We start from the raw sequence: 57,671 nt of genomic DNA, 5'->3' as shown, positions 1-57,671 counted from the left end.
AGTTAATTGCACAAACCAGTGATGTTCCGCAGGCATTTGAAATAGATCATGCATTGGGTCCTTATCTCTTTTCTAAGAATGGAGAAGCTTACCTTGATATGGTGAGTGGATTTAGTGTAAGTAATCTGGGCCACTGTCATACTGATATTGTGCAAGCCATCCACCTCCAGTCAAAAAAGTATCTGCACAGCAATGTTTACGGTGAACATATTCAAACCCCTCAGGTGGAATATGCCAAGCTGTTGATTCAGTTACTTCCAAATGAATTGAATTGTATATACTTTTTGAATTCCGGTTCTGAAGCAGTTGATGCCGCTATTAAATTATGTAGAAAACACAACTCCAGAAGCGACCTCGTCGCAAGCACAAACGCTTACCATGGAAGTACGCTAGGTGCTGAATCTTTAAGAAGTGATGAAGGCCATAGCAGACCTTTCAGACCACTTATTCCCAATATAAAATTTATACGGCCAAACCACCTGGAAGATTTAGTACTCATCGACGAAAACACCTCGATGGTGATTACAGAAGTAGTCCAGGCTGAGGCAGGCGTATTGGTCCCTGATCTGAATTATTTAACCGCTTTAAGAAAAAGATGTTCAGAAGTAAATGCAATACTGGCTTTTGATGAAATTCAGACTGGCATGTGCCGTACAGGAAAACTATTTTCTTTCCAAAATTTTGGGATCATTCCGGACATTCTTATTTGTGGAAAAGCCTTAGGTGGAGGACTTCCTCTTTCTGCTGTGATTTCTTCACAAGAATTGTTGCAGGAGTTTTCACAAAAACCGGCATTAGGTCATCTAACCACCTTTGGCGGTCACCCTCTTTCTTGTGCAGCAGGATTAGAAGCACTCAGAATTACATTAAAAGAAAACTTAGAGCAGGAAGTTTTAAGAAAATCAGTTTTGATTCGGGAAAATTTAATTCATTCCAAAATAAAATCTTTGAGACATGCAGGTCTACTGATGGCTTTAGAATTAGGAGATCAAAAGAAAGTAATGCAATTCATCAGGCTGGCATATGAAAGAAAAATTCTGGTAGAAAGTTTTCTTTTTTGTCCTACTGCAGTGCGCATTGCCCCCCCATTAAATACTCCTGATGAAATTCTTCACAAGGCCTGCAAAGAGTTGCATGAAATACTGGAATGTATATAGTTTACAAGTCCTAAATTGAAACCCGAAATAAAATTTTATCGTAAATTATTTGCCTTAAAATCGAGTAGCTGGCTTCATGAAAATATTCAGCCATAATTGACCCAACAAAAAAAATGATTTGTAATATTTGGGCGATTGAAATTGCCCGGCAAATCTTAAAGGAGGCGTCCACAATTTTCACTATCCAAAAAAGTATACATGCATAAGCAATATTAGACACGCCGGTTGCTCATACCAACAAATCTTTTTTACAAAAAACAAAAAAGTAACAAACATTTAAAATTTTCTTGCGACAATAAAAAGGGCGCAAAAAATATTTTGCGCCCTTTTTATTTCAACACTTTTCAGTTTATAAAACTATTTTGAAATAATCATGAGGTTGTGAATTTTCTTTCCATTATTTGACAACAACATGACCCTGTACATTCCCGATGTATGGAATTTAAATGCTTGCTCGGAAACTTTTATCAGATGAGTAAGTTCCTTGATCTCAAAACTCCAAACTTCCTGTCCAAGCATGTTAATTACTTTGACGGTTCCCTGATCTACAGGCTGATCAAATTGAATTTCAAATTCACCTTCATTCGGATTCGGCACCAGAATAAAATCATATTCTCCTTTTGGTTTAGATAATGCAACCTGGGTATCTTCCTGCTCATCGTAAATGTATTCGACCACTTCTTCTCCGCTGTCTCCATTTGTAAACCCTTCACCACACGCCTTACATGGTCCCAAATGTAGATTTGGACCTTTGTCCCTGAGATAGGTTGTGTACAATACACATCTTCTTGTGCACTGCCCATTGGAGGCAATTGATGCAACATATACTCTTTGTGGTATGGTACCACACTTCCATGAACTTAAGATGTTGGCAAAGGTAGGTGGATACTTACAATCAGGTAAACCATCACCATTGTTGTCCACCGAATCGTCACCATTCGGACATACATCGCATGCATCACCAACTTTATCACAATCACTGTCCATCTGATTAGGATTTGGATTATTAATACAATTGTCACAAGGATCATAGATGCCATCGTTGTCTGAATCATTTGTGATGGTAACTATGGAGGTGCATGTAGAAGAATTACCATTTACATCCGTCACTGTCACCGTAACTGTTGTGTTCTTCGGACTGTCGCAATTAAATGTATTTGGCACGACGACTCGAGTCAATATACCGCAATTGTCTGTATTGCTTAACAATACATCTAGAGCAGTTATGGTCTTCATCTTTGACTGAGGAAGTGCAAAACTCAAATTCTTACATACAATTTTTGGTTTAACATTATCAATGATAAACAATTTCGATGTACAGGTGTCAACTAATCCACTAGAGTCTATAACCGTAAGTGTGACTATTCTGAATGGAATATCATCACAGGTATAAGTATATCGGTTCAAGAACCTGGTCTGAATTCCACAATTATCTGTCGAATTGTTATCAATCGTGTCCACCGTGATGGTTTTCATTCCGGTGGAATCCAAAACAATTGTATTGTTTTTACATCTAGCTTCAGGTGGTTCAATTTCATAAATATCCACCTTCACAAAACAAACTGAAGTGTTTCCACATGCATCAGTAGCGGTCCATTTAATGGTATCCTTTCCTACTTTGAACTGATATCCATTCAAGGTATGTGAATTATTCAGATCGTTGGTAATGGTTACGGCAGAATCCTGACATAAGTCATAAGCAGTCGCATCAAACTCTGTGTTGACAACTGTGTAGTAACATTTTGTTGAATCAGCCTTTCGAACCTGGACATTTGTTGATGGACAAGTAATGACAGGACCAGTTGAATCTTTGACTGTAATTACTTGCTTTCCGGTTCCGCTGGATGAATTTCCGCAATTGTCTGTGACGATCCAGGTTCTGAAAACTTTCGAAACACAATCACCTGCGTCCAAAGAATCCTTATAAGTAAACGAAGGATCTGCATCACAAGGATGATTTATGTTTGAAGGATAACCGGTCTTATCCGGTCCGTCATCAAAGGCACAAGCTTCATATTGCTTGCTAATTCTGACCTGGAAGTTATCGATAAACAATTCCTTCGTTTCATTATTGGATCCACCACTGTACCTCACCCTGATGTAAAGGTTGCTAGGATTCGCTACCCCAGGAATTGCGGCAACGCATTCCACCCAATTTCCAATAGTAAGAGGAGTAGAACTGAAATTATTCCATGTTGTTCCGTTGGTACTGTAATCCATCAACAAGGTTGTTGCACTGCCGTTACTTTTTCGCTGAGCCTGAACGTAAACTTCAAAATTAGTACAGGAAGGAAGCGATCTGCCGGCAAGATTAAACTGCCAGTGGCCTGCAATCTGAGAATTCGTGACTTTAAGACCTTTTCCTGCTATTGAATTTAAAGTAAAGGCCTGAACCCCTGTAACGACACCTGTTGTACTCATGTAAAGATTCGAACTGGTATCTACCACAGAAGTAATTCCAGGATATAGGTATGGTGAAAGGCTTGGATAAGAAATCCCTTTGTTAAAATCATAATTGACAATGGTCTTGCTGGTTGCAGAGGCAGAAGAAGATTTGAAAATAGTAATATCAGGTGGCAAAGTGAATGTTGGTTGGACCGTATTCACCACCGTAATGATCTGCATGCATTCATCTGTTTTATTACACTTATCCACCGCGAGCCAGGTTCTGGTAATAACATAATCCCCCGGGCAATCACCATATGTGATTTGGTCATCATAACTTACATTCGGAGTACCGTTGCATCCATCGACTGCGGCAGGAACGCCTGTGTTGGAAGGTAGCGTTGATTCATCACAATCAATGGTCACATCAGGAGGACAAACGATCTGAGGATCCGGTATGGTTTCCACCGTAAATGTAGCAGTGCAGGATTTAGGAACATCACAATCACTGGTTACTGTAAATGTGACAGTTTTCGATCCACCGCACTCATTTGGTGCTCCGTTATTATTGTTACTCACCACCGGATTGCATCCACCGGTTATTAAAACTCCATTCAACCAGTTGTTAAACTTGGTATTGATTTCATTTTGTGTTTGACAGGAAACTTCCGTTACATTGTTTGGACAAGTCACTGTCAGTGGTGAAGTTAAAACGGTAAATGTTGCGGAACAGGTAGAAGCACCGGCACAACTACTCGTAGCTGTAAAGACCACTGTAGTAGTACCTCCACAGAAATTCGGTGCACCTGAATTATTATTGGTCACTACAGGATTACATCCACCGGTTGTATTTACCGTGCTCAACCAGGTTGCAAATTTATTGTTGATCTGAGCTTGTGTCTGACAGGCTGCTTCGGTAACATTTACAGGACAAGTCAATGTAAGGTTTGGCGCATTGTCAACTGTGAAAACTGCCGAACATGTAGAAGAACTTGCACAAGAACTGGTAACCGTAAAAATAACCGTTGTGGTACCTCCGCAGAAATTTGGAGCGCCAACATTATTATTGGTGACGACCGGATTACAACCACCTGTTACATTCACGGTTGCAAGCCAGTTGGCAAATTTGGTATCAATCTGCGCTTGAGTCTGGCAAGCAGCTTCTGTTTGATTGACAGGACAAGTCAACACAACTCCCGGTGCAGGATTTACGATAAATGAAGCAGTGCAGGTACTGGATGGTTCACAACTGCTGGTCACCGTAAATATTACAGCACTGGTTCCTCCGCAGAAATTTGGAGCTCCTGTATTATTGTTGGTAACAACAGTGTTGCATCCCCCCGATACATTGATTGTTGTTAACCAGGTTGCAAATTTGGTATCAATCTGTGCCTGAGTCTGACAACCCGCTTCTGTCTGGGTAAATGGACAGGTGACACTTACAGGAGGTGCAGGATTTACGGTAAAAGTAGCGCTGCAAGTTCTCGGTACTTCACAAGAACTGGTTACGGTAAAGGTCACCGTTTTGCTTCCTCCACAGAAATTAGGAGCTCCGGTATTATCGTTACTGATAGTCGCATTACAGCCACCACTGAAATTTACAGTAGCTAGCCATGTTGCAAATTTGGTATCAATCTGAGCCTGCGTCTGACAGGCAGCTTCTGTTTGATTGGTCGGACAAGTAAGGTTTACCGGAGAACTAAGCACTGTAAAGCTTGCACTGCAAGTTTTAGGCGCATCACAATCACTGGTCAGTGTAAAGGTTACCGTTGTGGTTCCTCCACAGGCGTTTGGTGCACCGGTATTGTTGTTGCTGAACATGGTGTTACAACCACCGGTAGCAGAAACGGATGCGAGCCACGTTGCAAATTTGGTATCTATTTGAGCCTGGGTCTGACAAGCTGCTTCGGTCTGATTTACCGGACAAGTAAGTGTAGTCGGCGACCCGGAAACGGTAAAGGTAGCTGAACAAGTTTTAGGCGATTCGCAATCACTGGTAGCAGTAAATGTTACCGTGGTAGTACCACCGCAAGCATTTGGAGCTCCGGTATTGTTGTTGCTGATAGTAGCATTGCAGCCACCATTGAAAACTACTGTATTTAACCAGGCTGTAAATTTAGTATTGATAACTGCCTGGGTCTGGCAAGCAGCTTCAGTTGCATTCGCAGGACAAGTCAATACCACTGCAGGCGCAGGATCCACTGTAAAGGTGGCTGTACAGGTCTTAGGCACTTCACAATCACTTGTTACGGTAAATGTAACTGTTTTGCTACCGCCGCAGAATGAAGGAGCGCCCGTATTGTTGTTGCTGATGGTAGGATTACAACCACCTGAGAAAGAAACTGTTCCAAGCCACGTATTAAACTTTGAATCAATTGATGCTTGGGTCTGACAAGCCGCCTCGGTCTGATTAACCGGACAATTTAACACAATCAGAGCTGTAGGATCCACCGTAAATGTGGCCATGCAGGTCTTAGGAGCCTCACAATCACTTGTTACTGTGAATGTGACGGTTTTGCTGCCACCACAGAAGGATGGCGCACCTGTGTTGTTATTGCTCAGAGAAGAATTGCAACCGCCATTGAAAGAAACCGTTCCCAACCATGTATTGAACTTTGCATCGATGGCAGCCTGGTTTTGACAAGCAGCTTCTGTTGCATTTGTAGGACAAGTCAAGTTAACCGGTGTGGCCGGAGAAACTGTGAAGGTAGCAGTACATGTTACATTTGGTTCACAATCACTTGTAACGGTAAAAATGACTGTTGTGGTGCCTCCGCAAAAAGATGGCGCACCGGTATTATTATTACTGGTTTGGGTATTACAACCTCCACTAACTGAAATTGAATTCAACCACATGCTGAATTTAGAGTCAATGATTGCTTGTGACTGACAAGGACCTTCAGTTTGACTGACAGGGCATGTGACACTTACCGGTGGAGCAGGGCTCACGGTAAATGTAGCCGAGCAAGTCTTTGGAGCTTCACAATCGCTGGTCACAGTAAATGTAACAGTGGTGGTTCCTCCACAAGCCAATGGTGCACCGGTATTGTTGTTGGTGAATACAGGATTACAACCGCCGGTTGCGGAAACTGTGGCCAACCAGATGGCGAATTTAGAATTAATGGCAGCTTGCGTCTGACAAGCTCCTTCTGTCTGATTGACCGGACAGGTTAATACGACTACAGGAGCAGGATTTACAGTAAAGGTTGCCATGCAAGTCTTTGGACCTTCACACGAACTGGTAACGGTAAATGTTACAGTCTTGCTTCCTCCACAAGGACTTGGATTTGGTCCGGAATTATCATTGGAAAGAGTTCCGTTACATCCTCCTGAAAAAGAGGCCGTACCTAACCATATGTTGAATTTGGCATCGATTTGGGCCTGCGTCTGACACGCGACCTCATTTTGATTTACCGGACAGTTTAACACTACCGCCGGGGCAGGACTTACTGTAAAGGTTGCCAGGCAAGTTTTAGGTGTTTCACAATCGCTGGTCACCGTAAACGTAATACTCTTACTTCCTCCACAGAATGATGGGTTTGGACCGCTGTTGTCGTTGGATAAGACAGCATTGCAACCTCCTGTAAAATTCGCAGTAGCCAACCATGCATTAAACTTGGTATCTATTTGTGCCTGCGTCTGACAAGCTGCTTCGGTCTGATTAACCGGACAATTTAAAGTCACCGGAGAACTCAATACCGTAAAGCTTGCAGTGCATGTTTTAACAGGTTCGCAATCGCTGGTGACTGTAAAATTAACCGTTTTGCTTCCACCACAATGATCAGGATTTGGTCCTGTGTTGTCATTGCTCAACATACCATTGCATCCACCACTGAAGGTTGCAGTTCCCAACCATGTATTGAATTTGGCATCTATTGCTGCCTGGGTCTGACAAGCTACTTCGGTTGCATTGATTGGACAAGTTAAAACTACTGCCGGTGCAGGGGTTACTGTGAAGGTAGCGGTGCAAACCTTATTCGGTTCACAATCACTGGTAACAGTAAAAGTTACAGAAGCAGTTCCACCACAATGATCAGGAGCTGTGGTGCTGTTGTTACTCATCATCGCATTACAACCTCCACTGAAATTGGCTGTTCCCAACCAGGTATTGAATTTATTATTGATATCAGTTTGAGATTGACAGGCTGCTTCTGTTGCATTCGCAGGACAGTTTAAGACTACCACAGGTGCAGGGGTAACTGTAAATGTTGCGGTGCAGGTTTTATTTGGTTCGCAATCACTCGTTACGGTAAATGTGACAGAAGCCACTCCACCACAATGATCCGGAGCTGTCGTACTGTTGTTGCTGAGCATTGAATTACACCCTCCGCTGAAACTGGCAGTTCCAAGCCAAATATTGAATTTATTGTTGATATCTGCTTGAGTTTGACAAGCAGCTTCTGTGGCATTTGCAGGACAGTTTAAGACTACTATTGGTGCAGGATCCACTGTAAAGGTTGCTGTACAAGTTTGATTCGGTTCACAATCGCTGGTCACCGTAAAAGTGATGGACGCAGATCCACCACAGGCATTTGGCGCCGTGGTGCTGTTGTTGCTCAGCATTCCGTTGCAACCACCGGTAAACATTGCTGTACCCAACCAGGTATTGAATTTTGCATCGATCGCTGACTGGCTTTGACAAGCAGCTTCTGTTGCATTTGTAGGACAAGTTAATACTACTGCAGGGGCCGGGTCCACTGTAAATGTGGCTGTACACATCATAGGATCTTCGCAATCGCTGTTTACTGTAAACGTAACAGTTTTACTGCCTCCACAATGATCCGGGGCAGGGCCTATGTTATCATTGGTCAACACACCATTACAACCACCTGTATACATGGCTGTTCCCAACCAGGTATTGAATTTGGCATCGATTGCTGCCTGGGTCTGACAAGCTACCTCAGTTGCATTGATTGGACAAGTTAAAACTACCGCCGGTGCAGGATCAATGGTAAAAGTAGCCGTACAGGTTTGGGCAGGTTCACAATCACTGGTAACAGTAAAAGTTACACTCTTGCTTCCTCCGCAATGATCCGGTGCAGGGCCGCTGTTGTTGTTGCTCAGCATTCCATTACAACCACCCGTAAACATGGCTGTTCCCAACCAGGTATTGAATTTTGCGTCGATTGCTGCCTGGGTCTGACAAGCTGCTTCGGTTGCATTAATCGGGCAAGTTAACACTACCGCAGGGGCTGGAGTAACCGTAAACGTTGCCGTACAAGTTTTATTTGGCTCGCAATCGCTGGTCACTGTATAAGTAACGCTCTTGCTTCCACCACAATGATCCGGTGCAGGGCCACTGTTGTCGTTACTCAAAACTCCATTACAACCACCTGTAAACATTCCTGTACCTAACCAGGTACTGAATTTAGCATCTATTTGTGCTTGCGTCTGACATGCTGCTTCTGTTGCATTGATTGGGCAAGTTAAAACTACTGCCGGTGCAGGGGTTACTGTAAACGTTGCCGTGCAGGTCACATTCGGTTCGCAGTCACTGGTCACCGTATAGGTTACACTCTTACTTCCTCCACAATGATCCGGTGCAGGGCCACTGTTGTCGTTGCTCAGCATGGCATTGCAGCCGCCGCTAAAGCTGGCCGTTCCCAACCATGCATTAAACTTGGTATCTATTTGTGCTTGTGTCTGACATGCTGCTTCCGTCACATTCGCAGGACAGGTCAACATCACTGCAGGTGCAGGAGTAACTGTAAACGTGGCTGTGCATGTTACATTCGGCTCGCAATCACTGGTCACCGTATAGGTCACGGATGCCACTCCCCCACAAGCATTTGGCGCGGTGGTGCTGTTGTTGCTCATCATACCATTACAGCCTCCTGTAAACATCGCCGTGCCTAACCAGGTATTGAATTTGGTATCGATTTGTGCTTGTGTCTGACACGCTGCTTCCGTTACATTCGCAGGACAAGTCAACATCACCGGTGGTGCCGGATCTACTGTAAACGTCGCCGTGCAGGTTTGATTCGGTTCGCAGTCGCTGGTCACCGTATAAGTCACGGATGCTACTCCTCCGCAATGATCCGGGGCCATGGTACTGTTGTTGCTCATCATTCCGTTACAGCCGCCTGTAAACATCGCTGTGCCTAACCACGTATTGAATTTTGCATCTATTTGTGCTTGCGTCTGACACGCTGCTTCCGTTACATTCGCAGGACAAGTCAACATCACCGGTGGTGCCGGATCTACTGTAAACGTCGCCGTGCAGGTTTGATTCGGTTCGCAATCGCTGGTCACTGTGAAAGTGATGGATGCAGATCCACCACAAGCATTTGGCGCGGTGGTGCTGTTGTTGCTCATCATACCATTACAGCCGCCTGTAAACATCGCTGTGCCTAACCAGGTATTGAATTTGGCATCTATTTGTGCTTGTGTTTGACAAGCTGCTTCCGTTGCACTCACAGGACAAGTCAACATCACCGGTGGTGCCGGATCTACTGTAAATGTCGCCGTACAGGTTTGATTCGGTTCGCAATCGCTCGTCACCGTAAAAGTGATGGATGCAGATCCACCACACGCATTTGGCGCCGTGGTGCTGTTGTTACTCATCATTCCGTTGCAACCTCCTGTGAACATCGCAGTGCCCAACCACGTATTGAATTTTGTATCTATTTGTGCTTGCGTCTGACAGGCAGCTTCTGTTGCATTTGTAGGGCAGGTCAACACCACTGCAGGCGCAGGGCTTACTGTAAACGTCGCTGTACACGTTTGATTCGGTTCGCAATCGCTCGTCACCGTGAAAGTCACACTCTTATTTCCTCCACAATGATCAGGGGCAGGGCCGCTGTTGTCGTTGCTCAGCATGCCATTACAGCCACCTGTAAACATCGCTGTGCCTAACCAGGTATTGAATTTTGTATCTATCTCCGCTTGGGTCTGACAAGCAGCTTCTGTTGCATTTGCAGGACAGGTCAACATCACCGGAGGTGCCGGATCTACTGTAAACGTTGCCGTACAAGTCACATTCGGTTCGCAATCGCTGGTAACCGTATAAGTCACACTTTTGCTTCCACCACAATGATCCGGTGCAGGACCGCTGTTGTTGTTGCTCAGCATAGCATTACAGCCACCACTAAAACTGGCCGTGCCCAACCATGCATTAAACTTAGTATCTATTTGTGCTTGTGTCTGACACGCAGCTTCCGTTACATTCGCAGGACAAGTCAACATCACCGGTGGTGCCGGATCTACCGTAAACGTTGCCGTGCAGGTCACATTCGGTTCGCAGTCACTGGTCACCGTATAGGTTACACTCTTGCTGCCTCCGCAATGATCCGGTGCAGGACCACTGTTGTTGTTGCTCATCATTCCATTACAGCCGCCGGTAAACATCGCAGTACCTAGCCAGGTATTGAATTTAGTATCAATTTGTGCTTGTGTCTGACAGGCTGCTTCCGTTACATTCGCAGGACAAGTCAACATCACCGGTGGTGCCGGATCTACGGTAAATGTTGCCGTACAGGTCACATTCGGTTCGCAATCACTGGTAACCGTATAGGTCACAGATGCCACTCCTCCGCAATGGTCTGGAGCCATGGTACTGTTGTTGCTCATCATACCATTACAGCCTCCTGTAAACATCGCAGTGCCTAACCAGGTATTGAATTTGGTATCTATTTGTGCTTGCGTCTGACATGCTGCTTCCGTTACATTCGCAGGACAGGTCAACATCACCGGTGGTGCCGGATCTACTGTAAACGTCGCTGTGCAGGTTACATTCGGTTCGCAATCACTGGTCACTGTATAGGTCACAGATGCCACTCCTCCGCAATGATCCGGAGCCGTGGTACTGTTGTTGCTCAACATTCCGTTGCAGCCTCCTGTAAACATCGCTGTGCCTAACCAGGTATTGAATTTGGTATCTATTTGTGCTTGTGTCTGACAAGCTGCCTCTGTTACATTCGCAGGACAAGTCAACATCACCGGTGGTGCCGGATCTACTGTAAACGTCGCCGTACAAGTTTGATTCGGTTCGCAGTCGCTGGTCACCGTATAAGTCACGGATGCTACTCCTCCGCAATGATCCGGGGCCATGGTACTGTTGTTGCTCATCATTCCGTTACAGCCGCCTGTAAACATCGCTGTGCCTAACCACGTATTGAATTTTGCATCTATTTGTGCTTGCGTCTGACACGCTGCTTCCGTTACATTCGCAGGACAAGTCAACATCACCGGTGGTGCCGGATCTACTGTAAACGTCGCCGTGCAGGTTTGATTCGGTTCGCAATCGCTCGTCACCGTAAATGTGATCGATGCAGATCCTCCACACGCATTTGGCGCCGTGGTACTGTTGTTGCTCATCATCCCATTACAGCCGCCGGTAAACATTGCTGTTCCCAACCATGTATTGAATTTGGCATCTATTGCGGACTGGCTTTGACAAGCAGCTTCTGTTGCATTTGTAGGACAGGTCAACACCACTGCAGGCGCAGGGCTTACTGTAAACGTCGCTGTACACGTTTGATTCGGTTCGCAATCGCTCGTCACCGTGAAAGTCACACTCTTATTTCCTCCACAATGATCAGGGGCAGGGCCGCTGTTGTCGTTGCTCAGCATGCCATTACAGCCACCTGTAAACATCGCCGTGCCTAACCAGGTATTGAATTTTGTATCTATCTCCGCTTGGGTCTGACAAGCAGCTTCTGTTGCATTTGCAGGACAGGTCAACATCACCGGAGGTGCCGGATCTACTGTAAACGTCGCCGTACAAGTCACATTCGGTTCGCAGTCGCTGGTAACTGTATAAGTCACAGATGCCACTCCTCCGCAATGATCCGGGGCCATGGTACTGTTGTTGCTCATCATACCGTTACAGCCTCCTGTAAACATCGCAGTGCCTAACCAGGTATTGAATTTTGTATCTATTTGTGCTTGTGTCTGACACGCAGCTTCCGTTACATTCGCAGGACAAGTCAACATCACCGGTGGCGCCGGATCTACTGTAAACGTTGCCGTGCAGGTCACATTCGGTTCGCAATCACTGGTTACCGTATACGTCACACTCTTGCTTCCTCCGCAATGATCAGGGGCAGGGCCACTGTTGTCGTTGCTCAGCATGGCATTACAGCCGCCACTAAACATCGCTGTGCCTAGCCAGGTATTGAATTTGGTATCTATTTGTGCTTGCGTCTGACACGCTGCTTCCGTTACATTCGCAGGACAAGTCAACATCACCGGTGGTGCCGGATCTACTGTAAACGTCGCCGTACAGGTCACATTCGGTTCGCAATCACTGGTAACCGTATAGGTCACAGATGCCACTCCTCCGCAATGATCCGGAGCCATGGTACTGTTGTTACTCATCATACCATTACAGCCGCCTGTAAACATCGCAGTGCCTAACCAGGTATTGAATTTGGTATCTATTTGTGCTTGCGTCTGACACGCTGCTTCTGTTACATTCGCAGGACAGGTCAACATCACCGGTGGTGCCGGATCTACGGTAAACGTCGCTGTGCAGGTTACATTCGGTTCGCAATCACTGGTCACTGTATAGGTCACAGATGCCACTCCTCCGCAATGATCCGGAGCCGTGGTACTGTTGTTGCTCAACATTCCGTTGCAGCCTCCTGTAAACATCGCTGTGCCTAACCACGTATTGAATTTGGTATCTATTTGTGCTTGTGTCTGACAAGCTGCCTCTGTTACATTCGCAGGACAAGTCAACATCACCGGTGGTGCCGGATCTACTGTAAACGTCGCCGTGCAGGTTTGATTCGGTTCGCAGTCGCTGGTCACCGTATAAGTCACGGATGCTACTCCTCCGCAATGATCCGGGGCCATGGTACTGTTGTTGCTCATCATTCCGTTACAGCCGCCTGTAAACATCGCTGTGCCTAACCACGTATTGAATTTTGCATCTATTTGTGCTTGCGTCTGACACGCTGCTTCCGTTACATTCGCAGGACAAGTCAACATCACCGGTGGTGCCGGATCTACTGTAAACGTCGCCGTGCAGGTTTGATTCGGTTCGCAATCGCTCGTCACCGTAAATGTGATCGATGCAGATCCTCCACACGCATTTGGCGCCGTGGTACTGTTGTTGCTCATCATCCCATTACAGCCGCCGGTAAACATTGCTGTTCCCAACCATGTATTGAATTTGGCATCTATTGCGGACTGGCTTTGACAAGCAGCTTCTGTTGCATTTGTAGGACAGGTCAACACCACTGCAGGCGCAGGGCTTACTGTAAACGTCGCTGTACACGTTTGATTCGGTTCGCAATCGCTCGTCACCGTGAAAGTCACACTCTTATTTCCTCCACAATGATCAGGGGCAGGGCCGCTGTTGTCGTTGCTCAGCATGCCATTACAGCCACCTGTAAACATCGCCGTGCCTAACCAGGTATTGAATTTTGTATCTATCTCAGCTTGTGTTTGGCAAGCTGCCTCTGTTGCATTTGCAGGACAGGTCAACATCACCGGTGGTGCCGGATCTACTGTAAACGTGGCCGTACAAGTCACATTCGGCTCGCAGTCGCTCGTAACTGTGAAGGTAACAGAAGCCACGCCACCACAATGATCCGGGGCCATGGTACTGTTGTTACTCATCATGGCATTGCAGCCACCATTGAAACTGGCTGTTCCCAACCAGGTATTGAATTTATTATTGATGTCAGTTTGTGATTGGCAAGCTGCCTCAGTTTGATTTGTTGGACATGTGAGCATAACAACCGGAGCTGCTGTAACTGTGAAGGTCGCAGTACAAGTTACATTCGGTTCGCAATCGCTTGTAACGGTAAAAGTTACTGAAGCCGATCCTCCACAAGCATTTGGTGCAGCACTGCTGTTGTTGCTGAGCATGCCATTACACCCGCCGGTAAACATCGCTGTTCCCAACCAGGTATTGAATTTTGCATCAATCGCTGCTTGTGTTTGACAAGCTGCTTCAGTTGCATTTACCGGACAAGTTAAATTAACTACTGGTGCAGGTGTTACCGTGAAGGTAGCCGTACAAGTTTTATTTGGTTCGCAGTCGCTGGTGACTGTAAAAGTTATTGAGGCCACACCACCGCAATGATCTGGTGCCATGGTGCTGTTGTTGCTCATCATAGCATTGCAACCACCACTGAAATTGGCTGTTCCCAACCAGGTCGTGAATTTAGCATCAATCGCTGACTGTGTTTGACAGGCTGCCTCTGTTTGATTGGTTGGGCAATTAAGAACTACTACAGGTGCATCAGTCACGGTAAAAGTGGCCGTACATGTTTTATTTGGTTCGCAATCGCTGGTCACTGTAAATGTTACCATTTTGACACCGCCGCAGGCCATTGGAGCACCTGTATTGTCATTCGTCAAAACCCCATTGCAACCACCTGTAAACATGGCTGTCCCCAACCAGGTATTAAATTTAGCATCAATAGCTGCTTGGGTCTGACAGGCCGCCTCCGTTTGATTGGTTGGGCAGGTAAGCACAACTATCGGCGCGGCAGTCACTGTAAAGGTGGCTGAGCAGGTTTTAGGACCTTCGCAATCGCTGTTGACGGTAAAAACCACCGTTTTACTTCCACCACAGGCCATCGGCGCGCCGGTATTGTCATTGGTCAAAACTCCATTACAACCACCCGTGAACATGGCGGTACCTAACCAGGTCGTGAATTTTGCATCAATTGCAGCCTGTGTTTGACATTCTGCTTCGGTTTGATTGGTTGGACAGGTCAACACTACAGCGGGTGCAGCTGTGACCGTAAATGTAGCCATGCAGGTTTTAGGACCCTCGCAATCGCTGGTTACTGTAAAGGTTACGGTTTTGCTGCCACCACAAGCCATAGGAGCGCCTGTATTATCATTGGTTAAGACTCCATTACAGCCGCCCGTGAACATGGCGGTACCTAACCAGGTTGTGAATTTTGCATCAATTGCAGCCTGTGTTTGACATTCTGCTTCGGTTTGATTGGTTGGGCAGGTCAATACCACAGCGGGTGCAGCTGTGACCGTAAATGTAGCCATGCAGGTTTTAGGACCCTCGCAATCACTCGTTACTGTAAAGGTTACAGTTTTGCTGCCACCACAAGCCATTGGAGCACCTGTATTATCATTGGTTAAGACTCCATTACAGCCACCTGTGAACATGGCAGTTCCTAACCAGGTGTTGAATTTGGTGTCAATTGCAGCCTGAGTTTGACACTCTGCTTCTGTCTGATTGGTTGGACAAGTCAACACAACAGCGGGTGCAGGGGTAACTGTAAAGCTTGCAGTACATGTATTATTGGGTTCGCAGGTGCTAGTTACCGTGAAAGTCACGTTGGCTACTCCGCCGCATTTATCAGGAGCACCGCTGTTATTGTTACTTAAAGTTGCATTGCAGCCACCACTGAAACTGGCTGTTCCCAACCATGTATTGAATTTAGTATTGATGTCTGCCTGTGACTGACAAGCAGCCTCCGTTTGATTAGCAGGACAAGTAAGCATTACAACCGGAGCAGGTGTTACTGTGAAGGTAGCGGTACAGGTATTGTTGGATTCACAAGAACTGGATACCGTAAAAGTAACAGTAGCAACCCCACCACATTTATCTGGTGCGCCGGAATTATCATTGCTCAGCATTGAATTACATCCACCGCTGTAACTGACGGTTCCTAACCAGGTATTGAATTTTGTATTAATTTCTGTTTGTGTCTGACAAGCTGCTTCGGTGGCATTTGTAGGGCAAGTCAGCATCACCGGAGGTGCAGGATCTACGGTAAAAGTCGCCGAGCAGGTATTGTTGGATTCACAAGAACTGGTCACCGTAAAAACTACCGTTTTAGTTCCACCGCATGCCATCGGTGCGCCACTGTTGTCATTGCTCAACATACCGTTGCAGCCACCTGTAAACATGGCAGTTCCTAACCAGGTATTGAATTTTGTATCGATTTGTGCTTGGGTCTGACAGGCTGCTTCGGTTGCATTGGTAGGGCAAGTAAGCATCACTGAAGGTGCAGCTGTTACCGTAAAGGTAGCTGTGCAAGTTTTAGGACCTTCACAATCACTGTTCACCGTAAAAATTACCGTCTTGGTTCCACCACAGGCCATTGGTGCTCCGGTATTGTCATTGGTTAAGACGCCGTTGCATCCACCGGTGAACATGGCAGTTCCCAACCAGGTGGTGAATTTAGCATCAATTGCTGCCTGTGTCTGACAAGCTGCTTCGGTTGCATTTACAGGACAAGTCAATACAACTGCAGGTGCTGCTGTGACCGTAAAGGTCGCCATGCAGGTCTTGTTTGGCTCGCAGGTACTGGTGACAGTAAAGGTAACCGTTTTGCTTCCCCCACAAGCCATTGGGGCGCCGTTGTTGTTATTGCTAATGGTTGCATTGCATCCACCTGTGAACATGGCCGTTCCCAACCATGTATTGAATTTAGCATCGATTGCTGCCTGTGTTTGGCAAGCTGCTTCAGTTGCATTTGTAGGACAGGTCAACACAACTACAGGAGCTGCTGTAACCGTAAAGGTCGCCATGCAAACCTGATCATCTTCACAATCACTGGTAGCCGTGAAGGTGACTGTTTTACTTCCCCCACAAGCATCCGGTGGACCTGAATTATCATCCGTTAATTCTGTATAACATCCGCCTGAAACCTGAACAGTTTCCAACCAGGCATCAAATGCAGCATTCACTGCACCCTGTGTCTGGCAAGCAATGAGGGTGGTATCATTAGGACAAGTGAGTTCAGGACCTGCAATTGGGACTACTGTAATAACCTGCGTACAAACGCTTGTATTCCCACAGGAATCCATAGCAGTCCATTCTCTTAAAATAGTATAATCACCAGGACAAGTTCCCGGGAGTATGCTGTCAAGATGAGTGACTAAAACCATTGTATCGTAACAGAATTCAAAGGCGGTAGCATAGCCGGTTGAATCCGGATCTGTGGACTGCTCACAATTTACAGTCACATCAATCGGACAAGTAATTATTGGCTTGAGGGTATCCAGAATGGTGATGATCTGGGTCGCAGTGTCCATATTCTCACAATCATCGATCACGGTCCAGCTTCTGAAGATTAAAGTTTCCGAAGAGCAGGTTGGTCCTTCCTGTATGGTGTCCACATAAAAGACTACCGGATGCTTGTCACAATTGTCCTTGACATTGGTTGGCCATCCTGTAATAGATGGGTCGGCATCATAGGCGCATGAATCAAAATTCATTTGCGCATTCACCTGGAAGTTATCCATCAGGAATAATTTATCTCCTACTCCTGTTCCTCCCGAATAAGTAACTCTTAAATATAATTTCGAAACTCCATTAACCGGAACAGTAGCGGTATCTTCCTTCCATTGACCCAAGGTTAATGGGAAGGAATTGTACCTGAACCAGGTTGTATCATTAAAACTGTAATCAAAATGGCAAGTATCTGCAGCACCTGCCCCTTTCATCAAGGCTTGTGAATAAACCTTGATGTTACTGCACAGCGGAAGATAAAATCCACTCAAATTAAACTGCCAATGACCCGGGCGATCACTGGTGTCAACCCGCATGGCTCTCCCGACAAATGAATCTACCGCAAAAGCCAATGGTCCCGTGATGGTTCCGGTATCTGTAAGGAATACATTCGAACTGGAATCCACTTCAGACAAAATTCCAAAATACAAACGCGGGTATAATTTAGGATACGAATTTCCTCTGTTGAAATTATAATTAACGATGATGTTTGTGTCTGCACTGACACCACCTTTATAAAGTGTTGTATCGTTGGGAATATCAAAAGTTGGTTTGGTAGTATCTAAAACAGTAATCAACTGGGTGCCCATTTCTGCATCATTGCCACAACTGTCCTGCAGTGACCACATCCTGTAAATAAGGTTAGAACCTTCACATGGTTCTACTACTACTGAATCACAGAAAGTTGCTAATAAACCCGTAGCACAGTTATCACTTTCATCCGTTACATTGCCGGTAACATTCGGTGAGGCATCATAGCCACAGCACAATTGCGCTCTTACCTGTAAGTTGTCTATATGCAGACTCTTTGGCGATCCTACACCCGGAGTTGTATAACTAATTCTTAAAAATAAACTATCCGGGCTGTTGACACCAGGAATGGTGGCAGTGTCCTGAACCCACATACCTGTAGTAAGTGTTTTTGTTCGGAAAATATTCCAGGTGGAACCGTTGAGACTGTATTCCATGCGCAATACATCCGCACTTCCTAAACCTGCCTTGTACCCTTGTATGTGTACTCCAATGTTGCTGCAATTTTGCAGCGTTTCTCCCTTGATATTGAACTGCCAATGTCCGGCAGTTTGTGAACTGTCCACGGTCAAACCGTTGCCAGCGTCTGGATTATTGGTGTAGGCAAATGTTCCCGAATTAGTTCCGGGCACTTGCTTAAATGGATTTGAAGAGGCGTCTACTTTTACACTGATGCCCGTAAATACTTGAGGACACAAAGCATCATAATCTGATCCTCCATTAAAATCATAATTTACAATTACCGCAGTATCCGGAATGTCCGGGCTTTTATAAATGGTGATGTCTGCTGGAACTGTAAATGTCGGTTGGATGGTATCGCTGACCGTTATCAACTGAGTTTTAGGGGTGGCTGCATTGTTGCAATCATCGAGTAACGTCCATTTTCTATAAATCTTTGTTTCTCCCTGACATGACCCAACCACAGTGGAATCTGCATACATGGCATCTAGACCAACACTGCAATTGTCCATTTCATCTGAGACTGTTCCGGTAATGCTGGTGTCGGCATCATACATACATGTTTCATCTACATAAATGGTGATGTCTGCTGGTTTGCTGAAGGTAGGTTTCGTGGTATCCTGCACTTCAATAATATGAATAATGTCTACGCTGGTATTGTTACAGGCATCTGTAACATTATATGTTCGGGTAATTACGATCGGACAGGTACCGGCAACTTCATCTGAACTGCTAACCGTTAGAGCAGCATCTACCGTACAGACGTCTGTGATCATTAAATTTCCCGGAAGGGCTTCCAATTCTGCTACCGTCGTTTTCGGCGCAGGCGCAGCACTTTCTGAGCAACCATTTACTACCAAAGTATCCAGAGATCCGGTTACCATAGGAGGTGTGGTGTCATCGATGCTGATCATGTGAATGATCCCTGCCGTCATATTACCGCAGGCATCCGTTATTTTATAGGTTCTTTTGATTAAAATTGGGCAGGTACCGGTAACTGTATCGGTACTTGAAACCAACAATAACGAGTCAACGGTACACGCATCGGTTATCGTCAGATTTCCAGGTAAGGATTCCAGATCTGCGACTTTGGTTTTAGCAGCAGGGGCGGCTCCGGCGTTGCATCCTTCAAGAAACAAAGTATCCAGCATACCACTGACTACAGGTACCGTATCGGTAAGTACTGTAAATGAAGCCGTACAAGTCTTGTTGACATCGCAGGAACTGGTAAGAGTAAAAGTAACTGTCTTCACACCACCGCAGGCATTTGGAGCGCCGTTGTTGTTGTTGGTGATGACCGGATTACAGCCACCTGTTGAACTGACAGAGTTCAGCCAGTTAGTGAATTTTGTATTGATGGCAGCTTGTGTTTGGCAAGCCGCTTCGGTCACATTGGAAGGACAATTTATTACTGCCGGTGTAGCGGCCGTTACAGTAAAGGTGGCTGTGCAAGTCTTATTGGCCTCGCAGGAACTGGTTACCGTGAAGGTCACTGTTTTCGAACCACCGCAGGCAGAAGGGGCTCCTGTGTTGTTGTTGGACAATACTCCGTTGCAACCTCCTGTGAAGTTGGCCGTAGCCAACCAGGTGGCAAATTTTGCATCAATTTGAGCCTGCGTCTGGCAAGCTGCCTCTGTTACGTTCGCAGCACAATTCAGGACTACCGGTGTGGCGGCAGTAACGGTAAAAGTAGCCGTACAGGTTTTATTGGCTTCGCAAGAACTGGTCACCGTGAAAGTAACGGTTTTGGACCCACCGCAAGCAGCAGGTGCGCCAGTATTGTTATTGGAAATGGTAGCATTGCAACCTCCAGTAAAGTTGGCGGTGGCCAGCCAGGTGGCAAATTTTGCGTCAATTTGTGCCTGAGTTTGGCAGGCAGCTTCGGTAACGTTTGCAGCACAATTGAGCACAACGATAGGCGCTGCTGTCACAGTAAAAGTTGCCGTACAGGTCTTGTTGGATTCGCACGAACTGGTAACGGTAAAGGTAACTGTTTTAGAGCCCCCGCAAGCAGCTGGAGCCCCAGTGTTGTTGTTGGATAATACCGCATTACAACCACCGGATTTGGTGGCTGTGGCTAACCATGTGGCAAATTTTGTATCAATTTGTGCCTGAGTCTGGCAGGCAGCTTCCGTAACATTGACCGCACAATTCAGGATTACTCCGGCAGGTGCAGGTACGGTAAAAGTGGCAAAGCAACTGTCCGCACCGGAGCAGTTACCAGCGGCAAAAAACTTAACTGTTTTGGTGCCGCCGCATTTATTGGGTGGGCCCGAACTGTCATTGTCTAGGTCTGGGTTACATGGACCGGTAATAGATGCTGAATTGAGCCAGTTGTTGTATAAGGTATCCACATTGCCCTGTGTGAGACAGGAAGCGATGGTCGTATCGTTTGGACAAGTAATCTCCAGATCAACCATGGTATCCTGAACTGTGAATGTAGAAGTGCAAGTTGTCACTAGTGGAGCGCAACTACTTGTATAAGTCCAAGTGACGGTTGCTGTGCCTCCACATCCGGGTGGGGGGCCGGAATTATTATTAGATAATACTCCATTACAACCTCCTCCTCCAGAAGCTTCAGCCAACCAAGTATTAAAATGCGCAATTAGTGAATCTAGGGTTTGGCAAGTTTCTTCTACTTTAGCTATAGGGCAGTCTAATTGAACCAAACGGTAATCTTCAATTTCTCCATTTGTTGCAGGTATATAAGCCCTTTCATCCTTTATTGCTGTATTCACATCGTCCAAAAGTGTGTTTGTGGTCAGCCTCAGTCTAAGGTATTTTGTAGTGTCATTCCCAGAAATTGTTACATTATTAAATGTCACTGTCCGAGTTCCATTAAAACCATTTGGAATGGTGTCAATTTTAACTTCATTGCTTTGAAAATCTTTATCTCCATTTAAATTAACCCAGGTATAAAGAAAAGCATTTCTGCCGGTGGTGTTGTAAATACTGTCCACAGAAAAACTAATGTTTTTTGGCCCCCCCTTTGAAAGGGCAGTGGGATTAATAACTGCTTTTTCATCATCAATTCCTGTTGAATTGTCTCCTCTTGCCTCCCAGTTAACTGTTGCAGTAGAATCAGAATCTATAGAACCTAATCTCAAATTCTCGCAATCTAATGTATGATAGGGAGTTGATCCAAAATCAGCATCCCCATAATCCACTACTACGATAGAGGTAATACCTATTTGAAATAAAACGTGCGAGTCCTGAGTTCCGTTTTGTTTATTTAAATCAAAACCTCCTCCTCCAACTACAGCTGGAGTATGACTAACACTATGTGTTGTAGTCCCCACATAAATATTTGACCCATTTACGAATAAATGATTTGCACCCCGGGGGACACCAACATTCCCTAAATAATCATCCTGTGATCCCCCAACATAAGTTCCATATATCAGAATGTCTAAAAGGTTCGTAAAACCGGCAAAAAACATATCTCGCCCGCCATTAAATGAATTGTCAATAAATGGTTCATTGTTCAGGTTCTTGGTAGGCAATCCTGCGCCATTGACCGTTCCCCAAATGAGCAAAAAGGTAGTGGTTACTCCCCCACCACCACAAGAAGTTTGAGTTACTTGTTTAATTCCATTTCCTAAATCTTCAGAACCCGTTCCATAAAAGGTTGCTTTATAAGAGGCCGCACCGCCTACATCGCTAACTCTTCCTACGATGATATCACTGAGACCACCGTTATAGGTGTTGTCATACACATTTGTTGATACAGGAAAACCATTTGCAACAGCTCCAGTCCAATATAAGTTATTTCCATAATTTTCAATATCAAAAATTCTGTCATTTCCTGTTCCTCCAATTTTATCCAAATAACTCATCGTTGTCCCATTGCTACTGAGGACACCAATGATACCGTCATTGTCTGCCCCTCCTGAAGCTGCTGCCGCACTGTTAACTTCTCCAAGAGCTAAACTAGCCCCCCAACCAGCGAAAGTAATCCGTCCATCTGGGAAAACTTCAAGATCGTTAAAAGTTTCTGCTGATGAACCCCCAACATAAGTTCCCCAACTTAAAGTGTTAATCCTATTAAACTTACACAAATACATATCGGTACTTCCATTATAAGTAATATCATAGGCAGCCACAGGGACATATGTCGCACCAAGATCACCGGCTGTTGTTAATCCACATACATAGGTTGTGTCAGTTAAAGCCTGAATTGAGGTTACTCCAAGAAGATCTGCATTATTTGAACCGAGGTAACTGCCATAATGAAGTACATCAAGGGTTTTAGAAAAAACAGCAATAAACCCATCATGCGTCCCTCCTCGAACTCCATCAAAAGCATTTGCTGTATTAGGTAAATCCATATTTGTATAACCACCAATAAAAACCCTGTCTGGAGAAAGACTTAAAGCCTGAGCTGCGTTTTCTTGGTTGGCATTAATTGTCGCTGGCCCATATAGGGTAAGATCCAGCAAATCAGTGCCAGTGGAGTTAACTCGGTACAAAACAGAAGTTCTCCTTCCTGAGTTCGATCCACCATTAAGGCCAGTCATTGTGTTCCTGTAACCATCCGCATCATAAGGTATTGATGTTAGTAAGGTCTTGTTAGTGGCTCCGGCACAATACATTATTCCACTTAGCGTATCTAATTGGATTGCAAACAAATACTCATCAAATAAATTACCTGTAATGTCCCCATCCATATAGGTACCCCAAACAAGTGTCGGATCAATGATTAATGGGTATTGAGCATCTATTTCTGAATCGGTTTTGAAAGAAACTAGATTATGTCCAGTTTCTGTAAATTTAAAATCTACCTTTTTCTTACCTAATGGTGTAACTTGATAAGATTCAGGGATATTGAAACCCACTTCTGTAAACCTAAGTTTCACTTTTATATTTCCATTTTTATCGATTTTAAGTTTGTCCTGACCTTCAAAATTCATCTGGATATCTCTGTAATCTGCGCCTGGTTTTATTATCCAATCAAACTCCATAGATCCATTTTCATCACTATACAATCTTAAATCAATACCTTTAAAAACTTCTTCCAAGGTTAATTCTTTAGCTGCCTTAATTCCTGTAAACCAATCTTTTGGATTTGATCCTGTGATAAAGTTATAGTTAGTATTAAAATTATCACCCAGTTTTATTATTGGATTAATATTTGAATTTAAAAAATTAATTGAAAAATTATGTACTCCAGTTAAAATTTGTTCACTTTCAATAATGGGCTTTTCACCTGTAATCCCCTCAAGAGAATCCTTTTTTATAAAAACAAAATCATTTGCTGAAAATCTTATCCTATTGCGTTCAATGAAAACTGAACCTTGTTTACCTTCTAAATAATAAAGTACATCTGGATTAGGTAATTGCCCTTTGTTTTGCATAAATTTCAGAGACTGGGCATTTTGCTTAAGAGTGCTTTTTACTTGATTTTCCAATTCAATGGAAACTTTGTTTGACTCTTGTGCACCCAAATCAATTAAAATGATTAAAAATAATGTTATTAAAAAACAAATTCGAAATTTCAAATTTGATTTTAAAAACTCAATTAAATTAGAAATAAAATGCCAACTTTTCATAATAAAAATTAAATAAAATGAATGCTGAGCAGCTTGTATACTTTGTCGGATGAACGGCGAATTGGGAATTGACCCGTCATTCTGAAGCGAACCAGAATTTTTAACAAATGCGTACAATTTACTCATTGGAAATAGTTTGAGGGATGAATGAAGCCAGATTCAAAAAAGAATCTTGCTGGTATTTGTCTGAAAAATGAATGAGTGCGAAGAATATTTGAGAAGTGGGCATATCAAACCACTGAAAAACCTGAACAGGTTTCCATCCAATGTACAAACAATTGAATATGATCATATTCATGCCTACAATCAGGTTGGCTTTAACCGACCACAGAACTCGGAAATCTTTGGATTTACTAAATCCTGGAATTCACCAAACTACTGTGTGTCGAGTCTTCCTTTAGAAGCCAAAAATAGACAATACTGTACTCAAAAAGAAAAAAATCGGGTAATAAATCTCAATAATGGAAAAATCAACAGCTAACACATGAATTATTACTTATTTAAGTTAAAATACTTATATATAATACATTATATACCTTATTTTTATATATATAAATATGTATTTATATATTAATTACTAAAAAAATCTTCTTTCCGGTCAATCAATCAGTTTAATATTCAGCCCGTTCAACCTTAGGTCCTCCCAAAATGATGTAAAAGAAAGCACTAACTTTGCTCCCATCATGCTGAATAGGATAATCTATATTTTATACATCGGATTCTTCCTTGCCATATGCATTGCTTTCAGCGGTTTTAACCACACCGGTAGTAGCTTACCTCCGGATTATGCCCATTTGTACTCAGACCGGATTGCAGCACTTGGGACAACACTCTCAGACCTCCGCATGAAGATCGATAAAGTGGATTGGTCTGATCCTAAGACATCCGAACAGATCATTGCGTCCATTCATTCTTCCCGACAAGTGCTCAAGACCTGCGATTTCTGGCTTCGATATCTGGATCCGATCGCATACCGAAAAATAAATGGCCCTCTTCCGGTGGAGTGGGAAAACGAGGTGTTCGAAAAATTTGAAACTCCTTACCGAAGAGAAGGCGCCGGCTTGATACTGGCAGAAAATCGACTCGGTGAAGACTTCCTTCAAAAAACTGATTTAATTGCATTGCTGGATTCAGCCCTTGCCTCCATACCCGCCTTCCTGACTGATTCCATGATTTCGGAGCTCAATAATCCCGCAAATTTCTATTTCGCCAACCGACTTTTTCTGCTGAATCTGACAGCCATCTACACTACCGGATTCGAATGTCCGGATTCTGCACAAATTCTATTTGAGTTAAAACATATGTTGCATGAAACAGCAGAAATTTACAACACTTTCAACCTGAGCTATCCAAAATATTCCATCTCCCAAAATTACTCAACTCTTTATTCAGGTCTAATTGGTTTTGTGGAACATCAAACAAGTGGATTTTCAAATTTTAATCACTACACTTTTATAAAAGATTATGTCAATCCGCTTTTTGGATTCAATCAATTAGCCATTCAAAAAAATAATTTTCGATCCAAAAATTACAACGACTATTCACTCAACAATAAAGCTCTTTCTATTTTTAACAAAAAACTTTACACCGCTCAGGACATAAAAGGCATCTTCCGTCCCGTCGAAAATGATTCCTTGCTGGATGAAATACGTGGTCTGGGAAAATTATTGTTTTTTGATCCGCTGCTCAGCGGAAACAACCGCAGATCCTGCGCTTCCTGTCACATCCCACAACAATATTTTACAGATACTTCCAGACAAACTGCTTTACAATTTGATGAACGAAACTCGCTTGGAAGAAACACGCCAACTTTAGTAAATGCGGTTCATCACCATCTGATGATGCTGGACGGAAAACATCACACTCTGCTTAATCAGTTCAAGGATGTGATCAGCAAACCTAATGAAATGAATAGTGATCCCGACGAACTGATGAAAAAAATAATGAGTTGCAAATCCTATTCCGTAAAAATCAAATCACTTGCAAAATTTACTTCTTCCAAAAAACCAACATTAGATCATGTCGCATCCGCCGTTGTACTATACTATAGTCAATTTAGTTTTGCAGAAGCACCATTCGATCAGTCCATCAATGCATCCATTCCCATTACCTCCGATGCCATAAAAGGTTTCAATCTATTCATGGGTAAAGCACAATGTGCTACCTGCCATTTTCCTCCACAATTCAATGGGATCAAGCCCCCATACATCAGCAGTGAATTTGAAGTGATCGGCGTACCCGCAGATACAAACTTTCTAAAATTAAGTCAGGATTCAGGAAGATTTTCTGTTCACCCTGCATCGGAAATGTTGCATGCTTTCAGAACAGGCAATCTTCGCAATACCTCACACACAGAGCCTTACATGCACAACGGAGTATTCCGTACCATGGAGGAAGTTATCGATTTTTACGATGCAGGTGGAGGACAAGGAAAAGGAATAAAAGTAAGCAACCAAACTCTGGTATCGGATTCTCTTCACCTTAGTGTCACAGAAAAAAAACAACTCCTGGAATTTCTCCGTTCGCTTGACGAAAAAATTCAACCCGGTGATCCTCCGAAAGAATTACCTTTATCATCTGTGAAAGCATTGAATAAAAGAAAAGTAGGCGGTGAATATTAAATCAAGATTCATATTGCAGTATATTTTTTTAGCATCTATATTGATGTCAATAAGCTTCTCCTGCAAGCCTCGTATCACTTATCCTTTGCCCAAAAATATTTCTAAGGAAAGTAAAAAAAATCTCACCGCTTACTGGAAACATGGGAGAGATTTGTATAAGGAGAATTGTAGCGGCTGTCACGGAATTTTTGGCAAATCAAAAGACAGCATTCCTGATTTTTCTCAACAGCAATTAGACACTTATAAAGCTAAACTCTCCATCACGGATGCAGACAATCACGGGATCGCCCAAAAGTTGAGCTATGAGGACATTGAGGCGATTTTACATTTTTTATCTTTTAAGAAAATCAGAAAATAGCTCTGTTCTTCTTGTGAAATGGATGAACTAAGTAAGCTTCATAGCTTCAAGCTGGGAAGCTCGAAGAAACCGATCCAAGCTGGGAAGTTTGAAGAAACCAACTTCGTAGCTTCAAGCTGGGAAGCTCGAAGCAACCTGTTTTAAGAAAATCAGAAAATAGCTCTGTTCTTCTTTTGAAATTGATGACCTAAGTGAGCTTCTAAGCTTCAAGCTGGGAAGCTCTAAGCAACCTTTGCAAGCTGGGAAGCTCGAAGAAACCGTTCTAAGCTTCAAGCTGGGAAGCTCGAAGAAACCGTTCTAAGCTGGGAAGTTCGAAGAAACCGACCTCTGAGCTTCAAGCTGGGAAGCTCGAAGCAACCACGTATTGGGAATAAATGTTTAACAAGATTAAACAATCCGAGAACGAAAGTTGCTAAACTACTTCAATCTGATTTTTCAACAAATCTTCCATGGTGTCGCGACTCCTGATCAGATAATCTTTCCCTTCGTGAATTAAAACTTCAGCAGGTTTGAATCTGGAATTGTAATTAGAGCTCATCGTAAAACAATAGGCCCCTGCATTTTTAAAACAAAGAATGTCTCCCGGATGAATCTCACTCACTACCCGATTGCTGGCAAAAGTATCGGTCTCGCAGATGTAGCCCACAATGTTGTAAACTCTTGGTTTTCCCAATGGATTTGACACATTCAGAATGTGGTGGTAACTGCCATAGAACATAGGACGAATCAAATGATTCTGCCCGCTGTCCACGCCTGCAAACACAGTGGACGGTGTTTGTTTGATGACATTTGTTTTGACAAAAAAGTATCCGGATTCTGATACCAGATATTTTCCGGGTTCAAAATATAGCTTCAAATCTCTCCCATATTCTTTGCAGAAATTATTGAAACGATCGGATAATATTTCTCCCAATTCTTCTACATCTGTACACACATCGTCTTCTTTGTAAGGGACTTTCAATCCACTGCCAAAATCCAAAAATTCCAGATCAGGAAATTTTCTTGCAATGTCAAATAAAATGTCTGATGCCAAACTGAATACACCGGGATCCAGAATGTCAGATCCTGTGTGCATGTGCAAACCATTAATTTTAAGTTTAAGCGCCTTGACCAATCTTTCTACCAATGGCATTTGATAAATTGAAATTCCAAATTTAGAGTCGATGTGACCCACACTGATTTTTTCGTTTCCACCTGCCATTACATGCGGGTTGATACGAATGCAAATCTTTGCCTCGGGATAATGTTGGCCGATGTATTCCAATGTTTCAATATGATCTATATTCACCTGCACGCCGAGTCCAATCGCCATTTCGATTTCATCCACACTGACACAATTGGGTGTGTAGATAATTTTGGAAGGATCAAAACCCGCCTGGAGACCGATCCAGATTTCCTGGATGGAAACGGTGTCCAATCCTGCACCCCATTGGTTCAATAATTTTAAAATATTTATATTATTGAGAGCTTTACAGGCAAAATGTATTCCGAGGTGTTTCACGGTAAACGCAGTATTCAATCTGTCCAGTTGTCGGCGAATGATGTCGCTGTCGTACACATAAAGTGGTGTTTCATATTTCTTTACCAGGTCGATGGCATCTATTTTTTGTATGCTGTATTTTCCGTTGATCAATTCCATATTGCTTTTCTTTAAAAAGGTAAAGGTCGTGTTTTTAAGTGGGTCCAGCGTTGTAAGTGCTGATAAATTTGTGTTTTTTCCTCCACACTAAAATTTCTGATTCTTGTGCGGTGATTGCCACCTTTCATTTCAAATCTGGCGGCATCCAAATTTTTGTCAGGAACCACCCCACATGAAGTCCAGGTGTCCATTTCACCATAAATGTAAAGTATGTGATGCCCCTGATGGACGGCTTTTTCATGCATCATCCTCATGTATGAAGGATCGTAAATGATCGGGATATCCTTTGGACAAAATATGAGGTTGGATGGATTTTTTTCCAATTTTAAATAGGTACTTAATCCCACGGTATCAAATCCATAATATCCCAATTCGGTCATGTTCTGATAATAAGCCGGCAAGTAGTAGGCGCAATTTTTATCATCGTATAAATTGATGTCCACCGTTTCTTCCAAATGTTCAAAAATCTCTCTGGCAGTCGCGGATGATTCCGGAATTTCTGAACAACCAAAACCCCATTGCCAAAAAGAGAATGGATATTCTAATGCAGCATACTCAATAGTTTTTTCGATGCCCAATGGAAATTCAACCTGCTCTGTAATTGCTAAAGTATCGATCAATAATTTAAGCTCATCTCTCTGATTAAAAATCTGCTTTTGGAACTCAAAAACTTTTGCTCTGCATTCAGGAGTGCTGACTTTATTTCTGTAATGATCGATGGTCCTGAAATCCTCTTGTGCCAAGGCAAACGTAGCTACATAAGCCACTACAGCAGAAAGATTTTTTGGAAATGTGAGTGAATAAAGTATTGATGTGGTACCGCCTTTTGAAATACCGGTACTGATCCATTTATTCTTATAAATTTTTGAAAAGCGTTGTTGAATTTCATTCAAATCAAGCATGGCCTGTTCCTGCTTCAGAAATTTCCAATCCATTTCCTTCGGTGTGGAGCTTCCCGAATAACGAAACTCAACAGAAATCTGGTTTGCATCAAAGATGCGCGTAGGTTCATACACGTTGTCTCGGATGGCATATCCTTCTGTGACCAGGACATTTGGTTTTTTCCGACTCTTGTGATACAGATAAATTTTCTGATAAAATTTTTCAGAATCAGGATTGTGATGATCCACTTTTTGAAGTAAGTTGACTTCGAGCACAAATTTAAATCCCTCCTCATTTTTTAAATCTGCAATCTTACAATCCGGAAACTGTTGTCGGATGAGTTTTTCAATTTCCCTTTTTTCCTTTTCAATTGAATGAAATTTTAAGGGTATAGCATCCGCTGACCAAAATATCAGCAAGAAACAGGTTAAGATTAAGATAGGTGATTTAAAATTCATTGAATGGCCATTGGCAGAGCAGCGCACAAAAATAAGTTAATAAAAGGACTCCGGACGAGCGATCAATGAATTCGCCGGACGCCGTCCTCCAATTCAGCTTCAAATATCTTTGCCTCCTTACCAAATTTCTTGAAATAAGCCATTGATAGCGCATGCTGATAATCCTGAACTGCATCCTCTTTGAGTAAATGCAAAGTGCTGCCTCCAAAACCTCCACCCATCATCCTCGCTCCCATCACGCCTTCAAATTGCTCTGCAAATTCTACCATAAAATCCAGCTCTGCACAAGACACCCGGTATTGATCCCTCAACCCCGCATGACCTTCCAATAAAAGGTTCCCCAATTCTTTCACCTGATGAGCCATAAGATTTTCTGCAAAAGTCAATACCCGTTTGTTTTCTTCCAGGACATAGGAAAGCAGCGGAAAATCCTCCTCTGCCAAAAGATCTTTCCATTGGGAGAGTTCATGGATGGGTAGTTCGCTGATAGACGCTCCGGCAAAACCATTTTGCTGCAAGGTCTTAAAGATCCTTGCACAAGCCAGGCTTCGATTGTTGTAATCAGAATCGACCAACTTATGTTTTACTCCTGTATCCGCTATCAGCCAGCTAAAATCGGGGATGTCGACGGGGTAGTATTTAAATGTCCAATCCGAACAATCAATCAGTAAAGCCTGCTTTTTCCTGCCATTAAAAATGCTGATCTGATCCATCATGCCACCCATCAGCCCGGAGGCACGTTCTGCCTGAACGGCCCATGCAGTGAGGGTTTCTGTAGGAAGATTTAAGCCCATAAATTGGTTGATTCCAAAAATAAAGCCGCAGGTCAGGGAAGATGAAGACGATAGCCCGGCGCCCATAGGCAGCGTTCCGCCAAACTCCATTTCGAGCGTTGGTACATCGATTCCTTGAGCGGCTAGAAAATCGATTACCCCCTGAAGGTAAACCATCCAATGCGGTTTTTGCTGATTTCCGTACCCCCAACCATCCCCTGTATCCAGTGCCCTGAATTTCATGGCAGGAGCCTCTGAGATTCCCAGGAACAAAGATTGTCTGATGGCTGCCGGAAGGCAATATCCTTTGTTGTAGTCGGTATGTTCGCCGATCAGGTTAATTCTGCCGGGAGACTGGATCAACAGCTCATGATCCCCCAAACAGTCCAGATAATCGTTTTCTCTCATGCTCATGCCTTGTAGGGCAAAGATATTCAGCCTGCAGGTAAAAACCTTGCCAGTGCCATCAAAGCTCATCTAGGAGACAATATGCCCTTATTCAGGACCTTTGAGCCCCTGAGACCATAGTTTCCTGCAAATTCCAAAAAATCTTTTACCGCTTTATAGATTATACTTTGGACTTTTCTATCTTTGCCATCCCTTAACGGGTCGGGTGGCCGAGTGGCTAGGCAGAGGTCTGCAAAACCTTCTACAGCGGTTCGAATCCGCTCTCGACCTCAGAACCATATTTCCCTTTATCATTTTTGATAAGGGGATTTTTATTTTATATTGATTTTCAATGATTTAAGTCAATTTACCTTTATACTCTTATAAGGATGGCACAAATATAATAAAGAAATATCGTGCCCCGGATCGTGCCCCGTATTATATTTGTAACATCAGAATATTAAAAATGGATCATAAATTTTATTTAAGGGCAACTGAGACGGACAATCCAACGCCAATATTTTATAGATGCCACTTAAACGGGAAACCATTTCAAAAAGGCATAGGGTATAAGATTTACCCTGGGTTGTGGGACAAGACGAGGCAACGGCCTACTGAAGACAAAGAACTGATTAAAGAGTATTTGGCCCAAGACCCCCATATTAAGAACATCATCAGGAATATTGAGCATAGAATTAATAGTGTAATTCAATTGGTGGATGCGTATGTCTACAATTGCAACCTATCTAAAATACCTATTGACATATCGGGACTGGACCAACTTCTTAAGGAAAACGTTTTCCAATCAAAAAAGAATATTGAAAAATCCCCCAAAGTCCGAAAGGTAAGCAAAACGGGATTAAATCAAAACTTGGTCCTTGATTACTCAGTCAAATTTGTGGACGATATATCCAGGGGAAAAATATTAATCCAGTCAGGTCCAAATAAGGGAAACCGATATTCAGAGGGCACAATCAAAAATTACCGGAATTTTGTTTCCATTTGGGCAGAGTTTGAGAAATACATGAACATCCGGTATAAATGGGAGGATATAAAAAACCCCGTATACAATGATTTGGTCAAATTCTTAAACCAACAGAATTACACAAAAGATACGACCGGGAGGTACATCAAACATTTAAAGACCATTTCACAGGCTGCACTAGATGAGGGGATACACTCAAACATTGAGTTTAAAAAAAGCTACTTTGAGACGCTAAAGGCAAAAAAAGACAGCATTTATCTAGATGATGAAGAAATTACGAAGATTGAGAATTTGGACCTTTCAGGCAATGAGGCCCAGGCAAAGGTTAAGGATCTTTTTTTATTAATGTGTTATACCGCCCTTAGAATTAGCGATGTAAAACGCATCACAAAGGATCATATCAGGAAGACGGCAAAAGGGGAATATCGACTTGAAATGATTACACAAAAAACGAATGGAAAGGTAATTATTCCGGTCAGTACAAAAGCCTACATCATCTTAAAGAAATACGGTTTCAACGCCCCACAATTAGCAGATCAGACCATCAATGAATATATCAAACAAATTGCAAAAAAGGCCGGAATTGATCAGATGGTCAGCGTATCAGAGAACAAAGGCGGGACAATAATAACAAAATCAGTCCCCAAATACGAGCTCATTACCAATCACACCGGGAGACGAACCGCTGTAACTCTATTTTACCTTTCGGATATTGCCCCAATAGACATAATGTCGATAACAGGGCACACTACAGAAAGTAATTTCTTGAAATACGTTAAAGTCACTAAGGAGCAGTCAGCGGACCGAATAGCAAAGAATGAACGTTTTAAATAGAATCAAATTTGAAGTTATGCGCTATCTATCTGAAGAAAGGACCGAGGAATTTAAAAATAATATAACTGGTCTAAAATCAATCAAATTTTCAAAGGAAGAAATTGAGCAACTAAAGAAAAAAAGGGAGCTATATCTAATTAGTTTGACCCCATTTTTTAGAATGACAATAGATGAATTAGAAGAATCAGATCACTTTAAAAACTTAACCGATCAAGATAAATATACTTTTTTAATTGATTACATGACTCAGAATAAAATTAAGATTAATGAAAATCCTCAATTGGAGGCGCTATTATCTAAATTTGAAACCGGAAGAAAAAAAGAATGGCAAAAGGAATGGATTAAGGATTTGATGGGGTACTTACAAGACTTTGATACCATTGGAGAAAGGAAGGATAGGCTAAAGTTAATTATTGCCGAAATAGAAATGCGGGTAATAAATGATGAATATTTTAATGAAAATGATATTGATTTTTACGGTAATATTATCGATGTAATGCCCATAATTAAGGCATATCTCAATTATTTGGAAAGTTTTCCAACAAATATAGAAAGTGAGGGTTTAGAGCTAAATGGCAACATCCCAATAAATTTAGAGGACCAAGATCGTTTTGTTTATTGCCATATATTTGGAATTATTGACTACCTAAAGGATCACATTAGAAGCGATGGAAGCAAATACACAGATCGCAAATTATATAAATACATTTCCCTTGTAACAAATATATCTGAGTCAACCGTCAAACGACTTATGACATTTTCAAAAAATCCAGACAATGCAGACCCAAATAATCCATTTAATAAAAATGAGGTATTAGACAGAATTAAGAAAATGATATTGAATAACAACATGTTAGGTAAGTTTTAGAAAGTAGATAGAAAGTAGATAGCACCCCCCTTTTAAGGTTAAGACCTTTGACATAAACAAATAAGTATATGTCACAAGTAATCGTAATGACCCAGGACCAACTCAATGAGATGTTGGCAAATGTGGTTTCCAAAGTTGAGACCATTATTAAAAATTCCCAAAGGAAAGAAGTCACCTCAAAGGAATGGTTAACCGCCAATGAGGTATGTGCCATCCTCAAAATTAGCCAGACCACACTACACGACTGGAGTAATAAAGGCATCATTGTAAAACATCGCATTGGCGACCGGATCAGATTCAGACATGATGAAATCCAGGAATCTTTGTCAAGAATGGAGGCTAAAAGACAAAGAATATGATTCACCCCAGTAACTCTTTGAAAAAGAGAAAAGCAAAGGATAAAATAAACCAAAAATTCAAATTATTTTCTAGTCTTGAACTTCTTGCAAAAACCTACTTTGATGGATTTCAAATTGGTGAAGACTTGGAACAATATGATCGAAAATTTGAAAAAAAACATTTGATCTTTAAAAATGAAAATAAGGGATGGAAAGTCTAAAAACAAAATTTGAATTCAACAAATATAGTATCGGGGTTGAGGATATAAAAGCCGAAGCGGAAAGGCTATTAAAGAAAAGTGAAGCAACCCCACACGCTGAAATATTACATCAACTTATTGAGCAGTTTGAAGCGTTGGACTTTGAAGCGTTGGCGAACCTTAACAATGAAGAAAATTTCAAATTGAATACGAAACACTTTTTAGTGTTATCCATTGAAAACGCTTTACAGCTTGCAGAAAAGAACCGCTGGGGTTTATGTAAAAATCACGATTTTATTTACCTGTACAACGGTACGTTTTGGGCTGAAATTGACAAAGAAACATTCCAAAAGTTTTTAGGCGAAGCAGCCGAAAAAATGGGAGTTGCTAAATTTTCAGCAAGGTTTTACCAATTTAGGGAGCAGCTTTTTAAACAGTTCCTTGCAACGGCATATTTGCCCACACCTGGAAGCAATGAAGACAGAGTTTTAATAAACCTAAAAAACGGAACATTTGAAATAAGCCCACAGGGTACAAATTTAAGACCCTTTGACCGTTCCGATTTTATTACCTATCAATTACCTTTTGAGTACAACCCACTGGAAAAAGCACCAATATTTGAAGCGTATTTAAACCGTGTATTGCCCGACAAAGAACGGCAAAAGGTTTTGGCTGAATACTTGGGGTATGTATTCATAAAGCATGGCAGCAATGCACTCAAAGAGGAAAAAGCCTTAGTGTTATACGGTACAGGTGCAAACGGCAAAAGCGTATTTTTTGAAATTGTCAATGCTTTGTTAGGGGTTGAAAACGTGAGTAGCTTTTCATTGCAAAGCCTTACAAATGATAACGGGTACTTCAGGGCGAAGCTGGCTAACAAGTTGGTGAACTATGCAAGTGAAATAAACGGCAATTTGGAAGCTTCAATATTTAAGCAACTGGTTTCGGGTGAACCCGTTGAAGCCCGTTTACCTTATGGGCAGCCTTTTATTTTGAAGCAATACGCCAAACTGATTTTTAATTGTAACGAATTACCCAAAGAAGTTGAACATACAAACGCCTATTTCAGAAGGTTTTTAATCATTCCTTTTGATGTTACAATACCACCAATGGAACAGGATAAACAGCTACATATTAAAATAATTGATAAGGAACTTTCAGGGGTTTTCAACTGGGTATTGGAAGGGCTAAACAGATTATTGGAACAAAAGCGGTTTTCAGAATGTGAAGCAGCCCAAAGAGCCATTGAACAATACAGGATAGAAAGCGATAGTGTATTGATGTTTTTAAGTGAACACGGGTACAAGGTTTCAGCCACAAATGAAATACCCTTAAAAGATATGTTCAGCGATTACCGAAATTATTGTATTGAAAGTGGTTTTAAAGCCTGTTCAGTTCGGACACTTGCAGGCAGGTTAAGGGGTTCAGGTTATCAAACAGAACGTAAAAACTATGGAACAGGGGTTAATGCAGAGAAAAAAAGTTTTTTCTAAACCTACACTATCTACACAAACTACACAAAACCGTGTAGTAAGTGTAGCAAGTGTAGCACGGAAAACAAAAATATTTTCAGCGAAATGAAAACATCACACCGATACATATTAGAACCATACAAGGGGATGAATACCCGTTACCGTTGCCCAGCCCTAAATTGTGGGAAGGATAAAACCTTTTCTCTTTACATTGATACGGAAACAGGCGAACACATTCACCCCACCGTTGGCAGATGCAACCGTGAAAGTAATTGCGGACACCATTACACCCCGAAACAGTATTTTCAGGATAATAATATTTCATTTGATACAGCCCAGTCCAAAGTATACAAGCCCCGACCTGTTGCACCTCAACCAAAGCCCGTTTCATTTATTCCCGTTGAGGTATTCAAAGCCAGCCTGAACCCCACAGCGTTTGAAACGAACCACTTTGTACAGTTCCTTATTATCCTGTTCGGGGTTGAGGTTGCCAGCCAACTGGTATGCCGTTATTTTATTGCCACCTCAAAACATTGGAACGGTTCAACGGTATTTTGGCAAATAGATACACAGGGCAAAATAAGAACGGGCAAAATAATGCTTTACAACCCCACCACTGGCAAAAGAATAAAAGAACCATTCAACCATATTAACTGGGTTCACACAGCTATTAAACTCCCAGAATTTGAGTTAAAACAATGTTTGTTTGGCGAACACTTACTAATTGAGAAAACAAAACCCGTTGCCATAGTTGAAAGCGAGAAAACGGCTGTAATTGCCAGCGTTTATTTACCCCAGTTTATTTGGCTTGCCGTTGGCAGCCTTTCCAACCTAAACGCCGAAAAGTGCAGCATACTAAAGGGGCGATCTGTTACGCTATTTCCCGACCTCAACGGGTTTGAGAAATGGAGCAGCAAGGCAAAGGAACTTTCACACCTTGAAATATTTACCGTTTCCGATTTACTGGAACGCAAAGCCACCGAAGCAGAAAAGAAACAAGGGTTTGACCTTGCCGACTATTTAATAAAATACGATTACAAAGCGTTTGCCTTACTTGAAACCAAAGCCACCGAACCACCCACAGCTGTTCAACCGTTGGTTGAGGTGAAACCATTTGAGCAGCCTGAACCTGTTTATAATTTTAGCGAGCCCGAACAGCCAATGCCCGAAAATTGGGAACAGGATATTAAAGAACTTGAAAACTATTTTGCAGGAATAGAACTACCAACCCAGTCCATAAAGCTGAACCAATTCTGTACGATAACAGACTATTCCCTATTTGTTGAAAGCCACTTTGCCGCTGTAAAAGCGAACAACGGTAAACGAACCTTTTTACCATACCTAAACCGATTACAGGAATTGAAACAAGTATTAAACACAAATTTGAATTGATATGAAAGCAAAAAATGGTTTACAAAAGTTTACGAAAACCGAAGCCAAAATAAATAAAATACTTTCACTTAAACAGATTACCCCCAGCGACCTTAAAACATTGAATAAAGCCGAAGAGTTGCGGTTAAGAGAAATACTTACTGAAACTTTTAACAAGTTTAAAGGAACTGAAAGGGATAATTTTTATAAAAAAATTGAACTGATTATACCCGACACCACTAAAAACCAACTTTGGGAAATTAACCACAATAAGATAACAGCTGCGATTTCTAACTTGATGCAGGAATATGGACGCATGCCATCCAAACAGGAAATAGCAACCAAAACAGATTTGAGCCGTCAAACAATACATAAGCACCTCAAAGAATATACGAACCACCCACAGTATTTAGAACAAATAGAACAGTTCAGATTTATGACCTCAAAAGTTTTGGCAAAGGTATTTCAGTTTGCAGTAAATGGGGACATTGGAGCAGCTAAATTGTATTTCAATTTTATGGGCTTTATGAAGAATGGGCAAACCCCGAACAATACTCTGATACAGAACCAAAATAACTACATTCAAATAAATGGCACGGTATTAAGTCAGGAAACTCTTAATCTATTAAATTCAGAACAATTGGAACATATTGAAAAGGCTATGAATTTAGCTATAAACAATAAGCAGAATTAAATTTGTGGCTAGTTTATAATTTAATCCTCCTTATCTATATTTGTAAATTCCCCGTCAGTTATGCTTACTTTTGGTCTTTCTAGGGGGGTACAATTACTACAATGTAGGTTCAAAAATGAAAATTTACCTGACATCTTTACCTCATCAAATTGTGTAATAATCAACTCACATTTAGTTTCGTTAGTTATTCCTCCGTAAGTGCTTCCAAAAACATCAAATCTAGGTGCTGTAAGAAATGTATTTAAAAAGGTGCAATCATATACTTTATTCAAAATAATTGTATCAGTATCTAAGGCAATGCTCATTAATAAAAGCTCATTTTGTGAATCCATATCTGTTTTCACAAAGGCTTCAATTCTATAAGCATAGCGGCCAACACCCCATTTAACAACATAGAATTTATTCCAACTAGCACTATGTGAAACTCCAATTGTAGAAAGGGACGGAACATATTCATAGTGCTTTACTCCATCGGCAATGAAAGTTAAATTTGGAACAATATTAGGCTGTGGAACACTTGATTGTGAACAACTAATAATTCCAATAATCAAAATAATAAATAACCACAGTTTTAGCTCTTTTGAAAAAATCGGTTTTAAATACAAAGAATTTCCCTTTTGGAATACTTCTAGAAATATCATTAAAACATCTTCCATTTTGTTCATTATAATTAAAATTAATGCTTTTATCATAGGTAATAATTTAGAGTAAAAAGTGTATTTAGTGTGAATTTACATAATCTTGGTGAATTATAATTTGAATCCTAAAATTAAGGGTTCATAATTTTACCAATCTAAGAAGCAAAAGGGCTGCAACATTCAAAAATCGTGCCCCGAATCGTGCCCCTAACAAACATAATGTTATAATCTATTGATTTACAAATTTCATTCGCATCCGCTCTCGACCTCGAAACCTAAAATTCCCTCTATTCTTTTGGATAGGGGGATTTTTATTTTTTAAACTCCGGATTTCAAAAAATCCAATAACTATTACATCTGGTGAATATTAATTATTTCGTTTGACAAAATGAAATGATCTCAGCGCAAGGTTGTGACAAAATTGTGTTCAATGTTCAAAATACCGGAACTTGCTGTTATAAGTTGATTGAACAAAATGGGACGGAATTTTTCACTTGCAAATGGTTCCTTTTCATTCTTTACACAAGCACCTGGATGGCAGGTGGTGCCAGTCATTCAAAATGAATACAATGCTCGTCCGGTAATTGGTAATATCCATTGAGGAAATGTCATTATCGACGATTTTTGTAATCCTGCTGTTGCTGCTCTATTTAAACCTGTTACAAAAGGACTGTAAATTTCCAGAATCCGTAAAAGTAGTATGTGGATAAAATTCCGCAGGGTCTAGTCCTTTTCATGAGAAAAGGAATGATATTAATCTAAAATTTGCGGGGATACTTTACTTTGTGTATTGCCAAACCATTTATTAATTGGACTGAGAAAGCCAATTCAAAATTTCTTCAGACAATGGACTCTCTTTATAAGATATTACACGAATCCATTTACCCTTTTCATCAATAAGAAACTTCTGAAAATTCCATTTGACTTCTGCATCCTGAACGCCGTTTTCTGCCTGCATGGTAAGCCACTGATACAATGGATGCATTTCTTTACCCTTAACTGAAATTTTAGACATCATGGGAAAACTCACCCCATAATTCTTCTTGCAAAATTGCTGTATCTCTGCATTCGTACCGGGTTCTTGTCCACCAAAATTATTTGCCGGGAAACCCAAAATGGTAAATTTTTCGCCACCAAATTTCTTGTAAAGCTCTTCCAATTCCGCGTATTGTGGTGTATATCCACATTCTGAAGCTGTGTTTACGATGAGGACTTTTTTGCCTTTTAATTGAGCAAAATCAAATTCTTTTCCGTCGATTGTCTGAACCTTAAAATCGTAAATACTTTGCATCGTTTGTGAATGGATTGAAGAACATAAAAAAGTAAAGAAGAAAACAAGAGCAGTATATTTCATAATTAGTTTATTTGCAAGAAACAACAGATTGGGCTACTTGTTCAATGATCCATACCGCTTTAATTTCAAAAGGTATGCTTTCAGAGAATTGACTTATCCATTTCAATTCGCAATGCCAAAATATTTTGAAATACCATAAATTGGAACAGAATGGTAAATAGTTTATTTTATACTACCAACATAGATGTTGAGGAAGCCTAGTTGGTCAACATGCCTCATGACTGTCTACAAGAAGGAAGGATGTTAGTATATCTAATTACTCCGCCAATACAAATGCTGACGAAGCTCTGCTTGTCAGCATGCAGACCGAAAGCGTAGGCACCCTGCCACAATGAAGAGTACGAATGAAAACAAAAGTTAAATTTATTCTACAAGAACAAATCCTGCCCAATAAAATGGCTCCAATCCTTTATTCCGTAATTCCCTTTGCGCCATTTGCAAGGCTTGACGAATTGTCTTTTTCTTAAGTAACCAATACTTATAGAATAAGGTCATCAATTCTTTGGTTTGTTGATCGGGTACCTGCCACAAGGACATGATCAGATTTTTGGCGCCTGCAATTTTAAAAGCGCGTTGCAAGCCATAGACTCCTTCATTACCCTGTAAATCTCCGAGCCCCGTTTCGCAAGCAGATAGCACCACTAATTCTGTATTCCTTAAATTAAGTTGACATATTTCATATGCCGTTAGGATGCCATCTTCCATGTCAGGACGAATAGGCTTCCCGGTTTTCCAGGCGTGGTTTCCTCCAGCCAAAATTAATCCGGACCTCATCATGGGGTGCTCGCTTATTTTAAATATCGGTTCCTGACTACTCATTGAAAATGGTGAATTGCTATTTTCACTTTTGGGGTCAGGGAAGAAAAAACCATGAGTAGAGATATGAAGTATCCTTGGAGATACATTTTTGTAGTCCCCTAATTGCTTGAAAGATTCTTCCGTGGCATCATTTCCATTATATAAATTACTTTTGATTTTTGCCTTGCTAAAGATCTTATTAATTTCTGTAGTTTCTTGGTCGGAGCCAAGGAGATATTGCCAACTACCTCCTCGGACTGTAGAATCTATATAATAAAAAGTATGTTCAGAACGAAGTGAAGCAATGCTACTATCTCTAATTGGAAGGTGTTCCATCATCTCCATAGAATCCATTTCAAAGTTAATGCCTCCATAGATGGAAGCACTGATTGGTTTTAAATTTTCATCAAAGTTTTTAAATACTATTTGTCTTGTACTTCCCAATTGAACTAAATTATATTTATCTGAAAGTAAAGTATGATTATCTATCTCCTTAGAAATTAGAATTGCATTTTGATTTATCCGGTGGAGTAATCCACTTGGAGAGAAGTAAGTGGTTTTGACTCCTTTCAAGTAGGGTTCAAGAGGCTTCCAGATTAAATCGTAAAGAGATTTGGAATTTTCATTAATGGGTAAGGCGCCACGTCCATCAGCAGGTTGATAGAGATTTGCGACGTAATCCATTTTTCGAGCGGAAAATGAATTTAATAATTGGTAAATTTCCTTTTCTTCGCACAGCAGGATAAAATGCGGAGTAGTATCACTAATATTAAGTAATAAAGCGGCATACATATTAGTTTCTGATGACTTATTGCCACTGTATTGAAAGGTTATAAACTCCACAGCTACTTCATCAGCTTCGAGTTTTTGCTGAATTTCTTGTACATTTATTTGTCGTATAGCATCTGTGTGTTCAACAAAAATACGTGCAAGCTTTTTTTCAATAGAATCGGATTTCATTTCCCACTCATTTGTATTATTTCTTTGCTTATAAGGATTTGCATAATCTCTTGCTAACATTCTGTTACAATATAGATATCTTTCATATAATCCTGCGGTGGTTGAATCTGATTGAGCCAAACTTTTTAATCTTAAGGCATTATGCAATAAATAACCTTTGATAAACAAAGTATAATCATAGGCTGACTGAATTAAAGATGCATCAGGAAAATCAGTTAAAAATGAATAAAGAGCATCATTATGCGAGGAAATAATTCTTAAAAACGAGTTTAATTCAAAGTCTGACATATGGCGAGTTGCAAGCTCCAGTTTACCTTTCATTACGAGAATTAATTTTTGTAAAAAAGGAACCGCCATATGTATTGAATCCTTTGCAATTTCAAGATTTGCTAACGCTAAGAGTAGTTCAGGATAATGTTCGTTATAGTCCCTCAATTCTCTTTCTAAAAACAAATTAGCTTCCACAAAATAATTTTCGGCCAAATCAAATTTATTCTGAAATTGAAAGTTTTTTCCTAAGGTCAAGAGTGTAGAAAAATAACAGTCACTACAGCCTAGTGGATGACTTTCAAATATTTGTTTAGCTTCGAGGAGTAATTTTTGTGAAGTAAGTGTGTCTGACTTCAAACTGAATATAAATGACAAATTAGTTAAGCATTTAGCATATTCGATACTTTTTTTACCTAAACTTTTTTCAAAAATTGGGATGGCTAGGTCTAGATAATATTTCGCAGAATCCAGATTGCCCATACTACGATATACTCTACCAATGTCAAAATAAATCTTTGCAACATCCTTGTGACTTACTCCAAGGTTCTTGATATTTTGTGTTTGAATGCGTAGTCGATAATTTTTGGACCTTTCTAATAGTCCCATGCGCTCATAGAGACTTGCGATGACAGAATGTGCATATGTAGTTATTGGATGTTCAGTCCCATAAGCTTTTTCAAATATAGCTAGTGATTTGGTAAAATATAATTCAGCTAAATCATAGTGCCCTTTCTCAGAATATACAATACCAAGATTAGCTGTGGCTTTTCCATAATCAACATCTTCTTTACCAACACAAATTTCAAAAACAAATTGGGCTTCTTTATAGAATTTTTCCGCATCGTCAAGTCGACCCATACTGCGATACAATAACCCAACATTCACCAAACTCCAACCATAGGATTGAGTCCTTTTACCTTCTGTTTTTTCTTTTAAGGACAAGGCTTCTAAGGATAAAAGCTCAGCATCTTCATAACGCTCCATTTCTGTGTACAAATACCCAAGTGATGTAACTGCTTTTATATAGTAGCGATGAAGCTTACCATATTTTGCTTCCCAATATTTTTTTGCCTTTGTTTCTAGTGTATCTGACTTCATGAATTCTCCCATAGAGTGGTAGAGTTTTCCTAACCGAAAAGTAGTTTCGATAAAATCATCATTCTCTGACCCTGACAATGAATCGTGAAGTGTTATTATTTCCAGATAGATTGATTCCGCCTTCTTGTACTTACCAATTTTTTCATAAAGTGTTGCAAGAGAAAGTGCATAATTTAAATAATTCAAACTTTTCTTACTAAAATTTTTTTCTGTGATGTCTAAAGATGCTAAAATCCATTTTTCAGCTTCCTTATAGTTCCCCATATAATAATTTATTCTTCCTTTCATAAAACAGCATCTTCCGTAAGATGCTGACTCTGGCCCTAGGTTTTTAATAGCAATGTTTTCAGCTACACTATTAACTTCAAGTGCTTTTTCAAAATCTTTTAATGTTGTGAATTCATTCGATATATTTATTAGACTATCTATCTGTTTTATGATTATAGAATCACTCACTTGGGCGGATATTATAGAAGCGAAGTTTAAAAGAAATCCAAAAAGACAAATTAATTTTTTCATACTAGTGAATTAAATATTAAAATCTACGTGCTTAATAATTAATTTACAATTAACCATTAAAAATTAACAATTTTCTGTCTACTCCACCAACACAAAACCCGCCCAATAATACGGTTCCAATCCTCCATCCCGCAATTGCTTTTGCGCTGCATGAAATGCATCCGGAATGGACATTTTTTCCTCCAGCCATTTCTTGTAAAAAGTAGTCATCAATAAAGACGTTTGTTTATCCGGCACCTGCCATAAACTCATGATCAGATATTTTGCCCCGCCGATTTTAAAGGCGCGTTGCAATCCATAAACGCCTTCGTTTCCTTGAATATCTCCTAAGCCAGTTTCGCAGGCCGACAACACTACTAATTCTGTATTAGATAAATTCATTTGGGATATTTCATAGGCGGTCAGCACACCATCTTCCCTACCTTCCAATGTTGGTTTTCCTTGCCAGGCGGCGTTGCCGCCGGCCATTATTAAACCTGATCGCAACATGGGATGGTCGGAGATTTTGAAGACAGGCTGAGCTTTGTAAGATGAGTTCCCAAATGAAAATTCGTCACCCGCATGGTCAGGGAAAAAGTATGCCTGTGTTAATTCTAATTTCAAGAACTAAATCAATTAACAAAACGTTAAATTAAGGATATAAACAGTCAAGAGACAATTAAAAAGCCCACGACCACCCATCGAAATGGGGACGCAGGCCCTCTTATCGGAAAATAAGGCCGCAAAAGTAAGGCTTTTACATTGAATTTGGATTGTTCTTAATTATTTTATCACCTTTATAATTAGAATTTATGAAAAATTCATTTGTATTTAGGTTTTTGTTAATTTTATTGCAATTGCCATTCTTACTCTATTCCCAAATTGCCGTACCCTATAAGAATTTTGAAATTAGTAGGGATAAAGTACATACTCAAAATATATCAGAAGAGGCTCAAATATTTAGAGGATCCGATAATGCCCTCTTGAGCAAAATTAACTTAACATTAGATCTACCAGGATCAACTCTTAAGGAGAAAGCATTAAGCTATTTAAATTCAAATTGGAATCTATTTAAATTTACAGAATGTTCTGATTTAGTATTGAAATTTGGTACAAATGACATAGAAAACAATATTGTTATTTTTAATCAGATTTATAAAAATTTACCTGTTGATGGTAATCAATTTATCTTACGTTTTGACGAACAATCTAGATTAAATTCAATAATTCAGAATACAATTCCTATTAATTGGGACATAAATATAGCACCAAGTTTAACAAAACATATGGTAAGCAGTATTTTAATGCAACATTTTAAAACTTCGCTAATTAATGAGCAGGAAGAATCTTTATTAATGATATACCATTATAACAATTGTGCGACATTATCATATTTTACCCAATTTGAAACCAAGAATCCCAATGGTAAATGGTTTGCATATTTAGATGCAAATACAGGTAAAATTTTAGAGTTAAAATCCAACATTATGTATGTAGATGGTACAGGTAGGATATTTAACCCTGACCCATTATCAGCGTCGCATAATAAATATGGTAATAATGGTATAATGGATAACAACAACTCAAATAATCCTGTTTTTGATCCTTTTTATAAAATTGTAGATTTATTAGGTATATCCCAAAATGGCAATGTTTATTCCCTTGTTGGCAATAATGCAAAAATTTATAACCCTAACTTGTATACTTCCAATTCACCATTTTTTGATTTCAAAAGACACCAGGATGGATTTGAAGCTATTATGTGCTATTACTTTCTAGATAAAACTATCGACTATGCTAGAGGTTTGCAATCATTTTCAAATTTTGTTTACTTTAATCCACATGAAGTCGGCAGCAATTCACATTATAATGGAACTACTGTAACCTTAGCAGATGGAGATAATGGGCATAATGAAGCAAACCCTGACCATGGAGAAGATGCTATGGTTATTCTACATGAAGGATTTCATTTTATACATCATTCACTCGCGGGGATACCCCCTCCAGGTAAAAGTTACTTGTCACTAGGTGCTGAAGGTGTAGGGGAAGGAGTTGCCGATTATTGGGCTTTATCAGAAGTCAATGCGGAAAATCAATTTAAGGATTATGAAGACGGATTTTATGGAATTTTTCGTTGGGCAAATCATAATCCTGGTACAGTTCCATCTGGGATGTATCCATCAACTGATCGATTCGCAAATTCTACATTAATGAATATAACATATGTTAGTCCATTCATGAATTGCAATTGCAGTCCTCATTACTTTGGCACTATATTATCAGGCGTTCTTTTAAAAATATATAATGATATTGGCAAAGAAAAAACAGACAGAATGATACTTCGAGGATTAGCTAATATTAAATATGGATATACAGCCCAACCCCATGTTGCAACTGCAATGTTTGATGTAACAGGTCCGAATGGTTTAAATTACAGTGATTGGGAAAGATGCATAATATGGAGTCATTTTAGTAAAACATATAATATTCCAGCAAATAACGGAGACAAATTTCTTCCATTAATATTTAACGGAAGCGGTGTAGATCTATATATGAAAGATAATTTAGAAGACTTTGGTGTAGAAATTAATCCTACTAATAAAGATATGTGGCTTTCTGAAGATATTTGGGTCAGACCAACAAACGACAATTTATTTTATCATGACAATCCTATCTTTAGAAAAAATTCTCAGAATAAGGAAAATTATATTAAAGTTAGAGTGAGAGGAAGGGGTTGCAATATTACTTCTAATGCTCTATTAAAGGTTTACTGGTCAAAAGCTTCAACTGGATTGAAATGGCCTCTTAATTGGGAATATTCTATTGATCCAATATCAGGAAAACAAATTTCAGGTCTTGTAAATACAGTAAATTTAGCTACATTAGGGATAGAAGCAGGCGAAGAAGCAGTAGTTACTATCCCTTGGATACCTCCTAATCCTGATGACTTTAATGATAATGATAAACATCACTATTGTTTGTTAGCAAGAATTGAGTCAACTGAAGACCCAATGTATTGTAATGAAGTTTCAAATATAAACGAAAATGTCAAGTGTAATAATAATATAATATGGAAAAATGTTACTATTTTTTCAACTTCAGGTTTTAACCAAGATACAGCTATTCTTTATGTTAGAGATATAATACAAACTGTCACTCCAACTCCATCATGTGTAGAAATTAAAGATGCCCTTTTGCCGCACTTTTATCCCACTCTAACCAATGCATCAATTTCTGTAAATTTAAGAGAGCCGTTAAAATCGTTATGGATAGCAGGTGGAATGCAAGGAAGTGGATTTATTTTAGATCCAGAATCTGGATTATTTAATATTACAAGTTTTCCAGCTATATTTTGTAATTTAAATCTAATATCAGATTACAATTATTTGATGGATATTTATTCAAAAGGAAATGGAATTTCAAAACCATATGTATTTGACATAAGGCATTATAAGATGACTTTTCCCTACCAAGTTATTGGTGGTGAAAGATTTATTTATCCAGGCACTGGAAATGATGCATTACCAAGAAATAGTTTTATTGAAAATGACAAACATTTAGTGTCAATCTTTGTGAGCCCCAATCCATGTACTGATGAAACAACCATAAAATTTAGAAATGCTGTTTCTCAATTTGAATATACAATTTATAATATCAGCTCAAATTTACTTCTGAAGGGTCAAGTCAATAGCAATACTAATACGGAATTTAAGTTAAATCTAAGGAATATTGATTACAAAGGAGTAATTATTTTAAATATAAAGAACAAAGAATTTAATAAATCGATCAAATTTTTAAAACTGTAAAATTTATTTTTGCGGATCAATCTAGGTTGATCCGCAATTCTTTTTACAATTAAATCCATTTTATGAATTTTAAATATTACCTTGTTTACATATTAATATTTGTGGTTATAGAAATAAAAGCACAATTTTACCAAACATTAAATACTTCGATAAAACCAACTTATTCGGAAATCAATGAAAACGGAGACATTATATTAGTTCAGTCTACTTCCTTTGACTCTGTCGAAATACTAAATAGCGTTTTAAAACCATTGAGTAATCCAAGGCCAATTTTTGGAAGATCAAAGGAAATATATATTACTAGAATTGATACTAATCAGCAAATCCTTGATAATATTCATTTTTATAGCAAAGAGGGAATCAATATCATTGGATCCTATTTATTTAATGATGAATACTATTTTATATTAACAAATTTTGATACAATTTTTTATAAAGACACATTTTATACAAATGACATAAATATATTACAACCAACTTATTTGTTCAAATTTGATTTCAATACGCGTGATTTAGTTTTATGTAAATTAATTGGAGGAGGTTGGGAATGGTCTAGTATTTTTATCGATGAATCTTATATTAATATAGGTTTACAATTTATTGGTTCAGCAGTTATTGATTCTAATATTTTCAATGGATTAAAGCCATCATTTAATGAAAAAGATATAATTCTCATTAAATTACTTAGGAGCAATTATAATTTGAAAGCTGCTACTACACTCATTGGCTTTGAAGATAGCTACCCATTAAAATTAATCAGCTCTGACAATAGAAATTTATATTTGTTAGTTGATACATATAGTCCATTTTTAATTTGTAATAAAGATAGTATACTATTTCCAAAATCATCAAATGGTTATGGATTAGCATTAAAATTTGAAGAAGATCTTACATTGAGTAAATTTGCAGCTACTAGCGGAATTTTTACAGATATAAATATCAATAACAATAATTCAATAGATATTGTCGGTAATTATTACAATGAACTTGTGATAAATAATAAAGCAATCGCAAATAGTTTTGGTCTTGAAAATTCTTTTATTGCTAGATTTGACCAATTATTAAATCTCGAAAGCTATAAAGAATATAAAGGCAGTGGAAGTAAAAGATTCAGTATAATTGGAAATGTAAATAATAATGACATTTTCTTAGGAGGCCAATTTACGAAACAAATACATGAAGAAAATAATAAAGTAACTCAAAGCGAAGGGGATTTCGATGCTCTAACTTACTTCATCAATAACAATGGTGAATTGGTAAGAAAATTTTACTTTCAAGGAGATAGCACTGAATTTATTAGCAAGATTTTACAAAAAAAAAATGGAGATTTCTTTATTTTAGGTCATACGTTGAGTAAAAAGTTAGTTTGTTCAAATGATATTATTTACCCTGACTGGGATAGAAAGAGTACCCGAATAAATTTTTTTCTATACAAAATAGACGCAAAGCTATTAAAATCAATTGAAATTCCACCCAAACAAGAAGATTATATAAGAATAGCTTCAATTCAATTGAATAAAATAGTTAAAATTGAAATTATAAGCAACATTGTAAACCGTATTAATATTTATAACAGTAATGGACATTTGTGCAATGCGAGAAACATTACTCCAAATAAACAATTAGTTGAAATTGAAAATATTTCTGTTTCTGGCTTATATTTTATAAGCGTTCACTTAAATAATGGCAAGAATTTTACAAAAAAAGTTGTTGTATTAGATTAGCGTAAAAATATTAAATCAATTGATAAGGCTGTCCACCTGCCAGATGAAAACAGAATCAAGTGTTTGGGCAGAAATAGTGTGCACTAGTATTGCCAGACAAAAAGTAAATGCGTACTTCATTTTAAAATATTGACTATAATTCAAAATAAAACTAATTCTCGAAGGACTACTCCACCAAAACAAACCCTGCCCACTGATAAGGATCCAATCCTATCTCACGCAATTCTTTCTGGGCAGCATGGAATGCATCCGGAATGGTCATTTTTTCCTCCAGCCATTTCTTGTAAAAAGTAGTCATCAATAAAGAAGTTTGCTTATCCGGAACTTGCCACAAACTCATGATTAGATATTTCGCACCGGCGATTTTAAAGGCTCGTTGCAGGCCATAAACTCCTTCGTTGCCTTGTATGTCGCCGAGTCCTGTTTCGCAAGCAGATAAAACAACTAATTCTGTATTCGATAAATTCATTTGGGAAATTTCAAAGGCGGTGAGAATACCATCTTCTCTTCCTTCCTTGTTTGACTTCCCATTCTTCCATGCATAATTTCCTCCTGCCATAATTAATCCTGAACGGATCATTGGATGGTCGGAGATTTTGAAAACAGGTTCCTTCTGAAGACTAGAAATGGATGACCGAAGACTTTCCTTAGGATCTGGAAAAAAGAAACCATGTGTAGCAATGTGTAGAACCCGTGGGGATGCTTGGTATTTCCCAATATTCTTGAATTCTTCTTCAGATGCCTTGTCTCCAGAATATTTTGCTATCTCAAATTTAAATTTCTTAAAAATTCTAGAAATACCTTTAATTTCTTTTTCTGTACCTGGCAAATATCTCCATTCAGCAGCTCGTTCTTTTATACCTCTTTCTATATATGAAAAAGAGAGTTCATGGTTTTGTAACACTATTGAATCATGGCTAACAGTGTCAAAATTAATCATGGAGTTATCCAAGTTGTAATTAATTCCGCCAAACATAATGACCTGATTATGGGAATTAACATTTGTAAAATCAGCCATCGCTATAGATCTTGTACTTCCAAGCCTAATTAATTTGTAATGATCAGATAAAATGGCTTTGTCATCAATCGGAATCGCTTCAAGGTTAATGCGATGTAATATTCCGGAAGGAGAATAATAAACAGTTTTTACATCTTGTAAAATAGTGTCAAGTGGCTTCCAAATTAAATCATATAAACCCTCCATTTGTGTAACAATACTAGGATAGACTCCACGCTGATGGATGTAACCAAGTAAATTTTCATTCTCCTTTCCATTAGTATATTCAAGTATTTTATTAAAATTTAACAATGGTACAAATGCAGGATAGTGAAATCCCGGTTTAACAATAAATGCAGCATAAATCAAACTATCAGATTGATGTTTAGTGATATAATTGAAACAAACAAATTCAATTGCTGCTTCATCAGATTGCAAACTTTTCTCAATCTGCTTCCAATCCACTCTCTTCGTACTTAAATTGATTTTATCAAATGATTGAACCATTTCCTTTTCAGATTTTTCTAATTCTGTTTCTAGACTTTCCACAATCACTTGTTGATGCAAAGGTTTGGCATATTCAATAGACAACCTTCTTGTCAAGGCGAGATTCCTTTCGTAAATTTCAGATTTTATATCCTGTAAACGATACCAATTCCTAATCTGCCGCACTGCATACAAAATAAATCCATTATTAATTAAGGTATTATTGTAACAAATCTGGTTAATTAATCCAAATTCAGATTCTAATCCACTTATAAATTTATCCAAAGCTAAAGAGTATATTTCATTGTATAAAAACTCAAATTTTTTACAGTACAAAAAAAGTTCCCTTTCCGAAAGAAATTGCAATCCATTCATAAGAATGCTATTGTTAAATAATGAACTTTCTTTAATGATTGAATCACAAGAATTAAAATCCTTCAATTCCCTATTTAAGTTCATCATTTTAGCTAACAGAAAGAAATATTCAGGATGTGCTTTTCCATAAATCCTGCCGGCCAAATCTATTGAATTTGATAAATATTCCTTTGACTTGACATAATTTTCCTTATAAAATTCTAATTGTCCCAATAAGTTTAATGTACGCAAATAATCCGGATGCAAAGTACCCAATTGATCAGATTGCCTCTTTAATCCATTTAATAGTAAATCCTCTGCACCATCAAATTTTTTCAATTTCATTAAAACTTCTGCCAAATTAGCTTCAAAAGCAGCATAACTTACATGATTCTCAAGACCAAGATTCCTTTTTATTAGTAAAATTTGTCGAATTAAACTTTCAGCTTCTAAATATTCTCCATTCCTAATACACAAAATTGAAAGGTTATTTATACAATTAATATAAAAATCATTAAGTGTATCTTTCAATACTTGTTCAAATATATTTTTTGCCTCAACGAATTGCTTTCGTCCACGTTCTATATCTCCAATACAATGGTAAAAATTTCCTAAATTGATCAAACTACCTAAATAATTCACATTTGAAACACCGAAAGCATTTTTAAATAAATTACAACTCTCTAATGATAATTTTTCAGCCTTCTGATATTGACCCAATGTCAAATAAATAACTGACTGATTCATTTTATTAAATACATAATATGGATTTTCTACACCATTCATTGCTAGCAATGAATCAGCAAGAATTAAGTACTTCAATGAAACTTCATATCTTCCTAGTTCTTGATACAAATTACCTAATTGGATTATTATAGCAGAATAATTTTCATGATTCTTTCCTAAAGCTTTTTCCCAAATTTCAGCCACTTTCAAATACTGAGCTTCAGCATCGAGGTAATCACCTCTAACAAAATATAGATTGCCTAGACTAAATACAGCATTTCCATAAAGAGCATTATTTTCTCCAACCAATTTTAAAAAAATATTTTTTACTTCAACCATCAATGCTTCTGCACTTTCAAATTCTTGCTTTTCAACAAAAATAATTGCGAGATTTCCTGCACATTTAGCATACTCGATTGAATCAAAAAAGGTGGCACTTCTCCATATTTCAAGTGCAGATAAATATAATGTTTCAGCCTCCTTTGTTTCTCCAAATTTTGACTTAAGTTTTCCAATATTACTTAAACAAAGTGCATATTTTGAATTCTCCTTACCCAACAATTTTTCAATCACATTCATTGCATCCATGAACCATCTTAATGCATCTGTGAAAAGTGCTTTATTGTTAGTAAGATAGAGAATTCGACCATGATTAAAACATACATCAGAATAGGCTACTGATTCCTTACCGAACTCATTAATAGCAATACTTTCAGCCATTCGATTTAATTCTAATGCAATATCGAATTCTCCTTTATCTGTATAATCTCTAGCAAGTTGAATCAAACTATCTAATTTCCCCTTCAGATTCATTGAGTCACTAGATGTCAATGATGTATTTTGCGCAGATGCGGATCTTAAAAGAAGAAATAAGGACAATAATAAAGACTTGCTAATCATTTAAATAATTTACAATAAAATTCGAAATTATGAGTATTCAGAATGATTTTATGTGACAAAGCCAAATCAATTAAAAAATCCAAAAAATATTAAGCAAATTCAAATTTAAACATTTACTCCACCAATACAAACCCTGCCCAGTAATAGGGTTCCAGTCCGCTATCCCGCAATTCTTTCTGCGCTGCATGAAATGCATCCGGAATCGGCATTTTTTCTTCAAGAAACTTTTTGTAAAAAGTAGTCATTAATAAAGAGGTTTGCTTATCAGGAACCTGCCACAGAGACATGATCAGATATTTTGCTCCGGCTATTTTAAAAGCGCGTTGCAGGCCATAAACTCCTTCGTTGCCTTGTATGTCGCCGAGGCCTGTTTCACAGGCGGACAACACCACTAATTCTGTGTTGGACAAATTCATTTGCGATATTTCATAAGCTGTTAAGACTCCATCTTCTCTTCCTTCCAATGTTGGTTTTCCTTGCCAGGCAACATTGCCTCCAGACATGATCAAACCTGAGCGAAGCATTGGATGATCACTCATTTTGAATACGCTTTCAGCTTGACTGCCAACTTTTGATTTTTCAGCAGTGTTTTTTGGATCGTTGAAAAAATATCCATGAGTTGCAATATGCAAAATCCTTGGTGATGGACTATTATCTACACCTATATTTTTAAATGAGTCTTCTGTTGCAGCATATCCTTTTTTCAAATTGGTTTGAACACCTGAAGTTTGCATAATTTTTTCAATGGCATTTACTTCGCGTTCTGTGCCCGCCAGGTAATTCCAACTACCTCCTCTCAACGTTGTATCTACATTACTAAAAGATAATTCCCCCCTGGATCGTGAAGCCATCAGGGGTTCATTGCTTTGAAACATGCTGTCTTGCTCATATTGTATACCTCCATACAAAACAGCATCGTTGTTTGCATTTTTAATTTGTGTGGGAATAACGAGTTGTCTTGTGCTATTGAGTTCAATCAAATTATATCGATCTGCCAGGGTTTCTGTTTCAGAAAAGGGAATGGCGTCCAGATTTAACCGATGCAACAAACCACTTGGTGAAAAATAAATCGTATTGACATGAGTCAATTCTTTTTCAAGAGGTTTCCACAATATTTCATACAATGATTTCTTGTGGGCTTCCACTGCGACCGCACCCCGGTCTACAAGTGTGTATAAGGAGTTGACGTAATCAGCTTTGCGTTCCGATTTGGAATTCAATAAAGAGTCAAGAGACTTTTCTTCAAAAAGGGGAATAAATTTTGGTTGTTTGTCTCCGGAAATAAAGAGCAAGGCAGCATACATGGTGCTGTCTGATTTCTCTTGAAAACTAAACTTAAAATGAACAAATTCAATAGCGGCCTCTGAAGGTTTTAATACCGCCTTTACATCCTGCCACTTTACCTGACGGCTGGCGTCAGCATAACCTTTAGCCGAACGAGCTAACTCTTTCTCAGCACTATTGGCTTTCGCTTCCAATTCAGAAATATCATTACGCTGGTCAAGGGGTTTGGCATATTCAGCGGCGAGTTGACGACGGTAACTTTTTAGATTACCGGCGAGTTCAGCTGATTCTGGTTGTATAAGCGAGGGTAAATTTAAGCGTTCAGCAGCATTGAGTACGAAGCCTTTATAAAAAAGTGATTGGTCAAATGCCAATGAAGGAAGTATTCCCAATTCTGATCCATTTATATTCCTTGCAGTAAGTTTACCAAATAAATCATTACCAATTTCCTGAGAAGAAATCACATATTCAGCTAATTCAAGCTCGGAAAGAAATGACGTGGAATTAATTAACCTTTTTTGCGATAAACCTTGAACTTCTGTAAGCAAAGATTCAGACATATCAAATCGATTTTGTGCTTCATATAAATTTGATAAGTAAATCGAAGTAATGGTATAATCAGGATGATCCTTTCCCTTCACTTTCTCCTCTATCGATTTGGATTTAATCAACAGAGGTTCAGCTTTTGCCAAGCTTCCTGTTTTCAAATAAAGATCTGCAAGGATTTTCATGCTATTGGCATACAAAGAAAGCATATTCACATTACCAGAATAAAAATAGTTTTTCTTAGCAATAGCTTCATCTAAGATCGCTATCGATTCAATTAATGCCTGCTCGGCTTTTTCATATTTGCCTGCCGATACGTAGAGATTTGCAAGAGCCTCGAGACTATTTGCATAGTCGGGACCCTCCTTTCCTTTCACTTTTTCAATGATTTCTTTTGCTTCAATATGCAATGGCTCAGCTTTATCAAAGCTTTGTGTTTTACAGTAAAGGTTTGCAAGATTTTTCAGGGAATTAGCCAAAAATATATCCTGCTTACCCGATACATTTTTCATGATATGGATGCCTTCAAGGTAAAGTGACTCCGCTTTTGTGTAATTGCCTAAATAAAAGTAAACTATTGCAAGTCCGGTTAAGCTATTTGCATAAGTAGGATGCTCTTTTCCTAAAACCTTTGCCTCAATGGCGATTCCCTCTAAAAAGTAAGATTCAGCTTTTTTGTAGTCACCCATGGCTTGGTATAAACCTCCAAGATTCTTCAAACTCTTAGCATATTCTTGGTGATTCTTTCCAAATAATTTTTCACGTGCTGCTAATAGTTTCAAAAAGAAAATTTCAGCTTTTTCATAATTATTATTTGAATTGTATAGGAATGCTAAATTTGAAAGACTTGTAATATAAGTGCCAAGATCAGTGGTCTGCAATTTTTCCTGAATACTGATCGACTCAAGCCAATAAGCTTCCGCCTTTTCAAAATTATTTAATCGTCTATATAGAAATGCCAGGAAATCAAGGCTAGATGCATATTTAAGACTTTCTTTTCCTAAGACTTGCTCATAAATAGCTTTCGCTTCCAAAAATACTTTTTCAGTTTCTTTGAAGTCTGCCATATAAAAGTAATTAAGGCCTCGAATTAAGAGGCACGAAGCAAATTGAGATGACTCACGCCCAAATTTTTCTATCGTGTATTGTTCAGCCGAACCAATTACTGCAATACCTTGGCTATAATCCTTTTTCACCGCAAATTCACGAGAAACTTTAATCAAACTGTCCAAATGCTTAATAGCAATTGAGTCAACAGTTTGACCTAAAATAAAATTAGAAATCGATAAAAAAAACAATATGTATAAACATTTCTTCATACTTAAGTTTTACTATTAACCAATCAAAACAAGATTTATTGCCAAAATTATAGCAATAATCACATAAAATAACATAATTAATAAATAGCTAATGCAATAATATTTTTTTATTCGACCAACACAAACCCCGCCCATTGATAGGGATCCAAACCTATCTCGCGTAATTCTTTTTGTGCAGCATGAAATGCATCTGGAATGCTCATTTTATTTTCAATCCATTTTTTGTAAAAAGTAGTCATCAATAAGGAAGTTTGTTTGTCCGGCACTTGCCACAAAGACATGATCAAATATTTAGCTCCTGCAATTTTAAATGCTCGTTGTAAGCCATACACACCTTCGTTGCCTTGAATATCACCCAAACCTGTCTCGCATGCAGACAATACAACTAATTCTGTATTGGACAAATTCATTTGCGAAATTTCATACGCTGTTAAAATGCCATCTTCTCTGCCATCCAATGTTTGCTTTCCATGCCAGGCAGCATTTCCACCTGCCATGATTAAACCGGAACGCAACATGGGATGTTCGGAAATTTTAAATACAGGTTCTGAATTTGATAAAGTTTCGTTCTTGTCTTTTGAATCAGGAAAAAAATATCCATGCGTAGCAATGTGCAAGATTCTTGGAGAAGTTAAATTATTGGTTACAATATTTTTTAAGGATTCCTCTGATGCCTCATAACCCTTCATTGTAGTGACATGAGTGCCTGAATTCTTCAGAACTTGCTCAATCGAATTCACCTCTCTCTCAGTGCCTGGTAAGAAATTCCAACTTCCACCTCTTAAGGTAGAATCAACTATACCAAATGAAATTTCTCCTCTGGACCGTGAAGCAAGCAGAGGCTCCATATTTCGAATGCTGCTGTCTTGCTCAAATTGAATTCCTCCGTACAAGAGCGCATCGTTGTTTACTTTTATTATCGGCGCTGGGATGACCAATTGACGAGTACTGTTTAGCTCGATCAACTTATAACGATCTGCCAATGTTTCTGTTTCCGAAACTGCAATAGCATCCAGATTAATTCTGTGCAACAACCCACTGGGGGAAAAATAAATGGTTTTGATTTCTTGTAAATGTTGTTCAAGGGGTTTCCAAAGTAGCTCATACAGTGACTGTTTTGATGTTTGAATTTGAACTGCTCCTCTGTCAGCGATGGTGTACAATCCATTTACATAATCGGCTTTGCGTTCTACGTTTGATTGCAACAATGAGTCTAATGATTTTTCTTCAAACATGGAAATCAATATTGGCTCTGCTGCATTTTCTTTTAAAATTAATGCACAATACATGATACTATCTGCTACCTTGGGAAAGTTAATTTCAATACGCAAAAACTCAATTGCTGCTTCATTTTTCTTTATAGATTTTTGAACATCTTTCCACTTGACTTGTCGGGTAGTCTCCGAATATCCCGCTATCATGATTGCTAGTTCCTTTTCTGTGGCATTGGCCTTTTCTTCCAATTCAGCCACCAAAGTTCGATCTTCGATTGGGAGGGAATATTCATCAGCCAATCTCCGATGATAACTTCTTAATTGGTTGTAAATATTTTTAGATTCTGTTGTGGATTCCGCCAGCGTCTTTAATCTAACCGCTGCCATTCGTAAAAACCCTTTATAAAATAATGCCCGATCATAAGCCAACATCGCTAATTTTCCTGCGTGAAGACAATTTGTTGCAAGAGGACATAAATAATAATATGCACCCAATTCATCTTCTTGATTCTGGTAGGTATCTATAAATTGAGAAAGTTCATATTCAGAAAGATAGTTAGTGGCTTTTAACAATTGA

At 39.4% G+C, this 57,671-nt stretch carries 24 protein-coding genes and 1 tRNA gene (2 of these 25 cut by a window edge); 14 read left to right on the top strand and 11 right to left on the bottom strand.

Annotated features, from left to right (window positions below; all coding sequences use genetic code 11):
- Window positions 1-1,157 carry the 3' portion of an aspartate aminotransferase family protein gene (locus IPJ53_05365; GenBank protein ID MBK7798518.1) on the top strand. 25 nt of this gene lie to the left of the window's left edge, so 1,157 of the gene's 1,182 nt are visible here — the last part of the coding sequence; its start codon lies off the left edge, out of view; it ends in the stop codon at window positions 1,155-1,157.
- Between the two features lie 357 nt (window positions 1,158-1,514).
- On the opposite strand, the gene IPJ53_05360 is transcribed toward IPJ53_05365, so the two are convergent.
- The gene (locus IPJ53_05360) at window positions 1,515-24,368 is read right to left on the bottom strand and encodes a T9SS type A sorting domain-containing protein (protein ID MBK7798517.1); all 22,854 of its coding nucleotides are present in this window, start codon (window positions 24,366-24,368) and stop codon (window positions 1,515-1,517) included.
- Between the two features lie 67 nt (window positions 24,369-24,435).
- Here IPJ53_05360 and IPJ53_05355 point away from each other — a divergent pair, with 67 nt between their 5' ends.
- From IPJ53_05355 to IPJ53_05345, 3 genes are all read left to right on the top strand, one after another.
- On the top strand, window positions 24,436-24,723 hold the full coding sequence (locus tag IPJ53_05355; protein MBK7798516.1) for a hypothetical protein: 288 nt from the start codon (window positions 24,436-24,438) through the stop codon (window positions 24,721-24,723).
- A 202-nt stretch (window positions 24,724-24,925) separates the two neighbouring features.
- Entirely contained in the window at window positions 24,926-26,863 is a 1,938-nt protein-coding gene (locus tag IPJ53_05350) for a cytochrome C peroxidase (GenBank protein ID MBK7798515.1), read from the top strand.
- Window positions 26,864-26,906: 43 nt separating this feature from the next.
- Window positions 26,907-27,221, top strand: a complete 315-nt coding sequence (locus tag IPJ53_05345) for a c-type cytochrome (protein MBK7798514.1) — start codon at window positions 26,907-26,909, stop codon at window positions 27,219-27,221.
- Window positions 27,222-27,633: 412 nt separating this feature from the next.
- Here the strand turns inward: IPJ53_05345 and lysA are convergent, their stop codons facing one another.
- The 3 genes from lysA to IPJ53_05330 form a co-directional block, all read right to left on the bottom strand.
- Complete coding sequence (lysA, locus tag IPJ53_05340; GenBank protein MBK7798513.1) at window positions 27,634-28,860, bottom strand: diaminopimelate decarboxylase; 1,227 nt, start codon at window positions 28,858-28,860, stop codon at window positions 27,634-27,636.
- Between the two features lie 11 nt (window positions 28,861-28,871).
- Window positions 28,872-30,200 (bottom strand): hypothetical protein, encoded by a 1,329-nt coding sequence (locus IPJ53_05335; GenBank protein MBK7798512.1) that lies wholly within the window; start codon window positions 30,198-30,200, stop codon window positions 28,872-28,874.
- Between the two features lie 62 nt (window positions 30,201-30,262).
- Window positions 30,263-31,450, bottom strand: coding sequence for a galactokinase (locus tag IPJ53_05330; GenBank protein ID MBK7798511.1), 1,188 nt, complete (start codon window positions 31,448-31,450; stop codon window positions 30,263-30,265).
- 130 nt (window positions 31,451-31,580) lie between these two features.
- On the opposite strand from IPJ53_05330, the gene IPJ53_05325 reads away from it, so the two are divergent.
- The 8 genes from IPJ53_05325 to IPJ53_05290 all read left to right on the top strand — a co-directional run bounded on the left by IPJ53_05325 (window position 31,581) and on the right by IPJ53_05290 (window position 38,122).
- Window positions 31,581-31,651 (top strand) — tRNA-Cys (locus IPJ53_05325).
- Between the two features lie 175 nt (window positions 31,652-31,826).
- Window positions 31,827-33,179, top strand: a complete 1,353-nt coding sequence (locus IPJ53_05320) for an integrase catalytic domain-containing protein (protein ID MBK7798510.1) — start codon at window positions 31,827-31,829, stop codon at window positions 33,177-33,179.
- Entirely contained in the window at window positions 33,163-34,047 is an 885-nt protein-coding gene (locus tag IPJ53_05315; GenBank protein ID MBK7798509.1) for a hypothetical protein, read from the top strand. The genes IPJ53_05320 and IPJ53_05315 overlap by 17 nt, the downstream gene beginning before the upstream one ends.
- A 68-nt stretch (window positions 34,048-34,115) precedes the next feature.
- Complete coding sequence (locus IPJ53_05310; protein MBK7798508.1) at window positions 34,116-34,406, top strand: helix-turn-helix domain-containing protein; 291 nt, start codon at window positions 34,116-34,118, stop codon at window positions 34,404-34,406.
- A 17-nt stretch (window positions 34,407-34,423) separates the two neighbouring features.
- On the top strand, window positions 34,424-34,606 hold the full coding sequence (locus IPJ53_05305; protein MBK7798507.1) for a hypothetical protein: 183 nt from the start codon (window positions 34,424-34,426) through the stop codon (window positions 34,604-34,606).
- Window positions 34,594-36,078 carry a DNA primase gene (locus IPJ53_05300; protein MBK7798506.1) on the top strand — a complete coding sequence of 495 codons (1,485 nt, stop codon included), beginning with the start codon at window positions 34,594-34,596 and terminating at the stop codon, window positions 36,076-36,078. The genes IPJ53_05305 and IPJ53_05300 overlap by 13 nt, the downstream gene beginning before the upstream one ends.
- A gap of 84 nt (window positions 36,079-36,162) precedes the next feature.
- The gene (locus IPJ53_05295; GenBank protein ID MBK7798505.1) at window positions 36,163-37,449 is read left to right on the top strand and encodes a hypothetical protein; all 1,287 of its coding nucleotides are present in this window, start codon (window positions 36,163-36,165) and stop codon (window positions 37,447-37,449) included.
- 1 nt (window position 37,450) lies between these two features.
- Complete coding sequence (locus tag IPJ53_05290; protein ID MBK7798504.1) at window positions 37,451-38,122, top strand: hypothetical protein; 672 nt, start codon at window positions 37,451-37,453, stop codon at window positions 38,120-38,122.
- 20 nt (window positions 38,123-38,142) lie between these two features.
- Here the strand turns inward: IPJ53_05290 and IPJ53_05285 are convergent, their stop codons facing one another.
- The 4 genes from IPJ53_05285 to IPJ53_05270 form a co-directional block, all read right to left on the bottom strand.
- Window positions 38,143-38,814, bottom strand: coding sequence for a hypothetical protein (locus IPJ53_05285; GenBank protein MBK7798503.1), 672 nt, complete (start codon window positions 38,812-38,814; stop codon window positions 38,143-38,145).
- 751 nt (window positions 38,815-39,565) lie between these two features.
- Window positions 39,566-40,114, bottom strand: coding sequence for a glutathione peroxidase (locus tag IPJ53_05280; GenBank protein MBK7798502.1), 549 nt, complete (start codon window positions 40,112-40,114; stop codon window positions 39,566-39,568).
- A gap of 363 nt (window positions 40,115-40,477) precedes the next feature.
- The gene (locus IPJ53_05275; protein MBK7798501.1) at window positions 40,478-43,759 is read right to left on the bottom strand and encodes a CHAT domain-containing protein; all 3,282 of its coding nucleotides are present in this window, start codon (window positions 43,757-43,759) and stop codon (window positions 40,478-40,480) included.
- Window positions 43,760-43,837: 78 nt separating this feature from the next.
- A complete protein-coding gene (locus IPJ53_05270; protein MBK7798500.1) occupies window positions 43,838-44,248 on the bottom strand; it encodes a CHAT domain-containing protein in 411 nt (136 codons plus the stop codon).
- A 302-nt stretch (window positions 44,249-44,550) separates the two neighbouring features.
- Here IPJ53_05270 and IPJ53_05265 point away from each other — a divergent pair, with 302 nt between their 5' ends.
- Both IPJ53_05265 and IPJ53_05260 read left to right on the top strand, forming a co-directional pair.
- Complete coding sequence (locus IPJ53_05265) at window positions 44,551-47,544, top strand: hypothetical protein (protein ID MBK7798499.1); 2,994 nt, start codon at window positions 44,551-44,553, stop codon at window positions 47,542-47,544.
- 62 nt (window positions 47,545-47,606) lie between these two features.
- The gene (locus IPJ53_05260; GenBank protein MBK7798498.1) at window positions 47,607-49,268 is read left to right on the top strand and encodes a T9SS type A sorting domain-containing protein; all 1,662 of its coding nucleotides are present in this window, start codon (window positions 47,607-47,609) and stop codon (window positions 49,266-49,268) included.
- 166 nt (window positions 49,269-49,434) lie between these two features.
- Here the strand turns inward: IPJ53_05260 and IPJ53_05255 are convergent, their stop codons facing one another.
- The 3 genes from IPJ53_05255 to IPJ53_05245 all read right to left on the bottom strand — a co-directional run.
- Window positions 49,435-52,731: a CHAT domain-containing protein gene (locus IPJ53_05255; protein MBK7798497.1), complete on the bottom strand. Its 3,297-nt coding sequence runs from the start codon at window positions 52,729-52,731 to the stop codon at window positions 49,435-49,437.
- 113 nt (window positions 52,732-52,844) lie between these two features.
- On the bottom strand, window positions 52,845-55,880 hold the full coding sequence (locus tag IPJ53_05250; protein MBK7798496.1) for a CHAT domain-containing protein: 3,036 nt from the start codon (window positions 55,878-55,880) through the stop codon (window positions 52,845-52,847).
- A gap of 107 nt (window positions 55,881-55,987) precedes the next feature.
- A protein-coding gene (locus IPJ53_05245; protein MBK7798495.1) for a CHAT domain-containing protein crosses the window boundary here: on the bottom strand, window positions 55,988-57,671 show its 3' portion. The gene runs 1,322 nt beyond the window's last position; 1,684 of the gene's 3,006 nt are visible here — the last part of the coding sequence; its start codon lies off the right edge, out of view; it ends in the stop codon at window positions 55,988-55,990.

It is taken from the genome of Candidatus Vicinibacter affinis, from assembly GCA_016714365.1.
Lineage (GTDB): Bacteria > Bacteroidota > Bacteroidia > Chitinophagales > Saprospiraceae > Vicinibacter > Vicinibacter affinis.
Note: the sequence above shows the minus strand (reverse complement) of the source record. Positions and strands in the feature narration are given on the sequence as shown.

What these genes read in the sequence shown, in the direction of transcription:
- IPJ53_05360 (MBK7798517.1), bottom strand. Translation starts at nt 24,368, where the DNA reads ATGAGTAAATTGTACGCATTTGTTAAAAATTCTGGTTCGCTTCAGAAT.
- IPJ53_05355 (MBK7798516.1), top strand. Translation starts at nt 24,436, where the DNA reads ATGAATGAGTGCGAAGAATATTTGAGAAGTGGGCATATCAAACCACTG.
- IPJ53_05350 (MBK7798515.1), top strand. Translation starts at nt 24,926, where the DNA reads ATGCTGAATAGGATAATCTATATTTTATACATCGGATTCTTCCTTGCC.
- IPJ53_05345 (MBK7798514.1), top strand. Translation starts at nt 26,907, where the DNA reads ATGTCAATAAGCTTCTCCTGCAAGCCTCGTATCACTTATCCTTTGCCC.
- lysA (MBK7798513.1), bottom strand. Translation starts at nt 28,860, where the DNA reads ATGGAATTGATCAACGGAAAATACAGCATACAAAAAATAGATGCCATC.
- IPJ53_05335 (MBK7798512.1), bottom strand. Translation starts at nt 30,200, where the DNA reads ATGAATTTTAAATCACCTATCTTAATCTTAACCTGTTTCTTGCTGATA.
- IPJ53_05330 (MBK7798511.1), bottom strand. Translation starts at nt 31,450, where the DNA reads ATGAGCTTTGATGGCACTGGCAAGGTTTTTACCTGCAGGCTGAATATC.
- IPJ53_05320 (MBK7798510.1), top strand. Translation starts at nt 31,827, where the DNA reads ATGGATCATAAATTTTATTTAAGGGCAACTGAGACGGACAATCCAACG.
- IPJ53_05315 (MBK7798509.1), top strand. Translation starts at nt 33,163, where the DNA reads ATGAACGTTTTAAATAGAATCAAATTTGAAGTTATGCGCTATCTATCT.
- IPJ53_05310 (MBK7798508.1), top strand. Translation starts at nt 34,116, where the DNA reads ATGTCACAAGTAATCGTAATGACCCAGGACCAACTCAATGAGATGTTG.
- IPJ53_05300 (MBK7798506.1), top strand. Translation starts at nt 34,594, where the DNA reads ATGGAAAGTCTAAAAACAAAATTTGAATTCAACAAATATAGTATCGGG.
- IPJ53_05295 (MBK7798505.1), top strand. Translation starts at nt 36,163, where the DNA reads ATGAAAACATCACACCGATACATATTAGAACCATACAAGGGGATGAAT.
- IPJ53_05290 (MBK7798504.1), top strand. Translation starts at nt 37,451, where the DNA reads ATGAAAGCAAAAAATGGTTTACAAAAGTTTACGAAAACCGAAGCCAAA.
- IPJ53_05285 (MBK7798503.1), bottom strand. Translation starts at nt 38,814, where the DNA reads ATGATAAAAGCATTAATTTTAATTATAATGAACAAAATGGAAGATGTT.
- IPJ53_05280 (MBK7798502.1), bottom strand. Translation starts at nt 40,114, where the DNA reads ATGAAATATACTGCTCTTGTTTTCTTCTTTACTTTTTTATGTTCTTCA.
- IPJ53_05275 (MBK7798501.1), bottom strand. Translation starts at nt 43,759, where the DNA reads ATGAAAAAATTAATTTGTCTTTTTGGATTTCTTTTAAACTTCGCTTCT.
- IPJ53_05270 (MBK7798500.1), bottom strand. Translation starts at nt 44,248, where the DNA reads ATGTTGCGATCAGGTTTAATAATGGCCGGCGGCAACGCCGCCTGGCAA.
- IPJ53_05265 (MBK7798499.1), top strand. Translation starts at nt 44,551, where the DNA reads ATGAAAAATTCATTTGTATTTAGGTTTTTGTTAATTTTATTGCAATTG.
- IPJ53_05260 (MBK7798498.1), top strand. Translation starts at nt 47,607, where the DNA reads ATGAATTTTAAATATTACCTTGTTTACATATTAATATTTGTGGTTATA.
- IPJ53_05255 (MBK7798497.1), bottom strand. Translation starts at nt 52,731, where the DNA reads ATGATTAGCAAGTCTTTATTATTGTCCTTATTTCTTCTTTTAAGATCC.
- IPJ53_05250 (MBK7798496.1), bottom strand. Translation starts at nt 55,880, where the DNA reads ATGAAGAAATGTTTATACATATTGTTTTTTTTATCGATTTCTAATTTT.